The 56,256-nt window shown below is 71.2% G+C and carries 55 protein-coding genes and 1 riboswitch (2 of these 56 running past the window's edge); of the genes, 13 read left to right on the top strand and 42 right to left on the bottom strand.

Going from position 1 to position 56,256, the window contains the following annotated elements; translation table 11 throughout:
• Together rarD and ACFY3I_RS27530 are read left to right on the top strand one after the other, a co-directional pair.
• Positions 1–812 carry the 3' portion of an EamA family transporter RarD gene (gene rarD / locus ACFY3I_RS27535; RefSeq protein ID WP_390863550.1) on the top strand. The gene continues 154 nt to the left of window position 1, outside the view, so 812 of the gene's 966 nt are visible here — the last part of the coding sequence; its start codon lies off the left edge, out of view; the stop codon is at positions 810–812.
• Positions 813–843: 31 nt separating this feature from the next.
• The gene (locus ACFY3I_RS27530; RefSeq protein WP_390863548.1) at positions 844–1,308 is read left to right on the top strand and encodes a VOC family protein; all 465 of its coding nucleotides are present in this window, start codon (positions 844–846) and stop codon (positions 1,306–1,308) included.
• Positions 1,309–1,344: 36 nt separating this feature from the next.
• On the opposite strand, the gene ACFY3I_RS27525 is transcribed toward ACFY3I_RS27530, so the two are convergent.
• The 5 genes from ACFY3I_RS27525 to ACFY3I_RS27505 all read right to left on the bottom strand — a co-directional run bounded on the left by ACFY3I_RS27525 (position 1,345) and on the right by ACFY3I_RS27505 (position 7,506).
• On the bottom strand, positions 1,345–2,679 hold the full coding sequence (locus ACFY3I_RS27525; protein ID WP_390863546.1) for a tetratricopeptide repeat protein: 1,335 nt from the start codon (positions 2,677–2,679) through the stop codon (positions 1,345–1,347).
• Positions 2,680–2,824: 145 nt separating this feature from the next.
• On the bottom strand, positions 2,825–3,712 hold the full coding sequence (locus ACFY3I_RS27520; RefSeq protein ID WP_390863544.1) for an ABC transporter permease: 888 nt from the start codon (positions 3,710–3,712) through the stop codon (positions 2,825–2,827).
• Entirely contained in the window at positions 3,699–4,736 is a 1,038-nt protein-coding gene (locus ACFY3I_RS27515; RefSeq protein WP_390863542.1) for an ABC transporter ATP-binding protein, read from the bottom strand. The genes ACFY3I_RS27520 and ACFY3I_RS27515 overlap by 14 nt, the downstream gene beginning before the upstream one ends.
• A gap of 101 nt (positions 4,737–4,837) precedes the next feature.
• A complete protein-coding gene (locus tag ACFY3I_RS27510; protein WP_390863541.1) occupies positions 4,838–6,091 on the bottom strand; it encodes an outer membrane lipoprotein carrier protein LolA in 1,254 nt (417 codons plus the stop codon).
• A 407-nt stretch (positions 6,092–6,498) separates the two neighbouring features.
• Positions 6,499–7,506 carry a polyprenyl synthetase family protein gene (locus tag ACFY3I_RS27505; protein ID WP_390863539.1) on the bottom strand — a complete coding sequence of 336 codons (1,008 nt, stop codon included), beginning with the start codon at positions 7,504–7,506 and terminating at the stop codon, positions 6,499–6,501.
• A gap of 726 nt (positions 7,507–8,232) precedes the next feature.
• A riboswitch (cyclic di-AMP (ydaO/yuaA leader) is annotated at positions 8,233–8,423 on the top strand.
• Positions 8,424–8,428: 5 nt separating this feature from the next.
• Here ACFY3I_RS27505 and ACFY3I_RS27500 point away from each other — a divergent pair.
• A complete protein-coding gene (locus ACFY3I_RS27500; RefSeq protein ID WP_365289107.1) occupies positions 8,429–8,926 on the top strand; it encodes a transglycosylase SLT domain-containing protein in 498 nt (165 codons plus the stop codon).
• A gap of 38 nt (positions 8,927–8,964) precedes the next feature.
• Here ACFY3I_RS27500 and ACFY3I_RS27495 read toward each other — a convergent pair whose 3' ends face one another.
• Positions 8,965–9,771: an HAD family hydrolase gene (locus tag ACFY3I_RS27495; protein WP_390863537.1), complete on the bottom strand. Its 807-nt coding sequence runs from the start codon at positions 9,769–9,771 to the stop codon at positions 8,965–8,967.
• Between the two features lie 132 nt (positions 9,772–9,903).
• The gene (locus ACFY3I_RS27490) at positions 9,904–11,148 is read right to left on the bottom strand and encodes an ATP-grasp domain-containing protein (protein ID WP_390863840.1); all 1,245 of its coding nucleotides are present in this window, start codon (positions 11,146–11,148) and stop codon (positions 9,904–9,906) included.
• A gap of 275 nt (positions 11,149–11,423) precedes the next feature.
• Here ACFY3I_RS27490 and fahA point away from each other — a divergent pair, with 275 nt between their 5' ends.
• From fahA to ACFY3I_RS27475, 3 genes are all read left to right on the top strand, one after another.
• The gene (gene fahA, locus ACFY3I_RS27485; protein WP_365289146.1) at positions 11,424–12,641 is read left to right on the top strand and encodes a fumarylacetoacetase; all 1,218 of its coding nucleotides are present in this window, start codon (positions 11,424–11,426) and stop codon (positions 12,639–12,641) included.
• Positions 12,642–12,940: 299 nt separating this feature from the next.
• On the top strand, positions 12,941–13,879 hold the full coding sequence (locus ACFY3I_RS27480) for a M56 family metallopeptidase (protein ID WP_365289105.1): 939 nt from the start codon (positions 12,941–12,943) through the stop codon (positions 13,877–13,879).
• Between the two features lie 97 nt (positions 13,880–13,976).
• Entirely contained in the window at positions 13,977–14,633 is a 657-nt protein-coding gene (locus ACFY3I_RS27475; RefSeq protein ID WP_390863535.1) for a tetratricopeptide repeat protein, read from the top strand.
• A 145-nt stretch (positions 14,634–14,778) separates the two neighbouring features.
• Here the strand turns inward: ACFY3I_RS27475 and recQ are convergent, their stop codons facing one another.
• Positions 14,779–16,803, bottom strand: coding sequence for a DNA helicase RecQ (recQ, locus tag ACFY3I_RS27470; RefSeq protein ID WP_390863533.1), 2,025 nt, complete (start codon positions 16,801–16,803; stop codon positions 14,779–14,781).
• A 260-nt stretch (positions 16,804–17,063) separates the two neighbouring features.
• On the opposite strand from recQ, the gene ACFY3I_RS27465 reads away from it, so the two are divergent.
• Positions 17,064–17,585, top strand: coding sequence for a hypothetical protein (locus ACFY3I_RS27465; protein ID WP_390863532.1), 522 nt, complete (start codon positions 17,064–17,066; stop codon positions 17,583–17,585).
• A gap of 78 nt (positions 17,586–17,663) precedes the next feature.
• Here the strand turns inward: ACFY3I_RS27465 and nuoN are convergent, their stop codons facing one another.
• Genes nuoN through ACFY3I_RS27395 form a run of 14 tightly spaced genes read right to left on the bottom strand, consistent with a single transcriptional unit; the run spans position 17,664 to position 33,603 of the window.
• Positions 17,664–19,313, bottom strand: a complete 1,650-nt coding sequence (gene nuoN / locus ACFY3I_RS27460; RefSeq protein WP_390863530.1) for an NADH-quinone oxidoreductase subunit NuoN — start codon at positions 19,311–19,313, stop codon at positions 17,664–17,666.
• The gene (locus ACFY3I_RS27455) at positions 19,310–20,881 is read right to left on the bottom strand and encodes an NADH-quinone oxidoreductase subunit M (protein ID WP_365289100.1); all 1,572 of its coding nucleotides are present in this window, start codon (positions 20,879–20,881) and stop codon (positions 19,310–19,312) included. The genes nuoN and ACFY3I_RS27455 overlap by 4 nt, the downstream gene beginning before the upstream one ends.
• Before the next feature lie 5 nt (positions 20,882–20,886).
• Positions 20,887–22,782, bottom strand: coding sequence for an NADH-quinone oxidoreductase subunit L (gene nuoL, locus ACFY3I_RS27450; protein WP_390863528.1), 1,896 nt, complete (start codon positions 22,780–22,782; stop codon positions 20,887–20,889).
• Positions 22,783–22,796: 14 nt separating this feature from the next.
• Positions 22,797–23,096 (bottom strand): NADH-quinone oxidoreductase subunit NuoK, encoded by a 300-nt coding sequence (nuoK, locus tag ACFY3I_RS27445; RefSeq protein WP_351318021.1) that lies wholly within the window; start codon positions 23,094–23,096, stop codon positions 22,797–22,799.
• Positions 23,093–23,935, bottom strand: coding sequence for an NADH-quinone oxidoreductase subunit J (locus tag ACFY3I_RS27440; protein ID WP_390863838.1), 843 nt, complete (start codon positions 23,933–23,935; stop codon positions 23,093–23,095). The genes nuoK and ACFY3I_RS27440 overlap by 4 nt, the downstream gene beginning before the upstream one ends.
• On the bottom strand, positions 23,935–24,537 hold the full coding sequence (nuoI, locus tag ACFY3I_RS27435) for an NADH-quinone oxidoreductase subunit NuoI (RefSeq protein WP_390863526.1): 603 nt from the start codon (positions 24,535–24,537) through the stop codon (positions 23,935–23,937). Before nuoI ends, ACFY3I_RS27440 begins: the two co-directional genes overlap by 1 nt.
• Positions 24,530–25,900, bottom strand: a complete 1,371-nt coding sequence (gene nuoH / locus ACFY3I_RS27430) for an NADH-quinone oxidoreductase subunit NuoH (RefSeq protein ID WP_390863524.1) — start codon at positions 25,898–25,900, stop codon at positions 24,530–24,532. The genes nuoI and nuoH overlap by 8 nt, the downstream gene beginning before the upstream one ends.
• Positions 25,897–28,401 carry an NADH-quinone oxidoreductase subunit G gene (locus ACFY3I_RS27425; RefSeq protein ID WP_390863522.1) on the bottom strand — a complete coding sequence of 835 codons (2,505 nt, stop codon included), beginning with the start codon at positions 28,399–28,401 and terminating at the stop codon, positions 25,897–25,899. The genes nuoH and ACFY3I_RS27425 overlap by 4 nt, the downstream gene beginning before the upstream one ends.
• Positions 28,398–29,744, bottom strand: a complete 1,347-nt coding sequence (nuoF, locus tag ACFY3I_RS27420) for an NADH-quinone oxidoreductase subunit NuoF (RefSeq protein WP_390863520.1) — start codon at positions 29,742–29,744, stop codon at positions 28,398–28,400. The genes ACFY3I_RS27425 and nuoF overlap by 4 nt, the downstream gene beginning before the upstream one ends.
• Positions 29,744–30,601 (bottom strand): NADH-quinone oxidoreductase subunit NuoE, encoded by an 858-nt coding sequence (gene nuoE, locus ACFY3I_RS27415; RefSeq protein ID WP_390863519.1) that lies wholly within the window; start codon positions 30,599–30,601, stop codon positions 29,744–29,746. The genes nuoF and nuoE overlap by 1 nt, the downstream gene beginning before the upstream one ends.
• Positions 30,598–31,938 (bottom strand): NADH-quinone oxidoreductase subunit D, encoded by a 1,341-nt coding sequence (locus ACFY3I_RS27410; protein ID WP_362716312.1) that lies wholly within the window; start codon positions 31,936–31,938, stop codon positions 30,598–30,600. Before ACFY3I_RS27410 ends, nuoE begins: the two co-directional genes overlap by 4 nt.
• On the bottom strand, positions 31,935–32,678 hold the full coding sequence (locus ACFY3I_RS27405; RefSeq protein WP_390863517.1) for an NADH-quinone oxidoreductase subunit C: 744 nt from the start codon (positions 32,676–32,678) through the stop codon (positions 31,935–31,937). Before ACFY3I_RS27405 ends, ACFY3I_RS27410 begins: the two co-directional genes overlap by 4 nt.
• A complete protein-coding gene (locus tag ACFY3I_RS27400) occupies positions 32,675–33,229 on the bottom strand; it encodes an NADH-quinone oxidoreductase subunit B family protein (protein ID WP_365289092.1) in 555 nt (184 codons plus the stop codon). Before ACFY3I_RS27400 ends, ACFY3I_RS27405 begins: the two co-directional genes overlap by 4 nt.
• 14 nt (positions 33,230–33,243) lie before the next feature.
• Entirely contained in the window at positions 33,244–33,603 is a 360-nt protein-coding gene (locus tag ACFY3I_RS27395; protein ID WP_086791863.1) for an NADH-quinone oxidoreductase subunit A, read from the bottom strand.
• A 754-nt stretch (positions 33,604–34,357) separates the two neighbouring features.
• Here ACFY3I_RS27395 and ACFY3I_RS27390 point away from each other — a divergent pair.
• Positions 34,358–35,164 carry a C40 family peptidase gene (locus ACFY3I_RS27390; protein ID WP_365289091.1) on the top strand — a complete coding sequence of 269 codons (807 nt, stop codon included), beginning with the start codon at positions 34,358–34,360 and terminating at the stop codon, positions 35,162–35,164.
• Between the two features lie 276 nt (positions 35,165–35,440).
• The gene (def, locus tag ACFY3I_RS27385; RefSeq protein WP_390863515.1) at positions 35,441–36,067 is read left to right on the top strand and encodes a peptide deformylase; all 627 of its coding nucleotides are present in this window, start codon (positions 35,441–35,443) and stop codon (positions 36,065–36,067) included.
• Positions 36,068–36,106: 39 nt separating this feature from the next.
• Here def and ACFY3I_RS27380 read toward each other — a convergent pair whose 3' ends face one another.
• Positions 36,107–37,390 (bottom strand): geranylgeranyl reductase family protein, encoded by a 1,284-nt coding sequence (locus ACFY3I_RS27380; RefSeq protein WP_365289089.1) that lies wholly within the window; start codon positions 37,388–37,390, stop codon positions 36,107–36,109.
• A gap of 99 nt (positions 37,391–37,489) precedes the next feature.
• Here ACFY3I_RS27380 and ACFY3I_RS27375 point away from each other — a divergent pair, with 99 nt between their 5' ends.
• Both ACFY3I_RS27375 and ACFY3I_RS27370 read left to right on the top strand, forming a co-directional pair.
• On the top strand, positions 37,490–38,053 hold the full coding sequence (locus ACFY3I_RS27375; protein ID WP_365289088.1) for a GNAT family N-acetyltransferase: 564 nt from the start codon (positions 37,490–37,492) through the stop codon (positions 38,051–38,053).
• Positions 38,054–38,174: 121 nt separating this feature from the next.
• A complete protein-coding gene (locus ACFY3I_RS27370; RefSeq protein ID WP_390863513.1) occupies positions 38,175–38,477 on the top strand; it encodes a PASTA domain-containing protein in 303 nt (100 codons plus the stop codon).
• 15 nt (positions 38,478–38,492) lie between these two features.
• Here the strand turns inward: ACFY3I_RS27370 and ACFY3I_RS27365 are convergent, their stop codons facing one another.
• The 19 genes from ACFY3I_RS27365 to ACFY3I_RS27275 all read right to left on the bottom strand — a co-directional run bounded on the left by ACFY3I_RS27365 (position 38,493) and on the right by ACFY3I_RS27275 (position 55,049).
• Positions 38,493–39,188 (bottom strand): demethylmenaquinone methyltransferase, encoded by a 696-nt coding sequence (locus ACFY3I_RS27365; protein ID WP_365289086.1) that lies wholly within the window; start codon positions 39,186–39,188, stop codon positions 38,493–38,495.
• 124 nt (positions 39,189–39,312) lie between these two features.
• A complete protein-coding gene (locus tag ACFY3I_RS27360; protein WP_390863511.1) occupies positions 39,313–39,762 on the bottom strand; it encodes a hypothetical protein in 450 nt (149 codons plus the stop codon).
• 5 nt (positions 39,763–39,767) lie between these two features.
• Positions 39,768–40,967, bottom strand: coding sequence for a cyclic dehypoxanthinyl futalosine synthase (gene mqnC, locus ACFY3I_RS27355; RefSeq protein WP_365289084.1), 1,200 nt, complete (start codon positions 40,965–40,967; stop codon positions 39,768–39,770).
• Between the two features lie 72 nt (positions 40,968–41,039).
• Positions 41,040–42,035: a prepilin peptidase gene (locus ACFY3I_RS27350; protein WP_390863509.1), complete on the bottom strand. Its 996-nt coding sequence runs from the start codon at positions 42,033–42,035 to the stop codon at positions 41,040–41,042.
• A complete protein-coding gene (locus ACFY3I_RS27345; protein ID WP_390863507.1) occupies positions 42,032–45,046 on the bottom strand; it encodes a BTAD domain-containing putative transcriptional regulator in 3,015 nt (1,004 codons plus the stop codon). The genes ACFY3I_RS27350 and ACFY3I_RS27345 overlap by 4 nt, the downstream gene beginning before the upstream one ends.
• A 261-nt stretch (positions 45,047–45,307) precedes the next feature.
• Positions 45,308–45,658, bottom strand: coding sequence for an SsgA family sporulation/cell division regulator (locus ACFY3I_RS27340; protein ID WP_390863505.1), 351 nt, complete (start codon positions 45,656–45,658; stop codon positions 45,308–45,310).
• A gap of 199 nt (positions 45,659–45,857) precedes the next feature.
• Positions 45,858–46,328 carry a pilus assembly protein TadG-related protein gene (locus tag ACFY3I_RS27335; protein ID WP_365289080.1) on the bottom strand — a complete coding sequence of 157 codons (471 nt, stop codon included), beginning with the start codon at positions 46,326–46,328 and terminating at the stop codon, positions 45,858–45,860.
• Entirely contained in the window at positions 46,325–46,768 is a 444-nt protein-coding gene (locus tag ACFY3I_RS27330) for a TadE/TadG family type IV pilus assembly protein (protein WP_390863503.1), read from the bottom strand. Before ACFY3I_RS27330 ends, ACFY3I_RS27335 begins: the two co-directional genes overlap by 4 nt.
• Complete coding sequence (locus ACFY3I_RS27325; protein ID WP_365289144.1) at positions 46,769–47,143, bottom strand: TadE family protein; 375 nt, start codon at positions 47,141–47,143, stop codon at positions 46,769–46,771. It abuts the gene before it with no gap.
• 97 nt (positions 47,144–47,240) lie between these two features.
• Positions 47,241–47,492 (bottom strand): hypothetical protein, encoded by a 252-nt coding sequence (locus tag ACFY3I_RS27320; RefSeq protein ID WP_390863501.1) that lies wholly within the window; start codon positions 47,490–47,492, stop codon positions 47,241–47,243.
• Between the two features lie 49 nt (positions 47,493–47,541).
• Positions 47,542–48,462, bottom strand: a complete 921-nt coding sequence (locus tag ACFY3I_RS27315) for a type II secretion system F family protein (RefSeq protein ID WP_365289077.1) — start codon at positions 48,460–48,462, stop codon at positions 47,542–47,544.
• Positions 48,459–49,439, bottom strand: a complete 981-nt coding sequence (locus ACFY3I_RS27310) for a type II secretion system F family protein (RefSeq protein ID WP_390863499.1) — start codon at positions 49,437–49,439, stop codon at positions 48,459–48,461. The genes ACFY3I_RS27315 and ACFY3I_RS27310 overlap by 4 nt, the downstream gene beginning before the upstream one ends.
• A gap of 6 nt (positions 49,440–49,445) precedes the next feature.
• Positions 49,446–50,753, bottom strand: a complete 1,308-nt coding sequence (locus ACFY3I_RS27305) for a CpaF family protein (protein ID WP_390863497.1) — start codon at positions 50,751–50,753, stop codon at positions 49,446–49,448.
• Positions 50,750–51,589 carry a hypothetical protein gene (locus tag ACFY3I_RS27300; protein WP_390863495.1) on the bottom strand — a complete coding sequence of 280 codons (840 nt, stop codon included), beginning with the start codon at positions 51,587–51,589 and terminating at the stop codon, positions 50,750–50,752. Before ACFY3I_RS27300 ends, ACFY3I_RS27305 begins: the two co-directional genes overlap by 4 nt.
• Positions 51,590–51,606: 17 nt before the next feature.
• Positions 51,607–52,326: a hypothetical protein gene (locus ACFY3I_RS27295; protein ID WP_390863493.1), complete on the bottom strand. Its 720-nt coding sequence runs from the start codon at positions 52,324–52,326 to the stop codon at positions 51,607–51,609.
• A gap of 501 nt (positions 52,327–52,827) precedes the next feature.
• Entirely contained in the window at positions 52,828–53,361 is a 534-nt protein-coding gene (locus tag ACFY3I_RS27290) for a hypothetical protein (protein WP_390863491.1), read from the bottom strand.
• Between the two features lie 72 nt (positions 53,362–53,433).
• The gene (locus ACFY3I_RS27285; RefSeq protein ID WP_390863489.1) at positions 53,434–54,117 is read right to left on the bottom strand and encodes a hypothetical protein; all 684 of its coding nucleotides are present in this window, start codon (positions 54,115–54,117) and stop codon (positions 53,434–53,436) included.
• The gene (locus tag ACFY3I_RS27280) at positions 54,114–54,356 is read right to left on the bottom strand and encodes a hypothetical protein (protein WP_390863488.1); all 243 of its coding nucleotides are present in this window, start codon (positions 54,354–54,356) and stop codon (positions 54,114–54,116) included. Before ACFY3I_RS27280 ends, ACFY3I_RS27285 begins: the two co-directional genes overlap by 4 nt.
• A gap of 204 nt (positions 54,357–54,560) precedes the next feature.
• Positions 54,561–55,049, bottom strand: a complete 489-nt coding sequence (locus ACFY3I_RS27275) for a hypothetical protein (RefSeq protein WP_390863486.1) — start codon at positions 55,047–55,049, stop codon at positions 54,561–54,563.
• A gap of 267 nt (positions 55,050–55,316) precedes the next feature.
• On the opposite strand from ACFY3I_RS27275, the gene ACFY3I_RS27270 reads away from it, so the two are divergent.
• Both ACFY3I_RS27270 and ACFY3I_RS27265 read left to right on the top strand, forming a co-directional pair.
• Entirely contained in the window at positions 55,317–56,003 is a 687-nt protein-coding gene (locus ACFY3I_RS27270) for a hypothetical protein (RefSeq protein ID WP_390863484.1), read from the top strand.
• Between the two features lie 38 nt (positions 56,004–56,041).
• A protein-coding gene (locus ACFY3I_RS27265) for a hypothetical protein (RefSeq protein WP_390863482.1) crosses the window boundary here: on the top strand, positions 56,042–56,256 show its 5' end (the start). The gene runs 772 nt beyond the window's last position; only the first 215 of its 987 coding nucleotides appear in the window; it begins with the start codon at positions 56,042–56,044; its stop codon lies off the right edge, out of view.

Here is a 56,256-nt window from a genome sequence, read left to right as displayed (position 1 = left end):
TCGTCGCCGTCGCGCTGGCCTTCGTACGGCGTTGGGCGTGGGCCGGCGAACTGCTGCGGCAGCCGCGCCGGCTGGCCCTGGTGGCGGTCGCCGCCGCCGTGATCACCGTCAACTGGGGCGTCTACATCTGGGCCGTGAACGCCGGTCACGTCGTCGAGGCCTCCCTCGGGTACTTCATCAACCCGCTGGTGACCATCGCGATGGGCGTGCTGCTGCTGAAGGAGCGGCTGCGGCCCGCTCAGTGGACGGCGGTCGGGGTCGGCTTCGCCGCCGTGATCGTCCTGACCGTCGGCTACGGGCAGCCGCCGTGGATCTCGCTCGTCCTGGCCTTCTCCTTCGCGACCTACGGACTCGTCAAGAAGAAGGTCAACCTCGGCGGCGTCGAGTCGCTCGCGGCGGAGACCGCGATCCAGTTCCTGCCCGCCCTCGGCTATCTGCTGTGGCTGGCCGGGCACGGCGAGTCCAGCTTCGTCGACGACGGTCCCGGACACGCCGCCCTGCTGGCCTCCACCGGCATCGTCACCGCACTCCCGCTGGTCTGCTTCGGCGCCGCCGCGATCCGCGTCCCGCTCTCCACGCTCGGCCTGCTGCAGTACCTGGCGCCGGTCTTCCAGTTCCTGCTCGGCATCCTCTACTTCCACGAGGCGATGCCCGCCGAGCGCTGGGCCGGCTTCGCCCTGGTCTGGGTCGCGCTCGCCCTGCTCACCTGGGACGCGCTGCGCACCGCCCACCGGTCCGCGCGTGCGCTCGCCGCGGCGGCCGCGGCACTGCCCGTCGCGGCGGTCGCGGAGACTCCCCGAAGTCAGGTGTGAGGCGCACGGCCGTCGGCTATAAGTGGGCGCCATGACGCTGACGCCCGCACCCCTGCACTGGAAGCTCGTCGTCGACGCCCGCGACCCGCACGGCCAGGCCGACTTCTGGGCCGCCGCGCTGCACTACGTCGCCGAGGACAACAGCGCGTTCGTGGAACGCCTGCTGGAACTGGGCGCGCTGCCCGGCGCGGCGACCGTGGAGTACCACGGCCGCGCCGCCTTCCGCGACCTGGTCGCGGTACGGCATCCGGACGATCCGTACGACGAGGAGCGCGGCACCGGGCTGGGCCGGCGGCTGCTGTTCCAGCGGGTGCCGGAGGCCAAGTCCGGCAAGAACCGGCTCCACGTCGACGTGCACGCCGAGGCGGGCAGGCGCTCGGACGAGGTGGCGCGGCTCGAAGCGCTGGGTGCGACGGTGCTGCGGCACGTGTCCGAGCCGGCCGGGCGGTGGACGGTGATGGCCGACCCGGAGGGCAACGAGTTCTGCGTGCAGTGAGTGCGGCGGGTGCGGCGCCCGGGGGGCCGGGGGCGTTCAGGCCTCGCCCGCCGCGCGCCGGGCCCGTTCGGTGAGGCGGGCCATGCGGGCGCGGGCGGACTCCAGTTCCTCCGGGTCGTCGGCGGCCGGTCCGTCCTCGGTGGTGAGCTGCGCCCACAGGTCGATCAGGTCGCGGCCCAGGCGCAGCCCGTGCTCCGGGTCGCGCACCGCGCGCCATGCGGTGGCCGCGCTGCGCACGTTCCCGTAGGCGCCCTCGCCGTCCCCGGCCCGCCGGTGCTGCCGCGCCAGGTCGAGCGAGAGATGGAAGGCACGCAGCGGGTCGCCCGCCAGGTAGGCGATGTACGCGGTCAGCTCGCGCAGGTGCAGCACCTCGGTGTGCCCCTCGCCGAGCGTCGCGCGGGCCTGGGCCACGGTGCGCTCCGCGAGTTCGGCCGCCGCCTCGATACGGCCCGCCCGGACGGCCTCGTTGATCCGCGACACCGGCTCGGTGAGCAGCGCGGCCCCCTCGGCCGTCACCGTCACCGGTTCGTCCCCGAGCACCTCCTCGGCCACGGCGTCGAAGCCGCGCGCGGGGGTGTGCCGGGGGTCGGGGTCGAAGACGCGGGCGGCGGGCTCCACGAGGGAGCCTGTGACGGGCTCCGCGAGGGATCCGGTGAGGGGTTCGACGCGCGAGTCGGTCCGGGGTGCCGGCCGGGGCCCGGTGACGGCCCGGCCGGGCAGGACGGCAGGGGTGACAGGGGTGCCAGGGGTGGCGGAGGCCGTGACCTTGGTGGGGACCGTGACCGCAGTGGGGCCGGTGATCGCGGTGGGGGCCGTGCCCATCACGGGCGGTGGGCCGAACACCCCGGTCGGCGGCTGGACCGTACCGGGCACCGGCGGTGCGGTGACCACGGGCGCGGCGACCGGTGCCGCCGGCGCCGGAACCGAGCGGGCCGTAGCAGCCGACGCCGGGGCCGTCGGGCCCGGGGCAGAGAGGGAGGGGGCCGACGGGGACGGGACCGATCGCAGCGGGGACGCGGGGCGGGTTTCCCCGGCCGCCTGCTCCGGGCCCACGGACGCGCCCGGCGAACCCGGCACCGCCATCCGTACCGGATCGCCGGTGAAGCTGCTGGAGCCGTCCGCGTTCACCTGCAGGCGGACCACATAGCCGATGCGGCTGTCGTGGACGACGGCGAGGGCCGGACGGCCGGCGGCGTGGGCGAGGCGCTGGAGATGGTTGAGGACCGCCTGCTGCGGCTCCTCGCCGGGCGCCGGGAACAGCGGAACGCCGTCCACGGTCGCGGCGCCGCCGGTCACACGCACCTCGACCGGTTCGGCCGACCGGTCGGTCTGCTGCGCTTCCCGCTTCGTCTCGCGGCTGAGTCGGGACATCGGCCCTCATTCCCCCGGCGTCACCGTCCGGTCGTACCCGTGCGTACGGCCAAGTCTGACCGCTCCCCCCGGCCCACGCGTCACCGCGACGTCACAGCCTCGCATCAGGAAGGGGCCACCCGGTGTCCCGGTGCCCGGCGGGCCGTTACGCCGTGACGTCCTTGGTCGTGAACCGTGCCCACGCGGCCGAGCCGAACACCGCCGCGTACAGGCCCTGCAGCTCCAGGTTTCTGACCAGGTCGTCCCAGTAGACGGGGTCGCGCATCAGGTCGGCGAAGGACAGCCAGTAGTGCGAGAAGAAGTACGGCTGAAGCGCGTGCAGCTGCGGGATCTGGTCGAGGATCTGGACGGTGATCAGCAGGCCGACGGTGGTCGCCATCGCGGCGATGCCGCTGTTGGTCAGCGTGGAGACGAACAGGCCCAGCGCCGCCACACCGGTCAGCGAGGCCGCCACCACCAGGGCGATCAGCAGCGCCCGGCCGAGGCCCTCGGTGAAGGAGATCCGGGTGCCGGAGATGGTGGTCAGTTCGCCGAGCGGGAAGAGGAGCGCGCCGACCGCCAGGGCGGAGGCGGCCACCACCAGTGTGGCCAGCAGGCAGAAGGCCATCGTCGTGGCGTACTTGGTGAGCAGCAGGCGGGTGCGGCCGGCCGGGGCGACCAGCAGGTAGCGCAGGGTGCCCGCGTTCGCCTCGCCGGCGACCGCGTCCCCGGCCACCACCCCGACGGCCATCGGCAGGAAGAACGGAAGGGTCGCGGCGAGTGCCGTGAACACCAGGAACAGCCCGTTGTTGGTGATCTGCGCGATGAACGCCGGGCCGCCGTCCCCGCCGCCGCCGGCCGGGCCGTCGCCGCGCGTCTCGATCCTGACGGCGATCCCGATCAGGACCGGTACCGCCGCCAGAACGCCGAGCAGCGCGAGGGTGCGCCAGCGCCGCAGGGTGACGGACAGCTCGCTGCGGAGCAGGCCGAGGGTCCACAGCGGGTTCGGCCGTGCGGCCGGTGCGACGGTGACCGCCGTGTCAGCCCGCGACATCGAAGCCCTCCCCGGTGAGTGCCACGAACGCGTCCTCCAGCGAGGCCCGTTCGAGCGTGAAGCCGCGTACCCGTACGCCCGCGGCGACGAGCGCCGCGTTGAGCTCGGCGAGGTCGCGCTCGGGCGGCTCGCCGGTGACCCGGTCCTCGGTGGCGACCACGTCCGCCACGCCCTGCTCCTTGAGCACCCGGACCGTCTCGCCGGTGTCGGGGGTGGTCACCACGAGCCGGCCGCGGGCCCCGGCCGCCAGGTCGGCCACCGCGCCCTGGGCGATCAGCCTGCCCTGCGCCATCACGGCCGCGTGGGTGCAGACCTGCTCGATCTCGTCGAGGAGGTGGGAGGAGAGGAAGACGGTCGTGCCGTCCCCGGCCAGTTCCCGGACCAGGGAGCGGATCTCCCGCATGCCCTGCGGGTCGAGGCCGTTGGTCGGCTCGTCCAGGACCAGCAGCCTGCGGGGCTGGAGCAGCGCCGCGGCCAGCCCCAGGCGCTGCTTCATGCCCAGGGAGTAGGCCTTGGCCTTCTTCGCGGCCGCCGCCGTCAGTCCCACCCGGTCCAGCGCGGCCTCGACGCGGGCGCGCCGGGTGCGCGGGTCGGCGGTCGGGTCGGCGGCGTCGTACCGCAGCAGGTTGTCGCGGCCGGAGAGGAAGCCGTACAGGGCAGGGCCCTCGATGAGCGCCCCGACCTGGGGCAGTACCTCGCGGGAGGCGCGCGGCATCGGGCGGCCCAGGACCCGGGCCGTGCCCGAGGTGGGTGCGATCAGGCCCATCAGCATGCGGATGGTGGTGGTCTTGCCGGAGCCGTTCGGACCGAGGAAGCCGAAGACGCTGCCCGCCGGGACGGTCAGGTCGAGACCGTCCACGGCGAGCTGTCCGCCGCGGTAGCGCTTGGTGAGGCCGCGCGTGTCGATGACGCCCGCGCGGGCCGGGTCGGCCCGGCCGGGGTCGTCCTGGCCCGGGCCGTCGCGCCCCGGGTCGTCCGGACCCCGGTCCTCCGGCTCACGCTGGGTGGCGGACGGTCGGTCCATCGGCTCCCTCTGTTCGTCGTGCGGCACGGGGCCGTGGGGCACGGCCCGGTGCGGCACCGGGCCGTGCGGCACAGGGCGGTGGGGGCTCGCCCCGCTCCCTGTTACCCCGCGTTCGCCGCCTTCACCAGCGACGCCTTGTCGACCGCCCCGACGTACACCTTGCCGTCGTCCGTCATCAGGGCGTTGATCAGGCGGGTGGAGAAGACCGTGCCCTTGCCGAACTTGCCGGAGACCGGGTCGCCGAGCGAGCCGAGGAAGCCGCCCAGGTCACCGCCGCCGGAGGCGGAGCCGCTGGGCAGGCCGCCCTTGTCACCGGAGTCGATGACGGCGATGGAGTTCCAGCCCTTGCCGAGGACGTCGAAGCCGTTCTTGCCGAGCTCCTCGGGGGTGCCGTGGCCGGGCGCCCTGGTGATCCGGTCGCCCTTGTCGTCCTTCTCCGCGCCGTTCGCCTTGTGCGCCTTGTCGAGGCTGTCGTCCTCGGTGACCTTGGCGCCCTTGGGCGGGGTGAAGTCGAAGGTCGAGGCGGCCGGCCGGGCGAAGCTGACCTGGGTGTACCCGGCGTCGATCACGGCCGCGCCGCCGCTCGACGGGGTCAGCGTGAACTTCAGCGGGGTGCCGGTCTTCGCGTCCACCGCGATGCTGATCGCGCCGACCGTCGTGCCGGACTGCTTCGGCTTGACGACCAGCCGGTAGGCGTCACGGCCGGCGACCTGGGCGGTGCCGTCGACCTTCACCGAGGTGGTGTCGTCGACCGACTTGAGGACCTCGTCGGCGAAGTCCTTGGGCGTGGCCGGGGCTTCGTTCCGGCCGGCCTTGCCGGAGTCGGAGTCGGCGTCCGTGGAGTGGTAGACCTCGTTGGACTTGCTGTCGTAGCCCCACACATCGGTGCCGTTGTGGATGAGGCTGTACTCGGCGCCGCTCTCCAGCAGCGACACCTTCTGCTTCTCGGGGCCGTCGGCGGCCACGCGCAGCGTGTGCGTGCCGGAGGCGAGTTCGGTGAGCTTGGTCGACGGGTCGGCGGACGAGCCGTCGCCGCCCTGGGCCGCGCCGGACAGCAGGCCGTTCTCCAGGCCGCCGAGGTCGGGCAGGCCGAGGTCGGTGCTGATCTTCACGGTGCCGGACAGCTGCTGCACGTCCGAGTTGGCGATCTTGTTGATGAGTTCCTGTGCCGTGATCTTCGGCAGGTCGGGGTCGCCGGAGTCGGCGAGTGCCGGTACCAGGCCGATCGTGGCCGCGGCCACCCCCATGACCGCGACCGGGACGACGTAGCGCGTGGCCTTGCGCCGCCGCTCGGCGCGCAGCTCGTCGTCGGCCTGCGCGGCCCCCGTGCTGTCCTCGGTTCCGTACGGTGCCATGTGTGCCTTACCTCCGTCGTCGGCGGCGGCTGTGCTCGCACGTTTCCCACCCTGAGCCGCCATTCTCACCCGAATCGGTGAGTGGTGGTGATTTCCGTGGTCTCCATCTCACCAAATCCGCGCGTCTCAAGCGTCAGACCCGGGAGCCAACTCCGCGTACGACTGCGGTATGACACAAGGGCGGAGGCGCCTCCCCGACCCGTAGGGGTCGTGCGGGGAAGACACCTCCGGTCACTTTCCGTCACGTACTCCGTTCGCTCCGCGCTGCCGCACGAACGGGCGGCCGGCCGGGGGGCGCTGACGACGGCACGACGGCGCTCGCGACGCAGGGGCCGGCCCGCGTGGCGCCGCCGGCGGCGTTCCGGCACAGGATCTCGGCAGTACGACCCGCGCCACACGCGGCGGAGCTAACCCGCCCGGTGCACCACCGCGTCGCACAGCTCCAGGAGTGCCGCCTTGGCGTCGCACTCCACCAGCGGCGCCAGGGCGGCCCGGGCCTCCTCCGCGTACCGGACCGTGTCCCGGCGCGCCTGCTCCAGGGCCGGGTGCGCCCGCAGCGCCGTCAGGGCCTCCGCGTGCCGCGCGTCGTCCGTGAGGTCGGAGTCCAGCAGCTCGCACAGGGCGAGGTCCTCGGCCAGCCCCAGTCGCGCCGCCCGCTCCCGCAGCCGCAGCACCGGAAGCGTGGGGACGCCCTCGCGCAGATCGGTCCCCGGGGTCTTGCCGGACTCGTGGGAGTCGGAGGCGATGTCCAGGACGTCGTCGGCGAGCTGGAAGGCGACGCCGAGACGCTCGCCGTACTGGGTGAGGACGTCCACGACCGTCTCGTCGGCGCCGGACATCATCGCGCCGAAGCGGCAGGAGACCGCCACCAGCGAGCCGGTCTTGCCGCCCAGCACGTCGAGGTAGTGGTCGACCGGGTCACGCCCGTCGGAGGGACCCGCCGTCTCCAGGATCTGGCCCGTCACCAACCGTTCGAACGCGAGGGCCTGGACCCGCACCGCCTCGGGTCCGAGATCGGCGAGGATCTGCGAGGCACGGGCGAAGAGGAAGTCACCGGTCAGGACGGCGACGGAGTTGCCCCAGCGGGTGTTGGCGCTGTCGACCCCGCGCCGTACGGCCGCCTCGTCCATGACGTCGTCGTGGTACAGCGTGGCGAGATGGGTCAGTTCGACCACCACGGCCGACGGCACGACGCCCGGCGCGTACGGGTCACCGAACTGCGCGGCCAGCATCACCAGCAGTGGCCGGAACCGCTTCCCGCCGGCCCGCACGAGGTGCTGCGCGGCCTCCGTGATGAACGGGACCTCACTTTTGGTGGCTTCTAGCAAGCCCTCCTCGACAGCCGTCAATCCGGCCTGGACATCGGCTTCCAGAGCCTGGTCCCGCACGCTCAGCCCGAACGGCCCGACGGTCACGAGGGGTCTCCTGTCTGCTGGTGTCCACTGGTGATTACGCGGTTTGTCGATAGGTCGCTGCCAGCACTCAAGTCAGCGTATCCGGTCAGGTTTCGATCACCGAGGGCGCCCACCGTTACACCCCGGGCACTATCGGATCACGACCACTATGTCTTTGATCAGGCGATACGACTGAACATCCGATGACTTAGACCGAAGTGTGCGCACTTGCCCCGAACCGGGAGGCCGAGCCGCGCTCCGATGGACATCACCTGCCCGGAGGTACCCCCTCCGCCACCCGTCGAAGCCGGCCGACCCCTCGCGCGCCGCCCGTCGCATGCGATTCCGTCTTATAGGGCAATTCAGACAATTCTCGGAATTGCCTGTGGTGCGCGCCACTCCGCCGATCCGGGCGAGGCAATCCATACAAATGGCGGCGCGGACCTATTCCCCCGAGCCTCGGAAAGGGGCCTGCAAAGAATCCCTCTTGTCCGATTCGCCGCAATTGCCACTTCGTGAAGTGGGTCACGTGGCCCGGAGTGCCACAAAGCGGGCAAGACACCCCTTCCGCCCTTTCCCCGTAGGCGAGTTGATGCTTGGCAACAGCAAAGGATCAAGCACCTCATACGCCTCAGATCAAGGTCAATGGGTGTGTTGTGTGAATCAGGTGCTTGTTTCGGACATGTGCTCTCGCATACGTTCCGGCTCACCGGGTGGACGCCGAATCCTGCCGCCGCCCGTCGTGCCCCATCAAACGAGTCCATTCGCACGGCAGGAGCGGGGGAACCAGGTAAGTCGCCCGACCGGGCGGCCGACGTCACCGACGGAGGTCGTACCGGAACGGCCAGGGGTGAAGTCGCCTCGCCGCAGGGCGGGACGACCGGGCACTCCCCGAGCCCGAACCCGACAGCTCACCCCGCAGGCGACGGAGAGGAACCACGACATGTCTGCTGACGCTCAGCACCGCCGTCCCCGCCGTAACCGCATGGTCCGCAGCTTCACCTTCGCCACCATCGTCGGTACCGGTGTCGCCGTTCTCGCCCTCCCGCTCATCGGGGCGACCACGGCCTCCGCCGCCACTTCCAGCAGCTCCACCGCCTCGAAGACTCTCGCCGGATACCCGAACAACCTCGACGGCTGGATCCGCGAGTCCCTCGCGATCATGGCCGAAATGAAGATCCCGGGTACGTACGACGGCATCTACCGCAACGTGATGCGTGAGTCCTCCGGCAACCCGCAGGCCATCAACCTCTGGGACTCCAACGCGGTCGCCGGCATCCCCTCCAAGGGGCTGCTCCAGGTGATCGACCCGACGTTCAAGACCTACCACGTGGCCGGCACGTCCTTCGACGTCTACGACCCGGTCGCGAACATCACCGCCGCCTGCAACTACGCGGCCGCGCGGTACGGCTCCATCGACAACGTGCACGGCGCGTACTGACCGCACCGCACCGCAGTGCGCGGTACCGCACCGCACCATCAGTGAAAGAGTCTTTCGAGGACGACGGCGATGCCGTCGTCCTCGTTCGACGAGGTGATCTCGTCGGCGACCGCCTTGAGTTCGGGGTGGGCGTTGGCCATGGCCACCCCGTAGGCCGCCCAGTCGAACATGGGGATGTCGTTGGGCATGTCGCCGAAGGCGATGGCCTGTTCGGCACTCAGCCCCAGGTGGTCGGCGGCCAGAGCCAGCCCGGTCGCCTTGGTAACCCCGCACGGCTGCAGCTCGACCGTCCCCGGCCCCGACATGGTGACCGTCGCCAGCGACCCCACCACCGCGCGCGCGGTCGCCGCCAGTTCGTCGTCGGACAGGGTGTGGTGGCGCAGCAGCACCTTGCTGATGGGCTCGCACCACAGGTCGTCGCGTCCGCCGACGCGAAGCGCCGGCAGCGTGGGGTGGGGCATCCGGTAGCCGGGCTCGATGAGCGTGAGCCCGTCCACGCCGTCCTGGTCGACCGCCGCGTACACCTGCCCCACCTCGGCCTCGATCTTCCCGAGGGCGGTCTCCGCCAGCTCCCGGTCCAGGGTGACCGACCACAGCAGCCGGTCCGCGCCCGCGTCGTACAACTGGGCGCCCTGCCCGCAGACCGCGAGTCCCCTGCAGCCGAGGTCGTCCAGCAGGGGGCGCACTCTCGGCGCGGGCCGACCGGTCACCACCAGATGCCGGGCTCCCGAGCGGCCGGCCCGTGCGATGGCGGCGAGCGACCGTTCCGAGAGGGTGTCGTCGGCGCGCAGCAGCGTGCCGTCCAGGTCGGTGGCGATCAGTGCGTACGGGGTGGGTGCGACCATGATCAGAGAATACGGACAGCGCGCCCCTGAGACTCACTGTGCGTTTCGGCCTCAAATGGCTTCCGCCGTGGCGGTGTTGCCGGACCGGGGGCCGGCGTGGGCGCGAGGGCCCGCGCGGGCCCGGCGCGGTGCCTACTTCGCGGAGGTGCCGGAGCCCCGGCGGTTGGTGCGCCAGAGCTGATAGAGGTGCTTCGCGCCCGGGCGCACGAAGCGGGCGAGCATCGTGACGAACGGCAGCGGGTCGTCTCCGGCGAACCAGGCCAGCTCGGTGCCGCTCGGCCGGCCGGGCGCGTGCGGTGTCGTGTACCCGCTGCGGCGATAGGCGAGGAGGGCGGGTACGTCGATGTTCTCCACGACGTACCGGTGGCCGGCGCGCTGCTCCCCCTCCGGGACCCGCCGCCCGGTCAGGTCCAGGTGCATGGCACGGACCACGTCCACGCCCGACTCGCTCTCGAAGAGCCGGAACTGGGCGCCCATGCGCGGGTTGAAGTCGAGCAGCTTGTACCGCCCGTCGCGGCGGTCGAAACGCAGGTCCAGGTCGATGACGCCGGTGAAGCCGATCTGTTTGATGAAACGCGCGGCGAGGTCGGCGAGTTCCGGGTTGTCGACGACGTACGCGTTGGCCGTCATGCCCGCGTGCGGCGGCCACGAGCGCACCTTGACGCCGGTGAACAGGGCGCCCGGGTTCGAGTCGGCGTCGAAGTAGGCGTGCACGATCCAGTCCTCGGCGTCCTCCCTCGGCAGGTACTCCTGGAGGATGACACCCGGACGGGTGCCCCACGCACGCGCGAGAGTGAGGAGTCCCTCGGGGGTGGCAATCCTCGTCGTGCCGTTGACGGCGGGCCGGCTGCGCCGGACGAACGCCTCGCGGTTCTTCGCGACGACGGGGAACCGGGCCTTCTCCGCGAAGTCGACGATGTCGTCGTAGGACTGCGGAAAGGCGGCGGCCGGACTGGGGATCCCGTGTTCCAGGCACAGTTCGTGCAGCCCCTGCTTGCTGGCGAGCCGGCGTGGCAGCGCCGGCTCCACCCGGGGGAAGAGGAAACGGTCGCCGAGCGCGTCCTGGTGTTCGGCGATCAGGACCGCGGCCTCCTCGTCGGTCGGGATCAGCACGGTCGGACGTCCGATGCGGCGGCCGACGCGCAGCAGTCCCTCGACCAGGTGGTCCGGTTCCTCGGCACCCGTGGTCGGCCACACGAACGCCCGTTCGAGGTAGCGGGAGGAGGCCGCGGGCGTGTAGGCGTCCTCCGTGATCGCGTACATGGGAACGCCAAGGCGGCCCAGACTGCGTATCGCGCCGACCCCGCCGTGATGCAGCGGATAGTCGCCGAACTTGACGATCAGGCCCGGCACGTCGCGGTCCGCGTCGAGCGGCATGCCGACGGAATTCCTGGCCACGGGTCCCCCCACGTGTCCCCCCTACGGACCGGACCCATCCCGGCCGTGTCCCCCAAAGGACGCTAAGCCGGAATTGAACCCTCCGACAAGGCTTATCGGGACATTGCGAACTCTTTAGACACTGCCACGACAGCCAACTCACACGTAACGTGTGGCGCGACCACATGGACTGCCGCCCGATGCCACAGCGACGTCACCACACAGTCGGCCCGGCGCGGCACGGATGAGAGCGAGGCAGCCACCCCATGCCCCCCTTGCCCCCCTTCGAGGTCCCCGAGGGTGACCCCTTCGGCCCGCACAACCTTCCGTACGGCGTGTTCTCGACCCCCGAGAGCACGGAACGGAGGGTTGGCGTCCGCCTCGGCGACCACGTACTCGACGCCGGTGCCGCGGCTCTCGCGCTCGGCTCCCCCTACGCCACGCTCCTGGCCCGCCCGACCCTCAACCCGCTGCTGGCCGCCGGCCGCACCACCTGGTCGGACGTACGGCGCGCCCTGACCGCCTGGGTGACCGTGCCCGCGCACCGCGAGGTACTCGAGCCGCTCTTCCACCCGCTGCCGGCGGTGGCCCTGCACCTCCCCTTCGAGGTCGCCGACTACGTCGACTTCTACGCCTCCGAGAACCACGCCCGCAACGCCGGCCGCATCTTCCGCCCCGACGCCCCCGAACCCCTCACCCCCAACTGGAAGCACCTGCCCATCGGCTACCACGGCCGCGCGGGCACGGTCGTGGTGTCGGGAACGGACGTCGTACGGCCCTCCGGCCAGCGCAAGGCGTCGCCGGACCCCGCGGAGGCACCGGTGTTCGGGCCCTCGGCCCGGCTGGACATCGAGGCCGAGGTCGGCTTCGTGGTCGGCGCACCGTCGCCGCAGGGCCGTCCGGTGGCACTGGGCGACTTCCGCGAGCACGTGTTCGGGCTCACGCTCCTCAACGACTGGTCGGCGCGCGACATCCAGGCCTGGGAGTACGTCCCGCTCGGCCCGTTCCTCGGCAAGTCCTTCGCCACCTCGGTCTCGGCGTGGATCACCCCGCTGGACGCGCTGGAGGACGCCCGCGTCGCACCGCCCCGGCGGACGCACCCGCTGCTGCCGTACCTGGACGACGCCGCCGAGGAACCCGCGGGATACGACCTGCGGATGTCGATCGCGATCAACGGTCAGGTGGTGTCCGAGCCGCCGTTCTCCACCATGTACTGGACCGCCGCCCAGCAACTCGCCCACCTGACCGTCAACGGCGCCTCGCTGCGCACCGGTGACCTCTACGGCTCCGGCACGGTGAGCGGCACGGAACCCGCTCAGCGCGGCTCGCTGCTGGAACTCACCTGGAACGGCCGGGACCCGCTCGACCTCCCGGACGGCAAGCGGACCTACCTGGAGGACGGCGACGAGGTGACGATGTCGGCGTGGGCGCCGGGGCCGGGCGGCAGCCGGGTGGGACTCGGGGAGGTCAGCGGGCGGATCGTGGCGGCTTGAGGCGCGGGGGCGGTCGGCACGCCTCGGGGCGCCGGACCGGGAGCGCTCCTGGGCGCGGCGGGGCACAGCCGTCGGGGGCCGGCGAGGAGAACATCCGGATCCTCGCCGGTACCTGACTCGGGGCGTCCCGTCCCGTCATACTGGCGGGACACGCACCATGCGATGCGCCCGCACGCGCACCATGCGAGGCGACGGCGCACGCGTCACACGATGCGGCGGGCCCACGCACTCCGTCGCGCGACGACGCATCACCCCCGCACCACCCGCACACCCCTGCGATCGGGAAACGGAGCCTCGGCATGACCGTCTGCCTGCTCCTTCTGAGCGTCGTCGCCCTGACGGCCGCGGTGCCCGCACCCCGCGCGCTGGTACAGGCCCTGTGGCCCGAACGGGAGCCGGTGGTCGCGCTGTGGGTGTGGCAGTGCCTCGTCGCCACCGTGCTGATGTGCTGCCTGGCCGCGCTCGTCCTGGGCGCGGCGGCCGTCTTCCACACCGTGCGCGACCGGGTGTTCGCGCCCGCGCCGCCGGCGGTCACCGCGGCGTACGACCTCTCCGTGGCGCCCCTGTGGGCGGCCGTCCTCACGGTGCTGCTCGCGTGCGGAGCCGCCTGGACGACGGCGATGCTCGCCCGTGAACTGGTCGAGGCCCGGCGGCGGCGCGGACTGACCCGCGCGCACCTGCGTGAACGGGCACCGGAGCTGCCGGCGGGCCTGCCCGCGGCACGCGGGCCGATGCTGGTGCTGGAGGACGAATACCCGGACGCCTGGTGGATGCCCGGGCATCCACCCCAGCTGGTCGTGACCACCGGGGCACTGCACCGACTCACCGACCACCAACTGGACGCCGTGCTCACCCACGAGCGGGGCCACGCGCGCGCCCACCACGACTGGCTGCTCCACCTGTCCAGCGCACTGGCCACCGGCTTCCCGCGCGTGCCGTTGTTCTCCCACTTCTGCGACCAGACCCACCGGCTGGTCGAACTCGCCGCCGACGACACGGCGTCCCGCCGCTGCGGCCACCTGACGACCGCGCTGGCCCTGATCGAACTGAACCAGCACCGCGGGGTCCTGTCGTGCGCGTCCAGCCGCCGGCTGCTCGGCGAGCGGGTCGACCGCCTCCTGGAACCACCACCGCGGCTGCTGCGCCGTCAGCGCGCCCTGACCACGACGGTGGCCGCGCTGGTCCCCCTGCTGCCGCTGCTGATCACGTTCGCCCCGGGGCTGACGGCGCTCGGCTGAGGCGCCGCCGGGCCTCGCCGTCCGCGAAATCCCTCGGCCGCTCTCCGGGCACGGGATAGCCTCGGCGCTGCCATCGTCCGACGGGGAGGGACACGACATGCAGGACGCACACGAGCAGGACTGGGTCGCGCACACGGGTGAGCTCTTCGAGGCCGCGATGTTCGGCGGCGACACAACGGCCCTGGACCGGTCCGAGGACGTGCTGGACGCCGTCGAGGCGCCGCTCTCCATGGCCCGGGGCAGGATCCTGCATGTCCGCTTCCTGGGCGACCGCGAGGCGGACAGCCGGGAGTTGGCGCTGTTCGAGCGGGCGGCCGAGCTGTACCGGCGGCTCGGGAACGCCTCCGGTGAGGCGGACGCGTTGTTCTGGATCGGCTGCTGGCACCAGGTGGTGAAGGGCGACGGCGCCACCGGCAGACCGTACTTCGAGAAGTCGTACGCGCTGGCGGCCTCCGTCGGTGACCGGGTGACGATGTCCTACGCGGTACGCCACCTGGGCTTCGCCGACCGCGAGGCGGGCGATTTCGAGCTGGCCCGCGCGCGGTTGACCGAGTCGGTGGCGCTGCGCCGGGCGGCCGGTTTCCGGCCCGGGGAGGCGGCCGGCCTGCTGGCACTGGCCCAGCTCGCGGCCGAGACGGGAGACAGGGCGGCGGCGCTCCAGCATCTCGACGAGGCGCAGGTCCTCGCCGAGAGCTGTGGTGCCAAGGCCGTGACGGGCTGGATCGAGCAGGCCCGCACCCTGATCCGGTCCTGAACCGCGCGGCACCGCACAGGCCGGCCCGTGCGGTGCGAGGGCTTCGACGCGTGCGGTGCGGGGGCTTCGACCCGTGCTGCGCGAGAGCTTCGACGCGTGCGGTGCGGGGGCTTCGAACGGGGCCCCCGCACCGGGCCCGACCGGGCTACATCCAGTCCTCCGGTTCCGGCTCCGCGTCCATCTCGGGCCAGTGGTCCGGGTCCTCGGGCCCGGCGGCCTCGGGGGCCTGAGCCGGGGCCCGGGTCTCCGCCGGGGCCTGGGAGGACGGTGTCCCCAGGGAGGCCAGCACCGCGAGCACGCCCTCGCCGTAGGTCACGAGCTTCTTCTCGCCGACCCCGCCGACGGTGCCCAGCTCGGCGACCGACTCGGGCCACCGGCCGACGATCTCCCTCAGCGTGGCGTCGTGGAAGATCACGTACGCCGGTACACCCTGCTCGCGGGCCTGTTCGGCGCGCCAGGCGCGGAGTGCCTCGAACGCGGGGAGCAGTTCCTCGGGCAGCTCCGCCACCGCCGCCTTCGCCCTGCCCCTGCCGGAGGACCCGGAGGACCCGGACGCACCCGGGGCGCGGGAGACGGCGGGTTTCTTCGGCTCCTTGCGGAGCGGAACGTCCCGCTCGCGCCGCAGTACCGTCCCGCTGGCCTCGGTGAGCACCAGCGTGCCGTACTCGCCCTCCACGGCCAGCAGCCCCTGGGCGAGCAACTGCCGGACGACGCCCCGCCATTCGCCCTCTTCGAGATCGGTGCCGATGCCGAAGACGGACAGCTGGTCGTGGTCGAACTGGATGACCTTGGCGGTGCGCTTGCCGAGCAGGATGTCGACGATCTGGACGGCGCCGAACTTCTGCCCGCGTTCGCGCTGCAGCCGTACCACCGTGGAGAGGACCTTCTGGGCGGCGACGGTGCCGTCCCAGGTCTCCGGCGGGGTGAGGCAGGTGTCGCAGTTGCCGCAGCCCTCGGGCGCGGGATCCTGGCCGAAGTACTTGAGCAGCTGCCCGCGGCGGCACCGGGCGGTCTCGCACAGGGCGAGCATCGAGTCGAGGTGGGACTGGGCCCGGCGGCGGAACGCCTCGTCGCCCTCGCCGGACTGGATGAGCTTACGCTGCTGTATGACGTCGTTGAGGCCGTACGCCATCCAGGCGGTGGAGGGCAGACCGTCGCGGCCGGCGCGGCCGGTCTCCTGGTAGTAGCCCTCGACGGACTTGGGCAGGTCGAGGTGGGCGACGAACCGGACGTCGGGTTTGTCGATGCCCATGCCGAAGGCGATGGTGGCGACCACGACCAGGCCGTCCTCGCGCAGGAAGCGGGACTGGTGGGCCGCGCGGGTGCCCGCGTCGAGGCCGGCGTGGTAAGGGACGGCCTCAACGCCGTTGCGGGTGAGGAATTCGGCCGTGGCCTCGACGGACTTGCGGGAGAGGCAGTAGACGATGCCCGCGTCGCCCTCGTGTTCCTGGCGGAGGTAGGTGAGCAGCTGTTTCTTGGGGTCGGCCTTGGGGATGATCCGGTACTGGATGTTGGGCCGGTCGAAGCTGGCCACGAAGTGCCGGGCGGCCGGCATGTGCAGCCGCTGGGTGATCTCCTCGTGGGTCGCGTGGGTGGCGGTCGCGGTGAGCGCGATGCGCGGGACGTCCGGCCAGCGCTCGCCGAGGAGGGACAGGGCGAGGTAGTCGGGGCGGAAGTCGTGGCCCCACTGGGAGACGCAGTGTGCCTCGTCGATCGCGAAGACGGCGATCTTGCCGCGGGCCAGCAGGTCCAGCGTGGAGTCCAGGCGCAGCCGCTCCGGTGCCAGGTAGAGCAGGTCCAGCTCGCCGGCGAGGAACTGGGCCTCGACCACCCGCCGCTCGTCGAAGTCCTGGGTGGAGTTGACGAACCCCGCGTTGACGCCGAGGGCGCGCAGGGCGTCCACCTGGTCCTGCATGAGCGCGATGAGCGGTGAGATCACGATGCCCGTACCGGGTCTGACCAGGGAGGGGATCTGGTAGCACAGCGATTTTCCGCCGCCGGTGGGCATGAGCACGACCGCGTCGTCGCCGGCCACCACATGCTCGATGATCGATTCCTGTTCGCCCCGGAAGGCGTCGTACCCGAAGACCCGGTGCAGCGTGGCCAGTGCCTCGCTGTCCGTCGGTCCGGGCGTCTGCCGCGTCCCCGGCGGCTCGGTCGTCCCTGGCATCTCGTCCGTTCCGCCCGTCGCGCCCATCGTCGTGTCCCCCGTACGTCGTCCCTCGACCACTGCCTCCACGATAGGGGTACGGACCGACAGCGACGGAGTTGTCCACAGGTCCCCCGCCCGGTGGTGCGCTCAGCCCTTTGGCCGCCCTCGTGTGGCGGCCCGGAAGCGGCGCGGGCCATGCTGCACGGGCGGGACCGGGGAGGCCCGCGCTGTACGGAGACGCGCAGTCGCGTGCCTCTTCCGCCCCAAGGAGCATCACGATGTCTCTCAGGTCCCGCACCGCCGGCGCCGTCCTGGCGCTGGCCGTGCCGTTCGCTCTGGCCGCGGTTCCCGCCGACGCGGCCCCCGTCCCCGAGGCCGACCCGTTCGTGTGGACGGATCTGACCCCGACGTACACGGCGACCGCGGACTACCAGTACGAGCCGTTCGCGGTCACGGACGGGTACGCGCCGCTCGGCGGGTGCGCGCGGGACACCGCGACCGGTGAGGGCGGCGCGGGCCACCACTACGTGAACCCCGCCCAGATCGGCAGCCTCGACCCGGCCGCGCCCGCAGGTCTGCTCTACGAGGCCGACGACGACGGCGGCCGTGCCCTGGTGGGGGTGGAGTGGATCGTGCGCGCGGTCCCCGGCGCCGCCGCGCCGACGCTGTTCGGGCAGACGTTCCAGGGGCCGGCGAACCTGGACGGCGTGGGCTCCGTGTACACGCTGCACGCCTGGATCTGGAAGGACAATCCGAGCGGTCTGTTCGCGCCGTGGAACCCGACGGTGGCGTGCGCGTAGCCGGTGGCCGGTGGCCGCTCACGCGCGTGGGCCCCGGTTCCGCGAAGGGAACCGGGGCCCAGGGCCGTACCGGAGCGGTCAGCGCACGAAGACTCCCGCCTGGCTCGCCAGGTCGAGGAAGTACTGCGGCGCGACGCCGAGCACCAGGGTGACCGCGACACCGACGCCGATCGCCGCCATGGTCAGCGGTGAGGGGACGGCGACCGTGGGACCGTCGGGCCTGGGCTCGCTGAAGAACATGAGCACGATCACACGGATGTAGAAGAACGCGGCGATCGCCGACGAGATCACACCGACGACGACCAGCGGGGCCGCCCCGCCTTCCGCCGCCGCCTTGAACACGGCGAACTTCCCGGCGAAGCCGGAGGTCAGCGGGATACCGGCGAAGGCCAGCAGGAACACCGCGAAGACGGCCGCGACCAGCGGTGAGCGCCGGCCGAGACCGGCCCACTTGGACAGGTGGGTGGCCTCGCCGCCGGCGTCGCGCACCAGGGTGACCACGGCGAAGGCGCCGATGGTCACGAAGGAGTACCCGGCCAGGTAGAACAGCACGGACGACACGCCGTCCTTGGAGGTCGCGATGACGCCCGCGAGGATGAACCCGGCGTGCGCGATCGACGAGTACGCCAGCAGCCGCTTGATGTCGGTCTGGGTGATCGCGACGATCGCGCCGCCCAGCATGGTGATGATCGCGACGGCCCACATGACCGGCCGCCAGTCCCAGCGCAGGCCGGGCAGGACGACGTACAGCAGCCGCAGCAGCGCGCCGAAAGCGGCCACCTTGGTCGCCGCCGCCATGAAGCCGGTCACCGGGGTGGGCGCGCCCTGGTAGACGTCGGGGGTCCACATGTGGAAGGGGACCGCGCCGACCTTGAAGAGCAGGCCCATGACGACCATGGCGGTGCCGATCAGCAGCAGCGCGTCGTTGCCCATGGTGTCGGCGAGGGCGGGGTCGACGTTGGTGACGGTGCCGTCGACGACCTGGGAGACGGTGGCGTAGGACACCGAGCCGGCGTAGCCGTACAGCAGGGCGATGCCGAACAGGGTGAACGCGGAGGCGAACGCACCCAGCAGGAAGTACTTGACCGCGGCTTCCTGCGACATCAGGCGCTTGCGGCGGGCCAGGGCGCACATCAGGTACAGCGGGAGGGAGAAGACCTCCAGGGCCACGAAGAGCGTCAGCAGGTCGTTGGCCGAGGGGAACACCAGCATGCCGGCGACCGCGAACAGGAGCAGCGGGAACACCTCGGTGGTGGTGAAGCCCGCCTTCACCGCGGCCTGCTCGCTTTCGCTGCCGGGCACGGAGGCGGCCTGGGCGGCGAAGGAGTCGACGCGGTTGCCGTGGGCGGCCGGGTCGAGGCGGCGTTCGGCGAAGGTGAACAGGCCGAGCAGGCCGGCCAGCAGGATCGTGCCCTGGAGGAACAGGGACGGTCCGTCGACGGCGATCGCGCCCATCGCGGCGATGTGCGCCTTCGTGGTGCCGTAGCCGTCCGCGGCCAGCGCGACGACCGCCGCGAAGGCCGCGCACAGCGCCACGGCGGAGACGAACACCTGCGCGTAGTAGCGGGACCTGCGCGGCACGAACGCCTCGATGAGGATCCCGACGATCGCCGCGCCGAGCACGATCAGGGTGGGGGACAATTGTCCGTATTCGATCTTCGGCGCGTCGATCTTCGCGATCGGCTCCGCCGCGGTTGTCCACAGGCTGTGGACGGCTGCTGCGCTCACTTGGCCGCCTCCACTGCGGGCTTCGGGTCGGTCTTGTGTACGTCCGACATGGTCTGCTTGACCGCCGGGTTGACGATGTCCGTGACGGGCTTCGGATAGACGCCCAGGAAGATCAGCAGGACGATCAGCGGCGTGACGACCAGCAGCTCACGCGCGCGCAGGTCGGGCATCGCCGAGACCTCCGGTTTCACCGGGCCCGTCATCGTCCGCTGGTACAGGACGAGGGTGTAGAGCGCGGCGAGGACGATGCCGAGGGTGGCGATGATGCCGATGGCCGGGTAGCGCGTGAACGTGCCGACCAGGACGAGGAACTCGCTCACGAAGGGCGCGAGCCCCGGCAGCGACAGGGTGGCCAGGCCGCCGATCAGGAAGGTGCCCGCGAGCACCGGGGCGACCTTCTGCACGCCGCCGTAGTCGGCGATGAGCCGCGAGCCGCGCCGGGAGATCAGGAAGCCGGCGACCAGCATCAGCGCGGCGGTGGAGATGCCGTGGTTGACCATGTACAGCGTGGCGCCGGACTGGCCCTGGCTGGTCATCGCGAAGATGCCGAGGATGATGAAGCCGAAGTGCGAGATGGACGCGTAGGCGACCAGCCGCTTGATGTCCCGCTGGCCGACGGCGAGCAGGGCGCCGTAGATGATGCTGATCACGGCCAGGACCAGGATGGCGGGTGTCGCCCACTTCGAGGCCTCGGGGAACAGCTGGAGGCAGAAGCGGAGCATCGCGAACGTGCCCACCTTGTCGACGACCGCCGTGATGAGCACGGCGACCGGCGCGGTGGACTCCTGCATGGCGTTGGGCAGCCAGGTGTGCAGCGGCCACAGCGGCGCCTTCACCGCGAAGGCGAAGAAGAAGCCGAGGAACAGCCAGCGTTCGGTGCTGGTCGCCATGTGCAGCGAGCCGTTCGCGCGGGCCTGCGCGATCTCCGCGAGCGAGAAGTTCCCGGCCACCGTGTAGAGGCCGATCACCGCGGCCAGCATGATGAGCCCGCCGACCAGGTTGTAGAGGAGGAACTTCACCGCGGCGTACGACCGTTGGGCCGCCGCGTTCTCGTCGGAGCCCGCGTGGGCCCGGTCCCCGAAGCCGCCGATGAGGAAGTACATCGGGATCAGCATGGCTTCGAAGAAGATGTAGAAGAGGAAGACGTCGGTGGCCTCGAAGGAGATGATCACCATCGCCTCGACGGCCAGGATCAGGGCGAAGAAGCCCTGTGTCGGCCGCCACCGCTTGCTGCCGGTCTCCAGGGGGTCGGCGTCGTGCCAGCCCGCCAGGACGATGAACGGGATCAGCAGGGCGGTCAGGGCGAGCAGGGCGACGGCGATCCCGTCGACGCCCAGTTCGTAACGGACCCCGAAGTCCTTGATCCAGGCGTGGGACTCGGTCAGCTGGTAGCGGGATCCGCCCGGGTCGAAGCGGACCAGGACGACGATCGCGAGCGCCAGGGTGCCGAGCGACACCAGCAGGGCGAGCCATTTGGCGGCGGTGCGCCGTGCGGCCGGTACGGCGGCGGTGGCGACCGCCCCGACGGCCGGCAGCACCGCCGTGGCTGTCAGCAGAGGAAAGGACATCGGTATCAGACCGCCCTCATCAGCAGGGTCGCGGCGACCAGGAGGGCGGCGCCGCCGAACATCGAGACCGCGTACGAGCGCGCGTAGCCGTTCTGGAGCTTGCGCAGTCGGCCGGAGAGTCCGCCGAAGCCCGCCGCCGTGCCGTTGACCACCCCGTCGACCAGGGTGTGGTCGACGTAGACCAGGGAGCGGGTGAGGTGTTCGCCGCCGCGGACCAGGACGACGTGGTTGAAGTCGTCCTGGAGCAGGTCGCGGCGGGCCGCGCGGGTGAGCAGCGAACCGCGCGGGGCGGCGGCCGGGACGGGACGGCGGCCGTACTGGAGCCAGGCGATGCCGACGCCGACGACCAGGCACACCATGGTGGCGCCGGTGACGGTGGCCGCGCTCAGCGGGGAGTCTCCCTCGCTGTGGCCGGTGACCGGCTCCAGCCAGTGCAGGAAGCGGTCGCCGATGCTGAAGAACGCGCCGCCGAAGACCGAGCCGATCGCCAGGACGATCATCGGGATCGTCATGGACTTCGGGGACTCGTGCGGGTGCGGCTCGTGGCCGTGCTCGTCGGGCTGCCAGCGCTTCTCGCCGAAGAACGTCATCAGCATCACGCGGGTCATGTAGAACGCGGTGATGGCCGCGCCGAGCAGGGCGCAGGCGCCGAGGATCCAGCCCTCGGTGCCGCCCTTGGCGAACGCCGCCTCGATGATCTTGTCCTTGGAGAAGAAGCCGGACAGGCCCGGGAACCCGATGATCGCCAGGTAGCCGAGGCCGAAGGTGATGAAGGTGACCGGCATGTACTTGCGCAGGCCGCCGAACTTGCGCATGTCGACCTCGTCGTTCATGCCGTGCATGACGGAGCCCGCGCCGAGGAAGAGGCCGGCCTTGAAGAAGCCGTGCGTCACCAGGTGCATGATCGCGAACACGTAGCCGATCGGGCCGAGGCCGGCGGCGAGCACCATGTAGCCGATCTGCGACATGGTCGAACCGGCCAGCGCCTTCTTGATGTCGTCCTTCGCGCAACCGACGATCGCACCGAACAGGAGCGTGACGGCGCCCACGACGGTGACGACGAGCTGCGCGTCCGGGGCCGCGTTGAAGATCGCTCCGGAGCGGACGATGAGGTAGACGCCGGCGGTCACCATGGTCGCCGCGTGGATGAGGGCGGAGACCGGGGTCGGGCCCTCCATGGCGTCCCCGAGCCAGGACTGCAGCGGCACCTGGGCGGACTTGCCGCAGGCGGCGAGCAGCAGCATCAGGCCGATCGCGGTGAGCTTGCCCTCGGAGGCGCCGGTGGCGTGCGTGAGGACCGGGCCGAAGGCGAAGGTGCCGAACGTCGTGAACATCAGCATGATCGCGATCGACAGGCCCATGTCGCCGACCCGGTTGACCAGGAAGGCCTTCTTGGCGGCCGTGGCCGCGCTGGGCTTGTGCTGCCAGAAGCCGATCAGCAGGTACGAGGCGAGACCGACGCCCTCCCAGCCGACGTACAGCAGCAGGTAGTTGTCGGCGAGGACGAGCAGCAGCATCGCCGCGAGGAACAGGTTCAGATAGCCGAAGAAGCGGCGGCGGCGCTCGTCGTGCTCCATGTACCCGATCGAGTACAGGTGGATGAGCGAGCCGACGCCCGTGATCAGCAGGACGAACGTCATCGACAGCTGGTCCAGGCGGAAGGTGACGTCCGCCTGGAAGCCCGCCACCGGCACCCAGGTGAACAGGTGCTGCATCAGCGTGCGGTGTTCGGCGTTCCTGCCCAGCAGGTCGGCGAAGAGGATCACGCCGAACACGAACGAGGTCGTCGACAGGAGCGTGCCGATCCAGTGGCCCACGCCGTCCAGGCGGCGGCCTCCGACCAGCAGGACGGCCGCTCCGAGCAGGGGCGCCGCGATCAGCAGCGCGATCAAATTCTCCACGATTCAGCGACCCCTTACAGCTTCATCAGGCTGGCGTCGTCGACCGAGGCCGAGTGGCGGGTACGGAACAGCGACACGATGATCGCGAGCCCGACCACGACCTCCGCGGCGGCGACGACCATCGTGAAGAAGGCGATGATCTGGCCGTCGAGATTGCCGTGCATGCGGGAGAAGACGACGAAGGCGAGGTTGCAGGCGTTGAGCATCAGCTCGACGCACATGAAGACGACGATCGCGTTCCGTCTGATCAGCACGCCGGTGGCGCCGATCGTGAACAACAGGGCGGCGAGATAGAGGTAGTAGACCGGGTTCACTTGGACGCCTCCTCGGGCCGCTTGAGGTTCTCCGGCTCGATCGGGGTCCGCTCCAGCCGCTCCTCGGCGCGCTGTTCCAGGGCCCGCAGGTCGTTCAGGGCTTCTGTGGACACGTCACGGATCTGACCGCGGTCGCGCAGCGTCTTGTTGACCGTGAGCTCGGACGGCGTGCCGTCGGGCAGCAGGCCGGCGATGTCGACCGCGTTGTGCCGGGCGTAGACGCCGGGGGCGGGCAGCGGCGGCAGGTGCTTGCCGTCGCGGACGCGCTGTTCGGCCAGCTCGCGCTGGGTCTTGGCGCGCTCGGTGCGCTCCCGGTGGGTGAGCACCATGGCGCCGACGGCCGCGGTGATGAGGAGCGCGCCGGTGATCTCGAAGGCGAAGACGTACTTGGTGAAGATCAGGGCGGCGAGGCCCTCGACGTTGCCGTTGGCGTTGGCCTGGCCGGTGCCCGCGAAGTTCTTCAGGGAGGCGTTGGCGATGCCCGCGAGGAGCAGGACGCCGAAGCCGGCCCCGCACAGAAGGGCCAGCCAGCGCTGGCCCTTGATGGTCTCGGTCAGGGAGTCGGCGGCGGTCACGCCGACCAGCATCACCACGAAGAGGAACAGCATCATGATCGCGCCGGTGTAGACGACGATCTGCACGATGCCGAGGAAGTAGGCGCCGTTGGCGAGGTAGAACACCGCAAGGATGATCATGGTGCCGGCCAGGCAGAGGGCGCTGTGCACGGCCCGCCTCATCAGGACGGTGCCCAGGGCGCCGAGCACCGCGACGGTACCGAGGATCCAGAACTGGAAGGCCTCACCGGTGGAGGTGGCATAGGCGGCGAGCTGCGGGCCCATCACGCGTCCACCCCCTCGTCCTCAGGCTTCTCGCCCTTGGAGACGGCCACCTGCTGCACGGTCCCGGGCGCCGCCTCGGTCACCAGGCCCCGGTAGTAGTCCTGTTCGTCGGTGCCCGGGAAGATCGAGTGCGGGGAGTCGACCATGCCTTCCTCGAGGCCGGCCAGCAGCTGCTCCTTGGTGTAGATGAGGTTGGCGCGGCTGGTGTCGGCGAGCTCGAACTCGTTGGTCATCGTGAGCGCGCGCGTGGGGCACGCCTCGATGCACAGGCCGCACAGGATGCAGCGGGCGTAGTTGATCTGGTAGACGCGGCCGTAGCGCTCGCCCGGCGAGTAGCGCTCCTCGTCGGTGTTGTCCGCGCCCTCCACGTAGATGGCGTCGGCGGGGCAGGCCCAGGCGCACAGTTCGCAGCCGACGCACTTCTCCAGGCCGTCCGGATGGCGGTTGAGCTGGTGCCGTCCGTGGAACCGCGGAGCCGTGGTCTTCTTCTGCTCCGGGTACTGCTCGGTCAGCCGCTTCTTGAACATGGCCTTGAAGGTCACGCCGAAGCCGGCCACGGGGTTCAGGAAACCGGGCTCGGTCTCCTTGGGCTCGTCAGCCATCGGACGCCTCCTTTCCATCCGTAGATCCGTCACTGACAGTGTCCGGTCCACCACTGACAATCAGCTCACGCTCCCGGCGCGGGCCGCGCCGGGGCACCGGCGGCAGCTCCTGTCCGGGCAGCGGCGGCACGGGGAACCCGCCTGCCATCGGGTCGAACGCGACCCGCTCGGCGGCCGGCTGCGCGGCCGCCTCCTTGCCGCCCTTGTCGCGGAACATGTCGACGACGAAGGACAGGAGCAGCAGGGCGAGGAGTCCGCCGCCGACGTAGAGGGCGATGTCGGCGAAGCCGTAGTTCTCGTTGCGGAGGGTCCGTACGGTGGCGACGAGCATCAGCCAGACGACCGAGACCGGGATGAGGACCTTCCAGCCGAGCTTCATCAGCTGGTCGTAGCGCACCCGCGGAAGGCTGGCGCGCAGCCAGACGAAGACGAAGAGCAGCACCACGACCTTGGCGACGAACCAGAGCATCGGCCACCAGCCGTGGTTGGCCCCCGCCCAGACGGTGCTGATCGGCCAGGGGGCGCGCCAGCCGCCGAGGAACAGCGTGGCCGACACGGCGGCGACCGTCACCATGTTGACGTACTCGGCGAGCATGAACATCGCGAACTTGATCGACGAGTACTCGGTGTTGAAGCCGCCGACCAGGTCGCCCTCGGACTCCGGCATGTCGAAGGGGGCGCGGTTGGTCTCGCCGACCATGGTGACGACGTAGATGATGAACGAGACCGGCAGCAGCACGATGTACCAGCGGTCGTGCTGCTGGGCGACGATCGTGGACGTCGACATCGAGCCCGAGTACAGGAACACCGACGCGAACGCCGCGCCCATGGCGATCTCGTAGGAGATCATCTGCGCGCAGGAGCGCAGGCCGCCGAGGAGCGGGTAGGTGGATCCGGAGCTCCAGCCGGCCAGGACGATGCCGTAGATGCCGACGGAGGCGACCGCGAGGATGTAGAGCATCGCGATCGGCAGGTCGGTCAGCTGCATCGTGGTGCGGTGGCCGAAGATCGAGACCTCGTTGTCGGCCGGCCCGAACGGGATGACCGCGATGGCCATGAACGCCGGGATGGCCGCGACGATCGGCGCCAGGATGTACACGGCCTTGTCGGCGCGTTTGACGATGAGGTCTTCCTTGAGCATCAGCTTCACGCCGTCGGCGAGCGACTGGAGCATGCCCCAGGGGCCGTGCCGGTTGGGGCCGATGCGCAGCTGCATCCAGGCGATGACCTTGCGCTCCATGACGATGGAGACCAGCACGGTCACCATCAGGAAGGCGAAGCAGAAGACCGCCTTGACGACGACCAGCCACCAGGGGTCCCGGCCGAACATGGAGAGGTCTTCAGCAGCGAGGTACGGGGTCATGCCTCCACCTCCTTGGGTGCCTCGCCGGCGGTTGCCGCCGGGCCGATGCGGACGAGGGAGCCGGGCTGCGCCCCGGTGTCGGAGGCGACCCCGCCGCCCGTGGAGTTCAGCGGGAGCCAGACCACCCGGTCGGGCATCTCGGTGATCCTGAGCGGGAGTTCGACGGTGCCGTTGCCCGAGGTGACGGCGAGCGGCTCGCCGTTGCCGACACCGGCCTCGGCCGCGGTGGCGGCGGACAGCCGGGCGTGGGCGGCGTGCCGGGTGCCGGCGAGTGCCTCGTCGCCCTCCTGGAGGACACCCTGGTCGAGCAGGAGCCGGTGTCCGGCGAGCACGGCCTCCCCGGCCGCCGGCCGCGGCAGCGGTGACGCCGTCTCCCTCGGCTCGGAGGCCTTCGGCCCGTCCCAGCCGCCGAGCCGGTCGAGTTCCGCGCGTGTGGTGCGCAGGTCGGGCAGGCCCAGGTGGACGTCCATGGCGTCGGCGAGCATCTGCAGCACGCGCGCGTCGGTGGGCGCCACTCGCCGGGTCATCTGCTCGGGCTTGAGGGCGGCCTCGAAGGAGCGGACGCGGCCCTCCCAGTTGAGGAAGGTGCCGGCCTTCTCGGCGACGGCGGCGACCGGGAGGACGACGTCGGCGCGGTCGGTGACCTCGCTGGGCCGCAGCTCCAGCGAGACCAGGAAGCCGACGGCCTCGAGCGCCGCACGCGCGCGCGCGGGGTCGGGCAGGTCGGCGACCTCGACACCCGCCACCAGCAGGGCGGAGAGCTCGCCGCGGGCGGCGGCCTCGATGATCTGGCCGGTGTCGCGGCCGTAGCGGAGGGGGAGTTCGGACACGCCCCAGGCGGCGGCGACCTCGTCACGCGCGCGCGGGTCGGTGGCCGGGCGGCCGCCGGGCAGCAGCGAGGGCAGCGCGCCCGCCTCGATCGCGCCGCGCTCACCGGCCCGGCGCGGGATCCACACCAGCTGCGCGCCGGTGGCGGCGGCGGCCCGTACGGCGGCGGTCAGGCCGCCGACGACCGACGCGAGCCGCTCGCCCACGACGATCACCGCGCCCTCGGCGCGCAGCGCCTCGGCGGCCAAGGTGCCGGGCTCCTCCAGGCCGACGCCGCCCGCGAGCGCGTCCAGCCATTCGGTCTCGGTGCCGGGTGCGGCCGGCAGCAGCGTGCCGCCGGTCTTCTGCAGGCCGCGCGTGGCGTGCGTGGCGAGCGAGAACACCTTCTGCCTGTGCTTGCGCGAGGCCTTGCGCAGCCGGAGGAAGACCCCGGGGGCCTCCTCCTCCGACTCGAACCCGACCAGCAGGACGGCGGGCGCGTGCTCGAGCGAGGTGTTGGTGACGCCCTTGCCGTCGAGGTCGCGGCCGCGGCCGGCGATCCGGGCGGCCAGGAAGTCGGCCTCCTCGCTGCTGTGCACGCGCGCGCGGAAGTCGATGTCGTTGGTGTCGAGCGCCACGCGCGCGAACTTGCTGTACGCGTAGGCGTCCTCGACGGTGAGCCGGCCGCCGGTGAGGACGCCGGCCCGGGAGCGGGCCGCGGCCAGCCCCTGGGCGGCCGCGTCGAGCGCCTCCGGCCAGGAGGCGGGTTCGAGCACGCCCTGGGCGTTGCGGACCAGCGGGGTCTGCAGGCGGTCCTTGTGCTGCGCGTACCGGAACGCGAAGCGCCCCTTGTCGCAGATCCACTCCTCGTTGACCTCGGGGTCGTCGGCGGCCAGCCGCCGCATGACCTTGCCGCGCCGGTGGTCGGTGCGGGTGGCGCAGCCGCCCGAGCAGTGCTCGCACACCGACGGCGAGGAGATCAGGTCGAAGGGCCGGGAGCGGAAGCGGTACGCCGCCGAGGTCAGCGCGCCGACCGGGCAGATCTGGATGGTGTTCCCGGAGAAGTACGACTCGAACGGGTCGCCCTCGCCGGTGCCGACCTGCTGGAGCGCGCCGCGCTCCAGGAGTTCGATCATCGGGTCGCCGGCGACCTGGTTGGAGAACCGGGTGCAGCGGGCGCACAGCACGCACCGCTCGCGGTCCAGGAGCACCTGGGTGGAGATCGGGACCGGCTTCTCGTAGGTGCGCTTCTTGCCCTCGAAGCGCGACTCGGCGTTGCCGTGCGACATCGCCTGGTTCTGCAGCGGGCACTCGCCGCCCTTGTCGCAGACCGGGCAGTCCAGCGGGTGGTTGATGAGCAGCAGCTCCATCACCCCGTGCTGGGCCTTCTCGGCGACCGGGGAGGTGAGGTGGGTCTTGACCACCATGCCGTCGGTGCAGGTGATGGTGCAGGACGCCATGGGCTTGCGCTGGCCCTCGACCTCGACGATGCACTGGCGGCAGGCGCCGGCCGGGTCCAGCAGGGGGTGGTCGCAGAAGCGCGGGATCTCGATGCCGAGCTGCTCGGCGGCACGGATGACCAGGGTGCCCTTGGGCACGCTGATCTCCACGCCGTCGATCGTCAGCGTGACGAGGTCCTGCGGCGGGACCGCCGCCGTTCCCCCGGAGGAGGGGGAACTCGTGGTCACGGTCATGCGTTCACCTCCGGGCGGTCCGCCCAGGCCGTCGACTTGGCCGGGTCGAAGGGGCAGCCCCGGCCCGTGATGTGCTGTTCGTACTCCTCGCGGAAGTACTTCAGTGAGGAGAAGATCGGGGACGCGGCGCCGTCGCCGAGGGCGCAGAAGGACTTGCCGTTGATGTTGTCGGCGATGTCGTTCAGCTTGTCGAGGTCGGACATCACGCCCTTGCCGGCCTCGATGTCGCGCAGCAACTGCACGAGCCAGTAGGTGCCTTCGCGGCACGGGGTGCACTTGCCGCAGGACTCGTGGGCGTAGAACTCGGTCCAGCGGGTGACGGCGCGCACCACGCAGGTGGTCTCGTCGAAGCACTGGAGTGCCTTGGTGCCGAGCATGGAACCGGCGGCGCCCACTCCCTCGTAGTCCAGGGGGACGTCGAGGTGCTCGTCGGTGAACATGGGCGTCGAGGAGCCGCCCGGCGTCCAGAACTTCAGGCGGTGTCCGGCACGCATCCCGCCGCTCATGTCGAGCAGCTGGCGCAGGGTGATGCCGAGCGGTGCCTCGTACTGGCCGGGGCTGGTGACGTGGCCGCTCAGCGAGTAGAGCGTGAAGCCAGGGGACTTCTCGCTGCCCATCGACCTGAACCAGTCCTTGCCCCGGTGCAGGATCGCGGGAACCGATGCGATGGACTCGACGTTGTTCACAACAGTCGGGCAGGCGTAGAGGCCTTCGACGGCCGGGAAGGGAGGACGCAGTCGCGGTTGACCACGGCGGCCTTCGAGCGAGTCCAGCAGCGCGGTCTCCTCACCGCAGATGTACGCGCCGGCGCCGGCGTGCACGGTGAGGGTGAGGTCGAGACCGCTGCCGAGGATGTTCTCGCCGAGGAAGCCGGCCTCGTAGGCCTCGCGCACGGCCTCGTGCAACCGCCGCAGGACGGGGACGACTTCACCTCGCAGGTAGATGAAGGCATGCGACGACCGGATGGCGTAGCACGCGATCACGATGCCCTCGATGAGGCTGTGCGGGTTCGCGAAGAGGAGCGGGATGTCCTTGCAGGTCCCGGGCTCCGACTCGTCGGCGTTGACAACCAGATAGTGCGGCTTGCCGTCTCCCTGCGGAATGAACTGCCACTTCATCCCGGTGGGGAATCCCGCGCCGCCGCGGCCGCGGAGTCCGGACTCCTTGACGTAGGCGATCAGGTCGTCCGGCGACATGGCGAGGGCCTTGCGGAGCCCCTCGTATCCGTCGTGGCGCCGGTAGACGTCCAGCGTCCAGGACCGGTCCTCGTCCCAGAAGGCCGACAGCACGGGTGCGAGCAGCTTCTCGGGGCTGGTGTCCTTGAGATCGGGTACCACCGTCATCACTCCCCCTCCTCGGCGGCAGGCCCTGCCGGGTGCGACGGGTCGGAGGCCGAGGTCTCCTGCGGTGCGTCATGGGAACTGAGGTGCTCGGCCGGCGACGGCTCGTGCACCGTCCGGTCCTGCGGACCCGGACGCGGATGGACCACGCGCGCGGGCGCGGCCTCTCCCCTGGACAGGTGGAGTCCCACCAGCGAGGCGGGTCCGGCGCTGCCGCCCGCGTCGACGGCACCGGGCCGCTCGTCGGGGAAGCCGGCCAGGATCCGCGCGGTGTCCTTGAAGGTGCACAGCCGGGCCCCGCGGGTGGGCTCGACGTCCCGGCCGGCGCGCAGGTCGTCGACCAGGCGCCGGGCGCTCGCCGGGGTCTGGTTGTCGAAGAACTCCCAGTTGACCATCACGACCGGTGCGAAGTCGCAGGCCGCGTTGCACTCGATGTGCTCGAGGGTGACGCTGCCGTCGTCGGTGGTCTCGCCGTTGCCGATGCCCAGGTGCTCCTGGAGGCTCTCGAAGATGGCGTCGCCGCCCATCACCGCGCACAGCGTGTTGGTGCAGACGCCCACCTGGTAGTCGCCGGAGGGCTTGCGCCGGTACATCGTGTAGAAGGTGGCGACCGCGGTGACCTCCGCGGTGGTCAGCTCCAGCTCGTCGGCGCAGAACTGCATCCCGGTGCGGGTGACGTGCCCCTCCTCCGACTGCACGAGGTGCAGCAGCGGCAGCAGGGCGGACCGGGAGTCGGGGTAGCGCGCGATGATCTCACGCGCGTCCGTCTCCAGGCGGGCCCGGACGTCGTCCGGATACGCGGGGGCGGGCAGCTCTGGCATGCCCAGGCTGACGCCCCGCTCCGAAGAAGAGGTGTTCACCGGTCGACGCCTCCCAGTACCGGGTCGATGGACGCGATGACGACGATGACGTCGGCGACCTGGCCGCCCTCACACATCGCCGCGATGGCCTGCAGGTTCGCGAAGGACGGGTCGCGGAAGTGGACCCGGTAGGGGCGGGTGCCGCCGTCGGAGACGACGTGCGCCCCGAGTTCGCCCTTGGGTGACTCGATGGCCGTGTAGACCTGTCCGGGCGGTACCCGGAAGCCCTCGGTGACCAGCTTGAAGTGATGGATCAGGGCCTCCATGGAGGTGCCCATGATCTTCTTGATGTGGTCCAGGGAGTTGCCGAGTCCGTCCGGTCCCAGGGCGAGCTGCGCGGGCCAGGCGATCTTCTTGTCGGCGACCATGACCGGGCCGGGCTGGAGCCGGTCCAGGCACTGCTCGACGATCCTGAGCGACTGGCGCATCTCCTCCAGGCGGATCAGGAAGCGGCCGTAGGCGTCCGCGGTGTCCGCGACGGCGACGTCGAAGTCGTAGTTCTCGTATCCGCAGTACGGCTGCGACTTGCGCAGGTCGTGCGGCAGGCCGGTGGCGCGCAGGATCGGGCCGGTGGCGCCGAGGGCCATGCAGCCGGCCAGGTCGAGATAGCCGATCCCCTGCATACGGCCCTTGAAGACCGGGTTCCCGGTGGCGAGCTTGTCGTACTCGGGGAGGTTCTTCCGCATCTTCTTGACGAACTCGCGGATCTGGTCGACCGCGCCGGGCGGCAGGTCCTGGGCGAGGCCGCCGGGGCGGATGTACGCGTGGTTCATCCGCAGGCCGGTGATCAGTTCGAAGAGGTCGAGAATCATTTCACGATCACGGAAGCCGTAGATCATGAGCGTGGTGGCGCCGAGCTCCATGCCGCCGGTGGCGATGGCCACCAGGTGCGAGGACATCCGGTTCAGCTCCATCAGGAGCACCCGGATGATCGTGGCGCGGTCGGTGACCTGGTCCTCGATGCCGAGGAGTTTCTCGACGGCGAGACAGTAGGCGGTCTCGTTGAAGAAGGACGTCAGGTAGTCCATGCGCGTCACGAAGGCGGAGCCCTGGGTCCACGTGCGGTACTCGAGGTTCTTCTCGATGCCGGTGTGCAGGTAGCCGACGCCGCAGCGGGTCTCGGTGACGGTCTCGCCGTCGATCTCCAGGATCAGCCGGAGCACCCCATGGGTGGAGGGGTGCTGGGGACCCATGTTGACGACGATGCGCTCGTCGTCGGCGCGGGCCGCGGACTGGACGATCTCGTCCCAGTCGCCACCGGTGACCGTGTAGACGGTGCCCTCGGTGGTCTCGCGCGCCGAGGCGGTCGACGCGGCGGATGCTGACTGTGTGCTCACGAGTACGACCTCCGCTGGTCCGGAGCCGGGATCTGGGCGCCCTTGTACTCGACGGGGATGCCGCCGAGGGGGTAGTCCTTGCGCTGCGGATGGCCCTGCCAGTCGTCCGGCATGAGGATCCGGGTCAGGGCCGGGTGACCGTCGAAGACGATCCCGAAGAAGTCGTAGGTCTCCCGCTCGTGCCAGTCGTTGGTCGGATAGACCGGGACCAGGGACGGGATGTGCGGGTCGGCGTCGGGGGCGCTGACCTCCAGGCGGATCAGCCTGTTGTGGGTGATCGAGCGCAGGTGGTAGACGGCGTGCAGCTCGCGGCCCTTGTCCTGGAGGTAGTGGACGCCGCTGACGCCGGTGCACAGCTCGAACCGGAGCGCTGGGTCGTCGCGCAGGGTGCGGGCGACCCGCACCAGGTGCTCGCGTTCGACGTGGAAGGTGAGCTCGCCGCGGTCGACGACCGTCTTCTCGATGGCGTTGTCGGGCAGTAGGCCCTGTTCCTCCAGGGCGCCCTCCAGCTCGTCGGCGACCTCGTCGAACCAGCCGCCGTAGGGGCGGGCCGCGGGTCCCGGTAGCCGGACCGAGCGGACCAGGCCGCCGTATCCGGAGGTGTCCCCGCCGTTGTTGGCGCCGAACATGCCGCGCTGGACGCGGATCTCCTCGCCGCCCTGGCCGCGCTGGCCGGGGAGGTTGTCGGCGGCCAGGTCCTTCTCCGGGTCGGCCCCGTTGTGGCCGTTCGCGTCGCTCACCGCAGCAGCCCCTTCATCTCGATCGTGGGCAGGGCCTTGAGCGCCGCCTCCTCCGCCTCGCGGGCCGCTTCCCTCGCGTTGACGCCGAGCTTGCCGTTCTGGATCTTCTGGTGGAGCTTGAGGATCGCGTCCAGCAGCATCTCGGGGCGGGGCGGGCAGCCGGGCAGGTAGATGTCGACCGGGACGATGTGGTCGACGCCCTGGACGATGGCGTAGTTGTTGAACATGCCGCCCGAGGAGGCGCAGACGCCCATGGAGATCACCCACTTCGGGTTGGGCATCTGGTCGTAGACCTGCCGCAGCACCGGCGCCATCTTCTGGCTGACCCGGCCGGCGACGATCATCAGGTCGGCCTGGCGCGGTGAGCCGCGGAAGACCTCCATGCCGAACCGCGCCAGGTCGTACCGGCCCGCTCCCGCCGTCATCATTTCGAAGGCGCAGCAGGCGAGGCCGAAGGTGGCGGGGAAGACGGACGCCTTGCGTACCCAGCCCGCGGCCTGCTCGACGGTGGTCAGCAGGAAACCGCTCGGCAGCTTTTCTTCGAGTCCCATGAGTTAAAAGCCCCTCAGTCCCATTCCAGGCCGCCGCGCCGCCATACGTACGCGTACGCGACGAAGACGGTGAGCACGAAGAGCAGCATCTCCACGAGCCCGAAAACACCCAGGGCGTCGAAGGTGACGGCCCACGGGTAGAGGAAGACGATCTCGATGTCGAAGACGATGAAGAGCATCGCCGTCAGGTAGTACTTGATCGGGAAACGCCCGCCGCCGGCCGGCGTGGGGGTCGGCTCGATGCCGCACTCGTAGGCTTCGAGCCTGGCGCGGTTGTACCGCTTCGGACCGATCAGCGTGGCCATGACCACGGAGAAGATCGCAAAGCCTGCCCCGAGGGCTCCCAGTACGAGGATGGGCGCATACGCGTTCACCGCTCCTCGCTCCTCTCAGTCGGCACTGACTGGTGGCGGTTCGACCGGGCTCATCCGCCTCGTCCGTCACGCGAACCCCGCACGTCCCGGGCGAAGATCGCGAACATGTGAAGCAGGTCACAAGCCCAGCTGCCTCGCATCTTATGCCTGTCGCTCTGTGATCTGCGACACGGGGTATTGCACAAGCTTTGTGATCTCCACCACCTGACGATCGATCATGAAGTCGGATGAGTAGTGATCTTCACACTCGAAGCGTTCAGCTGATCACCAGAGGTGACATTTTCGCTCGTCGACGCAGGCCGGAGGGGGTCCACGGCGGGCGTCTCCATATCAAGAGGGTTCCTCTGCATGCAAATTCGCGGTGGACGGACCGTCCTGCTAGAGGATCGCGTTCACACATCAGAGGGAGGTGCGAGGAGCGATGTGGACGCGTGCGCGCGTTCACGAACTCGGGCGGCCTCGAGCCGCACGCGAGACGCACCCTCCCCGGTAACCGTTCCGTGACCTCCGCCACATTGGTGAGAGATCCATGAGAACCGGGCTTGGCCAATCATCCCAACCGATGGTAGGCGGGGGGCAATTCGGACGTTATGACGAAAGAACGTGATCACATGCATGATCACGGGCGCCCGCAATGTCCGTTACGGCGTCAATAAAGAAGGACAAGGGCAGTAATCTCAGCCCCGATTGAACAACTGTGGCGCAGCACACGTTTCTTGAAGATATGAAGGAGCCCCTGGTACCGGTTGTTCCCATGTCCCACACCGCTCACATACGCAGCCACCGGAAAGCCCGCCGCAGCGCGACGACAAGCATCGCCGTGCGCGCCGGAGTTGCCAGTGGCGTCCTCGGCATGGCAGCGGCGGGCGCGGCCTCGGCGAGTGCCGCCGAACCCGTGACGCAGACGCTCGAACTGCCCACCCTGACGGCCGACCTGGCCACCCAGGTGGCCCAGTCCGCCGACGCCACTCAGCAGGCCGCCGCGAACTACGCGCTCCAGGCCGAGCGCGACGCGGCCGCCGCAAAGGCCGCGAAGCAGGCCAAGTCGGACCTCGCCGAGGCCAAGCACAAGGCCGAGGCCAAGAAGAAGGCCGAGGAGGCCCGCAAGGAGGCCGCCGCACGCGCCACCTCGCGCAGCGCCGAGCGCACCACGCTCAGCGCCACCTCCACGGCCTCCAGCGCCTCCACGAGCACCTCCACGGCGACCGGTTCGGCCGCCGCCGTGGTCGCCTTCGTGAAGGCCCAGATCGGCGACGCCTACGTCTCCGGCGGCACGGGCCCCAACTCGTGGGACTGCTCGGGTCTCGTGCAGGCCGCCTTCAAGTCGGTCGGCGTCAGCCTGCCGCGCGTCTCCCAGGACCAGTCGACGCAGGGCACCCAGGTCTCGCTGAGCAACCTGCAGCCCGGCGACATCCTCTACTGGGGCAGCGCCGGCAGCGCGTACCACGTGGCCGTGTACGTGGGCGACGGCATGTTCGTGGGCGCGCAGAACCCCTCCAGCGGCGTCGGTGAGCACCCGCTGTCGTACGACCCGCCGTCCGGCGCGGTGCGGGTGCTCTGACAACAGGGGCAAACCGCAGAAACCCGGTATAACTCGGGCATCACATAAGCACGGTAGGGCCGCAGCCGCTCGGGGGCAGCGGCCCTTCCGGCGCGTCCGTCCCGGCGAGGTCTTCTCCAGACGCCTCCGCGAGGTTTTCCACAGATGCCCCGCCGGGTTCTCCACAGGTGTCCGGGCAGGGTTTTCCACAGCCCTGCCCGCGCTCCGGCGATCCCTGGGATTCTCGACTCATGCCGCTCGCACGGAGCGGCCCGAGACCCGAGAGGGGACATCGCGATGCCACGCGTCTTCGTCCAGGGCAGCCCCATGGACCACTACCCCCGGCACGCGCCGGAGGCCCGGCGCGGTTCGGTGCGCCGGATCACCGAGACCGGCGAGGAGGTCCTGCACAAGCCGTGCCGGGACGTCACCGAGTTCGGGCCCGACCTCGCCGCACTCGTCGACGACATGTTCCTCACCATGTACATCGCCGAGGGAGCCGGTCTGGCGGCCAACCAAGTCGGCGTCGACCTCAGGCTCTTCGTGTACGACTGCCCCGATGACGACGGTGTCCGACATGTCGGTCACATCGTCAATCCCGTACTGGAGCCGCAGGGTCCGGCCGGCCGGCGGCTGCTCGACGACAGCGAGGGCTGCCTGTCGGTGCCCGGGGCCGTCATGGAGGTGGCGCGTCCCGATCGGGCGACCGTGCGCGGCGTGGACAGGGACGGCAATCCGCTCACCCTGGAGGGAACAGGATATTTCGCCCGCTGCCTCGCGCACGAGACCGACCATGTGAACGGACACCTGTATCTCGACCGGCTCACCGCGCGGCAGCGCAAGGAGGCGATGCGGCAGGTGGCGGCCCGGCGCGACGAGGTCCACGCCCGCAGAGCCGCCAACACCGAGGCGCTCACCGCGTAGCGGCGGCGCCCCCGCACCGGCCGGACCGCACAGCGGTGCTCACGCCTTGGGGGCCACCTTGCTCAGGCCGTTGATGATGCGGTCCATCGCGTCGCCGCCGGTCGGGTCGGTGAGGTTGGCCAGCAGCTTCAGGGTGAATTTCATGAGCATCGGGTGGGTCAGGCCGCGCTGCGCCGCGATCTGCATGACCTTCGGGTTGCCGATGAGTTTCACGAAGGCGCGGCCCAGCGTGTAGTAACCGCCGTAGGTGTCCTTGAGGACCCGCGGGTAGCGCTGCAGGGCCGTCTCGCGCTGGCCGGGCGTGGCCCGCGCGTGCGCCTGGACGATGACGTCGGCGGCGATCTGGCCGGATTCCATGGCGTAGGCGATGCCCTCGCCGTTGAAGGGGTTCACCAGGCCGCCGGCGTCGCCGACGAGGAGCAGGCCGCGCGTGTAGTGGGGCTGGCGGTTGAAGGCCATGGGGAGGGCCGCGCCACGGATCGGGCCGGTCATGTTCTCCGGGGTGTAGCCCCAGTCGGCGGGCATGGAGGCGCACCAGGCCTTGAGGACCTCGCGCCAGTCCAGTTCCTTGAACGAGTCGGAGGTGTTCAGCACGCCCAGGCCGACGTTGGACGTGCCGTCGCCCATGCCGAAGATCCAGCCGTAACCGGGCAGCAGGCGGTCCTGGGGGCCGCGGCGGTCCCAGAGCTCCAGCCAGGACTCCAGGTAGTCGTCCTCGTGACGGGGGGAGGTGAAGTAGGTCCGTACGGCCACGCCCATCGGGCGGTCCTCGCGGCGGTGCAGGCCCATCGCGAGGGAGAGGCGGGTGGAGTTGCCGTCGGCGGCCACGACGAGCGGCGCGTGGAAGGTGACCTCGCGCTTCTCCTCGCCGAGCTTGGCGTGCACACCGGTGATCCGGCCGGTGCGGTCGTCGACGATCGGGGCGCCGACGTTGCAGCGCTCGAAGAGGCGGGCGCCCGCCTTCTGGGCCTGACGGGCGAGCTGTTCGTCGAAGTCGTCGCGTTTGCGGACCAGGCCGTAGTCGGGGAAGGAGGCGAGATCCGGCCAGTCCAGCTGCAGGCGGGTGCCGCCGCCGACGATGCGCAGGCCCTTGTTGCGCAGCCAGCCGGCCTCCTCGGAGATGTCGATGCCCATCGCGACCAGCTGCTTCACCGCGCGCGGGGTGAGGCCGTCGCCGCACACCTTCTCGCGCGGGAACTCGGTCTTCTCCAGCAGGAGCACGTCGAGGCCCGACTTGGCGAGGTGGTACGCGGTCGTGGAGCCGGCTGGCCCCGCGCCGACGACGATGACATCGGCGGTGTTTTCGGAGAGTGGCTCGGTCACGGCAGGGTCTCCCCAAGGCTAGAAATCTGCGTGCCGGCCGGCACTGGACATGGGCAGTCTATTCAGCGGTACTGATCACCCTGCTGAAGGGCTGCCCCTGTGAACCGAGCTCTCCCCGCGGTACGGCTGCGTGTACCCACCCACGAGGACGCGTTCGCCTGGTACCGGGTCTTCGACGACCCGGACGTCATGGAGTTCCACGGCGGCAGGTCCGCGGAGCTGTCCGTCTACGAGGAGCTCACCGCCCGGCAGCGCCGGCACGACGCGGAGCTCGGGTTCTGCCTGTGGACGATGGCCGACGAGTCCGGCCGGGTCATCGGCTTCACCGGCGCCCAGCCGTGGCCGCGGGACTGGGGACCCGAGGGCGAGATCGAGATCGGCTGGCGGCTGGGCCGGGAACACTGGGGCCAGGGGTACGCCACGGCCGCGGCGTTGACGACGCTGGAGCGGCTGCGGGCCGTGGGCGTACCCGCGGTGGTGGCGATGGTGCGGCCCGGGAACGAGCGGTCGGTCGCGGTGACCCGTCGCCTCGGGATGGAGCTCGCCGGAACCTTCCCGCACCCGCGCTTCGAGGAGGACGCGCTCTGCTTCCGACTCGATCTGCGGGCCCGGGCCACGGAATCGGCCCGATCCGCGGACTCGACCCACGGGGTGGTTACTTAGAGTAACGATCTGTCACAGAACGCCACTTGGCGCTTCCGGCTGCCATATGCCCGGGGTTACCCTTCCAGTACCGCTGGGGGTGACATCTGTGCATATAACACCCAAGACACCCGAAACGCGCGTGCCACGGCTGGTCGGACTGATGGCCGTGGACGCACGCGAGACCGCCCGGGCACGGGGGTTGTTCCTCAACGCCCCGGACCGGCCGGAGTTCCACCTGACGGTCGTCGACTACGTCGTTCGCCAGTTCCCGCAGGCCGGCGCCGAGGTGCCGCGGGACTCGATGGTGTACGTGTGGTTCGACTTCGGTGAGGGAGAGGGCGGCGGAGGCGTGCGCGAGCCACGCATCCCGCGGCCACCGACGGGCGGGATGCAACGGGAGCTGGACCGGCCCGGTGACACCTTCGAGGTGATCGGCGGGTGACGCCCGGATCGGGGCTCAGGCCTCCTTGAAGCCCCGGTGCAGGGCGACGACCCCGCCGGTGAGGTTGCGCCAGGCCACCTTCGACCAGCCCGCCTCGCGCAGCCGTCCGGCGAGCGCCGGCTGGTCGGGCCAGGCACGGATGGACTCGGCGAGATAGACGTAGGCGTCCGGATTGGAGGAGACCGCGCGGGCGACGGGCGGCAGCGCGCGCATCAGGTACTCGGTGTAGACGGTCCGGAACGGCGCCCAGGTGGGGTGCGAGAACTCGCAGATCACCACGCGGCCGCCGGGGCGGGTCACCCGGTACATCTCCCGCAGGGCGGCGTCGGTGTCCTGGACGTTGCGCAGCCCGAAGGAGATCGTCACGGCGTCGAAGGTGTCGTCCTTGAACGGCAGCCTGGTGGCGTCCCCCGCGGTGAAGGGCATCCAGGCGGCGCGCCGCTTGCCGACCTGGAGCATCCCGAGGGAGAAGTCGCAGGGCACCACGTAGGCGCCGGCCCGGACGAACGGCTGGGAGGACGTGCCGGTGCCGGCCGCCAGGTCCAGGACCTTCTGCGCGGGCCGCGCGTCGACCGCCCGGGCGACCTCCTTCCGCCACTGCCGGTCCTGGCCGAGCGACAGCACGTCGTTGGTCAGGTCGTACCGTTCCGCCACGTCGTCGAACATCGAGGCGACTTCGTGCGGCTGCTTGTTCAGGGAGGCGCGGGTCACCGGGCCATTCTTGCAGCCCACCGTCACGGCGGAAGCCGGGGCTTCCTCTTCGCCGCGACGTCCGCCATCCAGCCGCACGGCAGGACTGGGGTGGGGAGACGCGCACGCTCGCGGGCGGGACGCGCTACTTCCGTCGGTGGACGAGGCGCCCGGCACACACCGTCGCGACGCACTCCCCCGCCGCGTCGAACACGGCCAGGTCGGCCCGGGCCGACCTCTCGGTGAGCCGTCCGGGGCCGGCCGCGGCGACCACGGAGACGTCGTTGCGCGCGGCCGCGGCCCGGAGTTCGGGCGAATCCGCGTACGCCGCCAGTACCGCCACCGCGCCCAGCTTCAGCACGGCGTGCACGCGCTCGCGCGGGCTGGGGGCGTCCGGCAGCGGACCGTCGTGGACACGGGCGGGGCCGAGCGACCCCGGCCACCGGCGTACCCGCGCCCGGGGGAACCGTTCACGCAGCTCCTCGTACCGGCCGACGGCACCGATCCGGTCCTGTACGACCACCACGGCGCCGTTCTCGACCGGCTCGGCGTCCCAGTCCGCGAAGACCAGGTCCGCCGCGTGAATCGTCTCCACGGCCGTCAGTTGGAGGCGAGGAGCTTCAACTCCGGGTGAGCCGTCCCGCCCTCGATCGCCGTCGAGGAGATGTGGGACATCACCCGCTCGTCCACCGGGTCGTTCGCCGGGTCGTCGTGCACGACGAGGTGCTCGTACGTGGTCGCGCGCTGCGCCGGGACCCGGCCCGCCTTGCGGATCAGGTCGATGATCTCCAGGCGGTTGGAGCGGTGCTTGGCTCCGGCCGAGGAGACGACGTTCTCCTCCAGCATGATCGAGCCGAGGTCGTCGGCGCCGTAGTGCAGCGAGAGCTGGCCGACCTCCTTGCCGGTGGTCAGCCAGGAGCCCTGGATGTGGGCGACGTTGTCGAGGAAGACCCGGGCGATCGCGATCATCCGCAGGTACTCGAAGAGGGTCGCCTGCGTGCGGCCCTTGAGGTGGTTGTTCTCGGGCTGGTAGGTGTACGGGATGAAGGCCCGGAAGCCGCCCGTGCGGTCCTGGACGTCCCGGATCATCCGCAGGTGCTCGATGCGTTCGGCGTTGGTCTCGCCGGTGCCCATGAGCATCGTGGACGTGGACTCCACGCCGAGCCCGTGCGCCGCCTCCATGATCTCCAGCCAGCGCTCGCCGCTCTCCTTGAGGGGCGCGATGGCCTTGCGGGGGCGGGCGGGCAGGAGTTCCGCGCCGGCGCCCGCGAAGGAGTCGAGGCCGGCCTCGTGGATGCGGGTGATGGCCTCTTCGACCGAGACACCGGAGATCCGGGCCATGTGCTCGACCTCGGACGCCCCCAGGCTGTGGATGACCAACTGCGGGAACGCGTCCTTGATCGCCTTGAAGTTGCGCTCGTAGTACTCGACGCCGAAGTCGGGGTGGTGGCCGCCCTGGAACATGATCTGGGTGCCGCCCAGTTCGACGGTCTCCGCGCAGCGGCGCAGGATGTCGTCGAGCTCGCGGGTCCAGCCCTTGGCCTGGTCCTTGGGGGCCGCGTAGAAGGCGCAGAACTTGCACGCGGTGACGCACACGTTGGTGTAGTTGATGTTCCGCTCGATGATGTACGTCGCGATGTGCTCGGTACCGGCGTACCTGCGGCGGCGTACGGCGTCGGCGGCGGCGCCCAGCGCGTGCAGGGGCGCGTCACGGTAGAGGTCGAGCGCCTCTTCCGGGGTGATCCGCCCACCGGCGGCGGCACGGTCGAGGACAGACTGGAGGTCGGCCTTCTCGGTCACCTGGGCGTCCCTTTCGTCAAGGGTTGTGGACAGACCCCGCCAGCCTACGCCAGGCCTCCGGACGGCCCGACCTCAGGCCGTGTACGCGCCGACCAGCAGCGCCGCGAACGCGCCGGCGATCAGGAACGGGCCGAACGCGATCGCCGTCCGGCGCCCGGCCCGCCGCGCGACGACCAGGGCGCCGCCGTACAGGGCGCCGAACAGGAAGCCGGCGAAGGTGCCGAGCAGCACGGTGGGCCAGCCGTACCAGCCGAGGACCGCGCCCGCCCCGAGGGCCAGTTTCACGTCGCCGAAGCCCATCCCGCCGGGGTTGACGAGGAAGAGGGCGAAGTAGCCGGCGCCGAGGGCGGGGGCCGCGCAGAGGGCGGTGGACCAGTCGCCGGCGTGCTCGGGGAGCAGCGCGGCCGCGCCGAGCAGGGCGAGCGCCGCGGCCGCCAGGGGCAGGGTGAGGGGGTCGGGAAGGCGCTGCACCCGGAAGTCGACGGCCGCGAGCAGCACGCCCACCGGCGCGAGCAGCAACCACACCCCCAACTCGGGCCGGCCACCGGTGGCGACCGCCAGCAGCGCACAGACCAGCGCGGACGCCACGACGAACGGCGTCGTGCGGGGACCGTAGGCGGCCCGCGGACGGCGATCGCCGGGCACGGACCCGCCGTCAGGCACCGGCACCGGCACCGGCACCGGCACCGGCGCGAGGTCACCACCGGACCCGGACCCAGATCCGGAGTCGCCCTCGGCCGCGGACCCGCCGTCCGGCACCCGCGCAAGGTCACCACCGGACCCGCACGCGGAGTCGCCCTCGGCCGTGGACCCGCCGTCAGGCGCCGGCGTGGACTCGCTTCCGCGTGCCGGTGCGGGCGTGGCGACGTGCGGCGTCTCGGCCGCCGCGCACGCACCGCAGCGTGCGCCGCCCAGCCACCCCTTGAGCGGGTGTCCGGCCGGGCACTCGGTGCGCCACCGCTCACCCGCCGGTGCCGAGAAGCGGTACGCGGCGCGGGGCAGCAGGGTGCCGGCCGCCGCGCCCCAGAGGGTGGCGGCGGCCGGGAGGGCGAGGTCGAGTGCGGTCATCCCGTCGCGGCGGCGCCCTCGCGCCAGGTCGGCAGGAGTTCGTCGAGGAGCGCCTCGGTGCGCGGCGGCAGGCCGCGCGCCCCGCTGCGGGTGACGAGCTCGGCGGCGAGGACCCGCAGCCGGTCCGGGTCGCCGGTGGCGTGGGTGGCGCGCAGCAGTTCGTTCCAGAGGCGCTCGTCGTCCGGGGCGGTCCTCAGCGCCGCGCCGAGCGCCTCGATCGCCTTCTCCGCGCGGTCCTTCTCCAGGTGGAACGCGGACAGGGCGAGGCCGATGTCCGCGACCAGCAACGGCAGCTGGGCGTCGACGATCTCGTGGGTGAGCCAGCGGTAACGGCTCTCCGCGCGGTCGGCGAGCAGCGGACCGCGGACGAGGACCAGCGCGTCGGTGAGCAGACGGCCGCGGACGGCCCGGTTGCCGGCGCCCGTGCCCTGCGTGGCCTCGTAGTAGAGGGAGCGCAGCACGTCCAGGTCGGAGACGACCGACCGGGCGAGCACCAGGCGGCCGGTGGTGTCGGCGCGCAGCCGCTGGCCGCCGTCCGGATCGGTGCCCAGCCAGGCGCGCAGCCGCTCCAGCAGCGCGTCGCGGACGTCCTCCGTCACCCCGCGCGGCCACAGCGCGGACGACAGCACGCGCGGGTGCACCCCTTCGCGGTGCAGCAGAAGCAGCGCCAGCGCCTCGTGGAGCAGCGCGCTGCGTTCTCCGTCCGGGGTGTCGAGGCCGATGATCTCGTACGGGCCGACCAGTCGCGCGTACACCGCGGGACGGCCCTGTTCGCTGATGTCGACGAGGAACGGCGGGGCGTTGGTCGGCCCGTCCGGGTCGCGGTCGGGGTCGGCCTCGACGAACAGCTCGACGACCGCGCGCTGCTGCACGGCGGGCAGCAGCTGGGCCTCCAGTTCGAGGCCGAGCAGCGGCGCGAGGAGCTTGCCGTCCGGGGTGATCTCCATCGCCCAGGCGGCACCCGGCAGGTCGGCGCTCTCGGTGCCGACCAGGTAGCCGATGCCGAGACGGGACGCGTCGGCGGCGAGTTCGGCGAGCCGCAGCGCGTCCTCGGGGGACGGCTGGGCGGCCAGCAGCACCAGGTTCGGCGCCCAGCGGGTGTGCTGGGCCGGGCCGGTGCGGCCGGTGAGGACCGAGTCGTGCCCGGCGGCGCCGAGTGCGCCCCGCCGCTGCCGGGTCTCCGCCTCCATCACCTCGAACAGCGCGTCCACGTCGTCGAGGTGGCGCAGCCGGTTGGGGGCGAGCGGGGTGAGGTCGGCGCCGAAGCCGACGAGCGTGATGGTCATGCGGTCCGACCAGCCGTTGGTGGCGAGTTCGGCGGCGACCGACGAAAACACGGCGGCCCGGTCGGCCTCGCGCCCGGTCAGCGAGACGATGCCGGGCACGGCCTCCAGGTTGAGCAGCAGCCGCGAGTCGTCCATGGTGCCGAGGCTGACCAGGCCGGGGTACGGGGCCGCGGTGTCGGTGTCCTCGTACCGCTCGGCGTCCGCGCGGGACAGCGTCCAGAACGTCTGGTCCTGGCCGAGCTGCCAGGGTGCCGGGGGCTTGCCGGCCGGCTGGGCGAGCTGCAGGTGCAGGTCGCCGTGGGTGAGCCAGGCCGCGTAGACGACGGGCAGCGAACGGGACTCCGCGGTGAGGGCGGCGGCGAGTCCGCGCAGGGACAGGTCCAGCAGTCGCACGCCCTCGGGGTCGGCGCCGACCAGCAGCGCGTCCTGCACGTCCAGGGCGTCGCCGTCGGGGGTCGGGGGCTCCATGCCGCGCCGGCCGGCGGCGGCGCCGAGCGCCGACTGCCACAGCGCCTGCCTGCGCCGGCGGCCGAGGGCGGCGAGCAGGCCGGCGGCGAGGAACGGGGCGCCGAGCAGCGCCTCCGGCAGACCGAAGGACGAGCCTGCCGAGGAGGAGCCGTCCGAGGCCGATCCGGCCGAGGCGGCGCCGGAGCCCTCCTGCCGGTGCGCGGCGGAAGCGCCCGCCCCGTCGGCCTGACGCGGGCTGGGGACCGTGATCTGGGCGGTCGCCCCGTCCTCGCCCGCCTGCTGCCCGCCCTGCTGCTGGTGCTGCTGCTCGTGCCGGTCGTGGTCGCCGGTCCTGGCGTACTCGCCGATCTGCTGCCGGACCTCGGGCGAGACGTGCGCGTCGGGGTTCTCGACGAGTTCGCCGCCGTGGGCGTCGCCCGGCATCTCCATGATCCAGCCCGGCCGGATGAGGCTTGCCTCGGAGAGCCGAGAACCGTCGGGCTGGACGCGGTCCTTGTTGAGTTCGTAGATCTCCTTGTACCGGCGGCCGTCGCCGAGGTGGCGCTGTGCCACCTCCCACAGGGAGTCGTGGTGGCGGCCCTCGGGCGGCTGGATCCGGTAGTACTTCGTCGCCCCGTGCGTGGCCGCGGTGGAACCGTGCTCGGCCCGGGCCTGGGCGGCGGCGTGGCCGGCCTGTTCGGCGAGCGCGGCGGCGGTGGACCTCGCCTGCTCCTGCTGCTGGGCGAGGATGCCGGGGGTCGCCTGGGCGGTGGCGACGGTGCCCTTCTGGTTGCCCTCCATGCTGTGGCCGAGCTGCGACAGGCCCGGGGTGAGGCTGGCGGCGGTGGCGCCGACCAGCAGCAGGGCGGCGACGAGCTGGCGGGCGAGCAGCTGGCTGGGGCCGGCGCCGGGGACCCGGCCGGGCAGGCCCACTCCGGAGACGGCTGCCCTGACCTCCACCAGCACGCAGGCCGTGAACTGGGCCCAGGCCAGCCACACGATGACCGTCAGGGTGTTCAGGAAGACGTCGACGCCGATCGGCTGCGACAGCCACTCCATCTTCGGCGCGCTGTGCGGCAGCGGCCAGCCGACGGTCACGGCGAGGGCGCCGGGGACGCCGACGACGAGCGCGAGCAGTGCCACGAAGGCGAGGAAGGCCCTGACGAAGTCCCCGAACGTACGCCGTCGCATCCGCACCGGCTGCGGGGTCCGGTTCCGCGGACCCGACGGGTTCCCCGTCGGTCTTCCCGTCGAGCCTGATGTGCTGCGTCGCGCCATGGCGGGTGTCCTGGGGTCGTGTGTGGAAGGAGCGGGCCGAGGGCACATCGAGCCTACCGAGCCCCCGTCCACGATCCTATTGACCGGGAGTGACAGCGTCGAAGGGCGGAACACCGAACGGGCGCCCGTTTTGGCCCTGTTCGTGAACTGGCATCCCGTTGGCCGGAGTCACCTGCGACCGGCTCGCACACCACCCCTCCACACACACGCCACACTCCCCACGGACCGCACGGGTCCGATGCCGCCGGGACGCCCCGTCCGTCAGTCGGCGAGACGGAGCGAGGACAGCAGGAAGCGCCGCAGGACGGACGTGGCGAAGGTGATCGCCGCGACCCCCTCCTCGGCACGGAGTTCGACGACCGTGCGCGAGGTGCTGTACGGCCGTACGTGCACGTTGCCGAGGACGACGGGCGCCTGAAGTCCCTCCACCAGGAGGGTTCGCGAGAAGCTCCAGGTGACCTCCTCGCCGTCCAGCGAGATCCACGGCGGGAAGACGAAGTGCACGGCCTGCGGTTCGGCCGAGGTGTAGCGGAGCGTCGCGGGCACCGCCACCTCCTGCTCGTCGGCGGTGAGCAGGCGGGCGCCGGTGGGCTGCTCCAGGGTGATGGGCACGGGCGTACTCCGTCGATGGGGGATCCGGAACGGACCGTCGCCGGCCGTCGTAGGTCGTCGTAGGTCGTCGTAGGTCGTCGTAGGTCGTCGTAGATATGGAGTGGCCACCCGCCGTCTGATTACGCCGTAATCACAAAGCACTTGGGTGACATGCGTCACGTGCGGGTGGCTGGGAGGGGACGACGACCGGCGAACCGGGTCAGCCGACCTCGTTCTCGGCCGTCGCCTCACCGTGTACGACGACCGCTCCGCCATAGAACATTCCCGTGAAGACGGGCTCGTAGGTCAACTGGACCTCGACCTGGACCTGCTGGGGGTCGGCGACGGTGCAGTGCGTGCCCGCGACGTCCGCGGCGGACATGTCCATCTCGCGGGCGAAGGTCTTCACCCGGGCGTCGCAGTCCTGGTAGATGATGGGCGCCGCACCGCCCCGGTTCTCGTAGAGCGCGGCCTTGTCGATGTCCTGCGCCGCGTAACGGGCCGCCTGTTCGGCGATGTCGGCGGCGCGTTCGCGTTTGGAGATGGACAGTCCGCCGTCGATGACGAACGCGGACAGCGAGAGGAAGACCAGGGCGAAGATGATGACCGCGCCGGCGCCCGAACCCCGGTCGTCGAGGCGGAGCCGGCGCGCGGTCCACCAGGTGCGCAGCAGCGCGATGCCCACGCTCACGCCGACCTCCGGAACGGATCGAGCGGCGAGGAGAAACTCGCGGTGAGCGTGGTGGGGATGTCCAGGCCCAGCATGGCCAGCCCCCGCACCTCGCAGCTCACCTCGACCGTGAAGATGCTGTCGGGCTCGAACCCCTGACTGGTCTGCACGACGGACACCGGGCCGGAGCAGACGTCCGACAGGTCGGCCGCCGCCGCCTTGCGGGCCTCGGACATGGCGGTGCCGTGGTCCTTCTGGATGGAGCCGGCGCGGGCCGCGTCTCGGGCGGCACCGTCGATCGCCCCGCGTCCGTCGACGAGTTGGCCGAAGGCGACCAGGACGAGGATGAAAAGGATCATGACCGGGGCGAGGATGACGACCTCGACGGTCGACAGCCCCCGGTCGTGCACGTGGCCGCCGTGGGCCGTCCCGGCACGCGTCGTCCCGCGGTGGGCGGACATCTAGTTGTCCTCCACGAATCGCTCGACCGGTCCCGACGACTGCGCGTGCACGGTCAGGTCCAGGCCGGGGAACACCGTCGGGATACGGGCCGTGATCTCGACACCTACCGTGTCCTGCTCCGGCTGGAGCATCTTCACGTCGGGGGCCAGGACCAGTTGCGGCCCGAGCTGGCCGATGTAGGAGTCGACCACGTCCTGGGCCTTGCCGCGCCAGGCGCCGGGTTCCGCGTCGGCGGTGGCCCGGGCCTTGCGGGCACCCGCCTGGGCCGCGGCCTGGGCCACGTGGTCGGCGAAGAAGTACAGCGCGAACTGCACCGTGGCGAAGATCATGAAGAACAGGACGGGGGTGAGGAACACGAACTCGATCGCGGTCATTCCCGAGTCGCCGCGCGCGGCGGCCGCCCGGCGGCGTACCCATCCGGTCACGTCCACAAAACCCCCGTCTTCCCCGTTCCTTCTGCGTCGAGCGCGGTCAGCAGGTCTTGCTCGCGTTGGCGCCCTTGATGCAGTCGCCGACCTTGTTGGCGCCGTCGCTGAGGGCCGCGTTGATGATGGCGGCCACGACGCCGACGATCGCCACGACGACCGCGGAGATGATGACCCACTCGACGGCGGAGGCACCGCGGTCGAGTTCGCCGGAGCGGGCGCGCTGCACCCGGCCCCGGAGGAAGGTGACCAGGAAGTCCACTGCCGGGATCCCGGTGCTGAAGTTCCGTCCGTTCATGGTGTGTTGTCCTCTCGAAACAGCAGTTGGCGAAGGTTCACGCAAGAGATCAGACCTGGAACACCCGCATCGCCGCCGGGAAGATCAGGAAGACCAGGAAGCCGGCGCACAGCAGCAGCTGGGCGACGAGCATCGACTGGGACTTCTCGCCCGCGCTGCCCTCGATCTCGGCGAGTTCGCGGTGCCGCATGGTCTCGGCGCGGGAGGCGAGGGACTCACGGACCTTGGCCCCGTCGTCGGCGACGAGCGCCAGGGAGGCCGACAGGTCCTTGAGTTCCTCGACGCCGAGTTCCTCGCCGAGCGCGCCCAGCGCCTGCCACTGGCTGACGCCGGTGATCCGGGCGTCGGCGAGGGCGCTGCGGATGCGCTGGTTGGCCCATCCGTCGGAGATCTCGGCGGCCGCCATCAGGGCCTCCGGGAGGCCCCGGCCACCGGCCAGGCTCATCGACACCAGGTCGAGGTAGGCGCCGATCACCCGCCTGAGGTCGCGGCGCTTCTCGGCGGCGTCCCGCCGCACTTCCAGGTCGGGCAGGAAGAAGAACAGGGCCGCACAGGCCAGGGAGAGCCAGACCGGGATGACCGGGCTGTGGCCGAAGCCCATGGTGTAGACGACGGCGAACAGGAACGGGCCGAAGACCAGACCGGCGGCCGCGAGCAGCACCTTGGTGGCCAGGAACTTCTCCCAGCTGCGGTCCAGGACGGCGAGGTCGGCACGGAGCGAGCGCTGTTCCCAGCCCTGCTGCCGGTAGAAGTCGGCGACACGCTCGCCGACTTCGGCGCGCAGGGAGCCGAACCGGCCGGTGTCCCGCGTCTGCCGGGCGGACTCGTACGCCGCGCCGCGCGCCCGCATCGCGTCGATCCGGGCGACCTGTGCGACCGCGCTGCGCCTGGTCGGCATCAGCGCACGGATCAGGGCGTAGACGCCGAGACCCAGGATCACGCCGACGACGATCGGCATCGTGAGGTTCACCGGCGTGCACCTTCCTCGGTGGGCAGCGTCTGCCGGCCCGGCTGACCGGGAGCGGTGCGGGGCGGTCGTACGAACTGGACCGAGGACTGGTCGCGGACCAGGAACCGCTCCGGGGTCTCGATGGTGGAGAGCTTGCGCAGCCACCAGAAGCCGAGCGCGAACAGCCCGCAGACCAGGGCGAGGACGAGCTGGCCCACCGCGGTGCCGTACGGCGAGACGAAGTCGCGGTTGAAGACGGCGAGGCCGAGGACGAACGCGACGGACACGGCGACGACGATCTGCACCGAACGCCGGGTGGAGGCCCGTTGGGCCATCACGCGCTGCCGCATGTCGACCTCCTCCCGCGCCGACTTGGCGAGCGCGCCCAGCACCTGCCGCAGACCGGGGCCGCGCAGGCGGGCGTTGAGCATGAGCGCGGCGACGATGATGTCGGCGGACGCGTCGTCGATCTCGTCGGCGAGGTGCTGGAGCGCGTCCGGCAGCGGGGTGCGGGCGCGCAGCCGGTCGACCAGCGCGTCGAGGTGCGGACGCAGGATCGGCGCGGCGGCCCGCGCGGACGCCGGAATGGCCTGCTCCAGGCCGACGGCGCCGGCGATGGTGTCCCGCAGCGACTCGGTCCAGGAGGCCAGCGCCTCCACGCGTTTCATCGCGGCGCGTTCCTCGGCGGCGCCGCCGAACAGCTTGTCCCAGAAGAAGACCAGGACGCCGGCGGCGATGCCGGCCACCGCCCAGCGGGTCATCAGCAGCACCGCGAGACCGATGATGGCGGCGAGGGAGCCGCGCCGGCCGGCGAACCGGACGAGTTCGGCGGCCCGTTCGTTCGCCTTCTGCCTCTCGTGGTCGGGCTTGGCGGGCAGGCCGCGGATCGCCAGGATCAGCAGCGCCAGGCCGCCGCCCGCGGCGACACCGCAGCCCAGCGCGTAGAGCACCTCGACGGAGAAGAGCCCGCCCATGGAGCTCAGGGAATCCAGGTTCATGTCACATCACCCCCAGGCACCGTGCGGCTGGTAGCCGTAGGCCATCAGGTCCTCCAGGCAGGCTATGGGCGCGTGCGGTACGACCCGGCCGTCGGGGGCCTCCGCGAACACCTCGCTGGACAGCACCCGCCCGTCGACGCCGTTGACCTCGCGGACGGAGGTGACCATGCGCTGGAGGCGGCCGCCGGTCTGGTAGTTGTTGCGCCGCTGGATGAAGACGACGAAGTTGACCGCGCCCGCGATCAGCATCTGGCTGGCCTCGATGGGCAGCCGTTCGGAGGCCTGGAGCGCGTAGGTCGAGATGCGGTTGAAGACCTCGCTGGAGCTGTTGGCGTGGATCGTGGACAGGGAGCCGTCGTTGCCCTGGGACATCGCGTTGAGCATGGTGACGATCTCGTCGCCGAGGACCTCGCCGACGATGACCCGGGAGGGGTTCATACGCAGCGAACGACGGACCAGTTCCGCCATGGAAATGGTGCCCTGGCCCTCGGAGTTGGGCAGCCGCTCCTCGAACGCGACGACGTTCGGGTGCAGGTCGTGGAAGGTGTCGAGGCCCAGCTCCAGCGCGCGCTCGACGGTGATGAGCCGCTCGTGCGGCGGGATCTCGTTGGCGAGGGCGCGCAGCAGGGTCGTCTTGCCCGCGTTCGTCGCCCCCGCGATCATGATGTTCTTGCGGGCCCGGACCGCGCAGGCCATGAAGTGCGCGACCTCGGGAGTCAGTGTGCCGTTGCCGACCAGGTCGGAGATGAAGACCTTGCCCATGCGGGCGCGCCGGATGGAGAGCGCGGGCCGCCGGGTGACGTCCATGACGGCGGAGAGCCGGGAGCCGTCGGGCAGGCGGAGGTCGAGCTGCGGGTTGGCGGAGTCGAACGGCCGCGAGGAGAGACCGGAGTAGGCACCGAGCACCTGGATCAGCTCGACGAGCTCCTCGTCGGTCTCCGCGACCGGGTCCCCCTTGACCTCGCGCCCGTCGCTGTATCCGACGAACACCTGGTCGCAACCGTTGATGTCGATGTTCTCGACGTCGGGGTCGTCCAGCAGCGGCTGGAGGCGCCCGACGCCGAACAGCGCGGCGTGCACGGCGGCCGCGTACTGCTCCTCGGTCTCCGCGTCCAGCGGCGTGCGCCCGGCGTTGATGTCCGCGCGGGCGTACTCCTCCAGGATCTGGGCTATGACCGCGCGGGCGTACTGCCGTTCGTCCTCGTTGGACATCGGCGTGGTGCCGGACGTCTGGTCCTGACGGCGCTGCTCGGCGATCCGGTCGCCGGCGTCCTGCCGGAACCGCTTGACCAACTGGTGGTCGACAGCGGTCATCGACCGGCCCCCGCATGAGGAGCCTGTGTCGGTACGGCCCAGGCCGCGCCGTACTGCTGGTGGATGTCGGCGGTGACCTTGCGGGCCGAGCGGATGAGCAGCGACTTGTCGAGCCGCCCGCGCTTGCGGCCGGCCAGCTGGTCGGCGCCCGCGACGTCGTCGGCGATCGTGCCGACCACCCGGGCTCCGGTCTGGGCGTGCACGAGCATGTCGTTGACCTGGTTGACCAGCTTGCCGGAGCTCGACGGGTCGGCGACCAGGATCACCCCGATCAGCGGGGTGGCGAGCGGGGCGGCGCCGCGCGGGCCGCCGTGCAGATTCTGCGCGAGGGCGGCGGCGCGGTCCCGGACCCGGGCGAGCGCCTCCGGCTCGGTCCGCGAGACCAGCAGGACGAGCGCCGCGTGCGGGAACAGCTCCACGGCCGGGGTGTCGCCGCTGACCCGGCCGCAGTCGGCGATGACGTCGGCGGGTGCGTCCGGGGAGTCGGCCAGGGCGGCGAAGGCGTGCCCGAGGGTGGGCCACAGCCCGGCGAGCCCGGCGGCCTGCTCGGCGATCCCGAGCCCGACGAGAACCTCGAGCCCACCGCTCAACGGCTGGACGTGGTCCCAGAGTTGATCCGGTACGAGTCCTCGTCGCGCCGTGGCGGCTATGGAGAGCATGCCGGTGTTGGGATTGAGCGGTCCGCCGTGCGCCGCGGCGCTGCGGTAGACCAGGTCGCCGCCGGCCGGGTCGGCCTCGGCGAGCAGGACCCGGCGCGGCCAGACCGCGGCCAGCGCGACGGCCGCGGTGGTGACGCCGGGGGAACCCTTGTCGGCGGCGATTGCGATGAGCGCCATGGGTGGGTGCCCGCCTTCTAGTTGCCGGTGCCGGGAACGAGGACGAGCGCGACCTCGCCGTGGGAGGCGGCGTCGGCCAGAGCGGCGGCCTTGTCGCTGTCGACGGTGACCGTGACGGCGAAGTTGGTGCTGGTGACGAGGTCCGAACCGCTCTTGTCGGCCGGCAGGGCGCTGACCTTGGCGTCGCCCACGATCAGCGGGTCGCCGCCGCCCGCGGACGACGAGGAGCCGCCGCCGGAGGAGGAGCCGGTGACGTGGTAGGCGGCGACGGTGTCGCCGACCTCGATTCCGGTCGGGTACTGCCCTTCCTTGAGGGCCAGGCCGACGTTGGACTTCCCGGCGGGAAGCTTGCTGCCGGTGCCGAACATCTCGCCGACGGCGACGACACCGGCCGGGATGGTGCTGAGCGCCTTCAGCTCCCTGAGCCCCTTCAGCTGGGACCACCTGACGTAGTGGATGCTGGGGTCGTCGGCGACCATGACCGAGGTCACGTCGCTGTTGGTCACGGACGAACCCGCCGGGATCTCCCGCGTGATCTTGACGACCTCGACGCGCTTGCCCGCCTGCAGCACGAGGGTCGTGGCGCCCAGCGCGCCCAGCAGAATCAGCAGCACCGCGAGTGCGGCCAGCGCGGGCTTGCGTTCGCGGGGCGGCGTGGGAAGCCGGTCACCGGCCGAAGGCTGAGCCGGGCCTGCGGGACGACCCGCGCCCGCCCCCGTACGCTCCTGGATCTTCACGCAACCGCTCCCCGTTACAGCCAAAAAAAACTGTCTGCCGAAACTCTGTCAACGCCGTTAAAGCGGACACTCGACGCCAACCGCCCGATTCGGCCGATTACTCGGCGGCAGGGCGAGTGTCAAGCGATCGCACCGTATCAGCCGCACATAAGCCCCTCAAGGCGCGATCGGACACCTTGACCTCAATGGAATCGACGTTGCGGACTGCAACGCCGCTGGTCCGAGCGGCGGTTGAGACGCCAGTCACTCCAAGGGACACCAAAGTGTGCGCCGGTGAATCCTCCTCGCCCTGTTCACGACCCCTACCCGCCCGGCGCCGTCACCGCGGGCCCATGAGTCCTGCACGAAGTGCTCACGGTGGCCGCCGGTTTCGGGCAGCCGCCCGACCGGGATCCCGGATCGTCCGGCCGGACGAGGGGTCGCCGCCGTCGACGACCGTGATGATCCCCCCTGGACGGTGAGCAGTTCGCCACCCGCCCGACCGCTACGTGACCCGTCCGGTTACGCCGTCACCCGGACCGTCCGGGCCAGTTCGTCGGTCAGGTCGCACAGGGCGTCCGTGTGGGCCAGGGCCTGCCAGGACGTCAGCAGCACCAGCGCCCACGTCTCGTCGGCCCGGATGCCGTACGCGCAGGTCTCCAGCACCGTCCCCAGCCCGTCCCGGCCGACGTCCCGGACGTAGGCGTGCCGGACCCGCACCGCGGGCCCGGCGGGCAGGGTACGCAGCTCGGCCTCGGGCGGCCGGTAGGAGTCGGCGGTCGGGGCGGCGAGGTGACGCCGCAGGAGTCCGACGCTCAGCGACGGGTGGGTGTCGTCGGCGACCAGCGCCGACAACTCGATCCGCGCGAGCTCGCCGAGCCGCGGCTCCGGGACGTACGACAGCGCGGTGACGGGTCCGCGCTCGCGCGAATCGGCGGCGGCCTCGCGGAGTTCGGCGGCGAGGGCGGTCAGGAGCCTTGGGTCGGAGTCGTCGGCGCGGACGAGCCGCCGGGCGGCCTCCTCCGCCCAGGTGCCCAGCTCGACGGGCTTCCGCACCGGCAGCGTGACGGCGTCCTCCGGCGTCCTCCGGCGTCCGCAGACGAACGGTGGCGGCGGCGAACTCGGGCATCAGGCCATCCATTGCAGGGTGCGGGCGACGGAGTCGAACAGCGTGACCAGGGCTTCCACCAGCGGCTCGAGCGGCGGTGCCGTCGGCGTCGAGAAGGAGAGCAGCAGCCGCTGGTCACTGCGCGGGACGGCGAGGTAGACGTCCAGGTGGGCGAGGGCGAGCCGGTTGCCGTCGGGGTCGTCGGCGGCGGGCCGGCGGAGGTAGCGGTGGCGCACGGCGGGACCGGCCGGGAGGTCGACGAGGGTGACGGCACCGGCGTCACCGGCGTCACTGGCGTCTTTGGCTCCACCGGTGTCCTCGGCGTCGGACCTGAGGGCGAGGGAGCGGGCGATGTCGCCGAGGTCGCCGGGTTCGGTGCCGGGCGAGGGCCGCAGCACCGTCACGACCAGTCCGGCGGAGACCGGTACCTGGCCGAGGACCTGGTCGACGACGTACATCTCCACGCCGCCGTTGGCCTGCGCGGCCTCGGCCTGCGCCCGCATCCGCTCCGCCAGCGCGGCCTCCAGCTGCGGGGTGGCATGCGTCCGCCGCAGCCTCCGCTTGACCAGCTTGTCGATGCAGTGGCCCCACCGCTCCGGACTGCCCAGCAGGATCCGGTCCCAGCCGTCGGGAACGGCCAGCCGGTAGTCGGAAGGGGGCCCGACGGCGACCGCCGAGCCCTGCGATTCCGTGCGGTCCGTCATACGTCCGTTCCGCCCGCCGGGCCGTCCGCATCGCCCTGTCGGCCATCCGCCTCACCCTGTCGGCCGTCAGGCTCGCCCCGTCGGCCCCGCCGCTCGTTCGACCGGCTCATCACGGCGGCGACCGGCGGCGCGAGGACGAGGACGGCGGCGGCGCCGAGGCAGCCGTACGCGGCGGCGGTCCCGCCGATGGCGGACCTGCCGCCGAGGACCGGCCGGTAGTGATCCGACGGGTCGATCACGGCACGGGTCCTGACGCCGACCGCGCTCTCGTCCGTACACCGCTCGTCGTTCCGGAACACTCTGCGGACCGTTCCGTCCGGGAGGGTGACACGGCAGTACGTGACGCGGACGCCGTGCGAAGCCTGCTCGTGCAGCGGCTTGGCGATTCTCTCCTCGCCCTCGCGGGCCTCGCCGCGATCCGGTCCCGGTGCCCACGCGGTGGTTCAGCCGCCGGCGACCTTCCAGTTCCAGTTGTAGAAGGGGATGCCGTTCGCCCCGACGGGGGCGATGTGCTTGATGCCGTCGAACTGGTTGCGCTCGACGGAGGCCGGTTCCCAGCCGGCCGAGGGCGCGAGGTTCACGATGCCCGTGCCCAGCGGCAGCACCTGGCTCGCGGCGTACAGGCCGCCCGCCGCCCACGCCTTGCCCTTGAACACCGACCCGGACAGACCGCGCCAGCTGGGCAGGTCCTCGGTGAGAACCGGGTCCTCGGCTCCTCGCTCGGCGACGGCCGTACGGATGTCGCCGAGGTACGCCTTGAAGTTGACGGACTCCTTGACGATCGACTTCATCCTGGGCAGCACGCCGTGCGGCCCCTTCGCCAGGGCTTCGGCGATCTTCCCCGCCCTGACCCCCGAATTCGCCTGCGCGATCTCGCCGGCGAGCTTCTCGCCCACGCCCAGTCCGCGCAGGTTCAGGAACTCCAGGGTCACTGTGTGTCGGTGGATTTGTGGGCTGCAACCAATGGACCGCAAAGGGATCTCAAAGGAGGGAACGGCGCCGAGCCGTCCGAACGGGCGCCCACACGAAACCTGCGCAGCCTTCACAATCCCTGTGCGAGTGGCTCGGCCCGGGGCCATGCCGCGCCGCCACGACAGGGTGACCTCGCCTTCCAGGGGACCTCGAATGTCCCTAATCATCGCATTTACAGCGAAGTTCGCGGTGGCGAAACCTCGGATCCCGCGGATACCGTTTGCACCTTGCCGAACTTCATTCTCACGGGGGAGTCCACAGTGAAGCGCCGAACCTGGCCCGTTGCCGCCGCGCTCACCGCGACCGCAGCTCTGCTGCTGACGGCGTGCGGAGGCGGGGACGACAGCGCTAAGGGCACCGACAAGATCGCGGGGGCCGGTACGGAAGCATCGACTTCCCCTTCGCCTTCCGCCTCGGTCGACAAGAACGCGCCGACGTTCGCGTTGCCGTCGGACATCACCGTGACGGTGGACCGGGAGTCGACGGGAGATGCCGCCAAGGATGCGGCTCTGCGCGACCTGGCGTACGCGGCCGAGGCCCGACTTGAGGCTTTCGCCAAGGGGAACGGACAGACCGCCAATCTGAATCGCTATTTCGCGGGATACGCCCGTACCTACTGGATCGACAGGGTTGCGGGGCTCAAGAAGGAAGGGCTGACCCTCACGGGCCACTATCGGTACTTCGATTTCGAGGTCACCGACATCGCCAACAGCAAGTCGGCGGCGGTCCGTTACTGCGAAGACCAGAGCAAGGCGTACGGCAAGGTCATCAAGACCCAAAAGGTGCAGTTCACCAAGCCGAGCGACAAGGACTTCATCCTCAACACGCTCCAGGTCGCCAAGGACTCGGCCGGCGACTGGCAGGTTACGCGGCAGAGCTGGAAGAAGGGTGACGCCTCGTGCGTGCGGGGGTAGGTGTCCGAGCCGCTCGTTTCGCTTGTCGGACGGCGGCTGTGAGCCTGGTCATCGCACTGGGAGCGGGCACTCCGGCATTTGCGGGCGACCCGTCCTACGGCGACGGTGACGAGGGCGAAGCCCAGCCTCCCCCTGTCCACTCCGGCGGCGATTCCGGTGGCAACTCGGGTAGTGGAAACATCGGCGCGCACATCCGCATCAACCAGAAAACGACCGGCTCGTCCGCCTCCACGGCGACCGCCACGTCCTCGAA

The sequence above is a fragment of the Streptomyces sp. NPDC001068 genome, assembly GCF_042897315.1.
Classification (GTDB): domain Bacteria; phylum Actinomycetota; class Actinomycetes; order Streptomycetales; family Streptomycetaceae; genus Streptomyces.
Note: the sequence above shows the minus strand (reverse complement) of the source record. Positions and strands in the feature narration are given on the sequence as shown.

Bases quoted from the DNA above. Each gene is read 5' to 3' on its own strand.
- ACFY3I_RS27530 (WP_390863548.1), top strand. From the start codon at position 844: ATGACGCTGACGCCCGCACCCCTGCACTGGAAGCTCGTCGTCGACGCC.
- ACFY3I_RS27525 (WP_390863546.1), bottom strand. From the start codon at position 2,679: ATGTCCCGACTCAGCCGCGAGACGAAGCGGGAAGCGCAGCAGACCGAC.
- ACFY3I_RS27520 (WP_390863544.1), bottom strand. From the start codon at position 3,712: ATGTCGCGGGCTGACACGGCGGTCACCGTCGCACCGGCCGCACGGCCG.
- ACFY3I_RS27515 (WP_390863542.1), bottom strand. From the start codon at position 4,736: ATGGACCGACCGTCCGCCACCCAGCGTGAGCCGGAGGACCGGGGTCCG.
- ACFY3I_RS27510 (WP_390863541.1), bottom strand. From the start codon at position 6,091: ATGGCACCGTACGGAACCGAGGACAGCACGGGGGCCGCGCAGGCCGAC.
- ACFY3I_RS27500 (WP_365289107.1), top strand. From the start codon at position 8,429: ATGTCTGCTGACGCTCAGCACCGCCGTCCCCGCCGTAACCGCATGGTC.
- ACFY3I_RS27495 (WP_390863537.1), bottom strand. From the start codon at position 9,771: ATGGTCGCACCCACCCCGTACGCACTGATCGCCACCGACCTGGACGGC.
- ACFY3I_RS27490 (WP_390863840.1), bottom strand. From the start codon at position 11,148: ATGCCGCTCGACGCGGACCGCGACGTGCCGGGCCTGATCGTCAAGTTC.
- ACFY3I_RS27480 (WP_365289105.1), top strand. From the start codon at position 12,941: ATGACCGTCTGCCTGCTCCTTCTGAGCGTCGTCGCCCTGACGGCCGCG.
- ACFY3I_RS27475 (WP_390863535.1), top strand. From the start codon at position 13,977: ATGCAGGACGCACACGAGCAGGACTGGGTCGCGCACACGGGTGAGCTC.
- recQ (WP_390863533.1), bottom strand. From the start codon at position 16,803: ATGCCAGGGACGACCGAGCCGCCGGGGACGCGGCAGACGCCCGGACCG.
- ACFY3I_RS27465 (WP_390863532.1), top strand. From the start codon at position 17,064: ATGTCTCTCAGGTCCCGCACCGCCGGCGCCGTCCTGGCGCTGGCCGTG.
- ACFY3I_RS27455 (WP_365289100.1), bottom strand. From the start codon at position 20,881: ATGTCCTTTCCTCTGCTGACAGCCACGGCGGTGCTGCCGGCCGTCGGG.
- ACFY3I_RS27440 (WP_390863838.1), bottom strand. From the start codon at position 23,935: ATGGGCCCGCAGCTCGCCGCCTATGCCACCTCCACCGGTGAGGCCTTC.
- nuoI (WP_390863526.1), bottom strand. From the start codon at position 24,537: ATGGCTGACGAGCCCAAGGAGACCGAGCCCGGTTTCCTGAACCCCGTG.
- nuoH (WP_390863524.1), bottom strand. From the start codon at position 25,900: ATGACCCCGTACCTCGCTGCTGAAGACCTCTCCATGTTCGGCCGGGAC.
- ACFY3I_RS27425 (WP_390863522.1), bottom strand. From the start codon at position 28,401: ATGACCGTGACCACGAGTTCCCCCTCCTCCGGGGGAACGGCGGCGGTC.
- nuoF (WP_390863520.1), bottom strand. From the start codon at position 29,744: ATGACGGTGGTACCCGATCTCAAGGACACCAGCCCCGAGAAGCTGCTC.
- ACFY3I_RS27400 (WP_365289092.1), bottom strand. From the start codon at position 33,229: ATGGGACTCGAAGAAAAGCTGCCGAGCGGTTTCCTGCTGACCACCGTC.
- ACFY3I_RS27390 (WP_365289091.1), top strand. From the start codon at position 34,358: ATGTCCCACACCGCTCACATACGCAGCCACCGGAAAGCCCGCCGCAGC.
- def (WP_390863515.1), top strand. From the start codon at position 35,441: ATGCCACGCGTCTTCGTCCAGGGCAGCCCCATGGACCACTACCCCCGG.
- ACFY3I_RS27350 (WP_390863509.1), bottom strand. From the start codon at position 42,035: ATGACCGCACTCGACCTCGCCCTCCCGGCCGCCGCCACCCTCTGGGGC.
- ACFY3I_RS27345 (WP_390863507.1), bottom strand. From the start codon at position 45,046: ATGGCGCGACGCAGCACATCAGGCTCGACGGGAAGACCGACGGGGAAC.
- ACFY3I_RS27330 (WP_390863503.1), bottom strand. From the start codon at position 46,768: ATGTCCGCCCACCGCGGGACGACGCGTGCCGGGACGGCCCACGGCGGC.
- ACFY3I_RS27325 (WP_365289144.1), bottom strand. From the start codon at position 47,143: ATGACCGCGATCGAGTTCGTGTTCCTCACCCCCGTCCTGTTCTTCATG.
- ACFY3I_RS27320 (WP_390863501.1), bottom strand. From the start codon at position 47,492: ATGAACGGACGGAACTTCAGCACCGGGATCCCGGCAGTGGACTTCCTG.
- ACFY3I_RS27310 (WP_390863499.1), bottom strand. From the start codon at position 49,439: ATGAACCTGGATTCCCTGAGCTCCATGGGCGGGCTCTTCTCCGTCGAG.
- ACFY3I_RS27305 (WP_390863497.1), bottom strand. From the start codon at position 50,753: ATGACCGCTGTCGACCACCAGTTGGTCAAGCGGTTCCGGCAGGACGCC.
- ACFY3I_RS27300 (WP_390863495.1), bottom strand. From the start codon at position 51,589: ATGGCGCTCATCGCAATCGCCGCCGACAAGGGTTCCCCCGGCGTCACC.
- ACFY3I_RS27285 (WP_390863489.1), bottom strand. From the start codon at position 54,117: ATGACGGACCGCACGGAATCGCAGGGCTCGGCGGTCGCCGTCGGGCCC.